This window comes from Microbacterium sp. A93 (genome assembly GCF_051842835.1).
This window is the reverse complement of the sequence record NZ_JBPXMT010000002.1, coordinates 737,924-792,091: the sequence shown is the minus strand read 5'-3', so window position 1 is coordinate 792,091 and position 54,168 is coordinate 737,924. Positions and strand designations below refer to the sequence as shown.

General features: G+C 69.9%; 60 protein-coding genes (2 of these 60 only partly in view). 24 read left to right on the top strand and 36 right to left on the bottom strand.

The annotated features are described in order from the left end of the window. Window positions 1-309, top strand: partial view of a glycosyltransferase family 2 protein gene (locus ACSU1G_RS08000; protein WP_439279378.1) — the final stretch only. The gene continues 570 nt to the left of window position 1, outside the view; the window shows 309 of its 879 coding nt (coding positions 571-879); its start codon lies beyond the left edge, outside the window; the stop codon is at window positions 307-309. Here the strand turns inward: ACSU1G_RS08000 and ACSU1G_RS07995 are convergent. Beyond that, window positions 288-1,382: a glycosyltransferase gene (locus ACSU1G_RS07995; RefSeq protein WP_439279377.1), complete on the bottom strand. Its 1,095-nt coding sequence runs from the start codon at window positions 1,380-1,382 to the stop codon at window positions 288-290. The two genes, ACSU1G_RS08000 and ACSU1G_RS07995, sit on opposite strands and share 22 nt — an antisense overlap. Further along, window positions 1,379-2,575 (bottom strand): glycosyltransferase, encoded by a 1,197-nt coding sequence (locus tag ACSU1G_RS07990; protein ID WP_439279376.1) that lies wholly within the window; start codon window positions 2,573-2,575, stop codon window positions 1,379-1,381. The genes ACSU1G_RS07995 and ACSU1G_RS07990 overlap by 4 nt, the downstream gene beginning before the upstream one ends. 191 nt (window positions 2,576-2,766) lie before the next feature. Here ACSU1G_RS07990 and ACSU1G_RS07985 point away from each other — a divergent pair, with 191 nt between their 5' ends. Continuing rightward, on the top strand, window positions 2,767-3,132 hold the full coding sequence (locus ACSU1G_RS07985; protein WP_439279375.1) for a YciI family protein: 366 nt from the start codon (window positions 2,767-2,769) through the stop codon (window positions 3,130-3,132). Between the two features lie 54 nt (window positions 3,133-3,186). Here the strand turns inward: ACSU1G_RS07985 and ACSU1G_RS07980 are convergent, their stop codons facing one another. Both ACSU1G_RS07980 and ACSU1G_RS07975 read right to left on the bottom strand, forming a co-directional pair. Next, complete coding sequence (locus ACSU1G_RS07980; protein WP_439279374.1) at window positions 3,187-3,915, bottom strand: Pr6Pr family membrane protein; 729 nt, start codon at window positions 3,913-3,915, stop codon at window positions 3,187-3,189. Window positions 3,916-3,920: 5 nt separating this feature from the next. Then, the gene (locus ACSU1G_RS07975; protein ID WP_439279373.1) at window positions 3,921-4,304 is read right to left on the bottom strand and encodes a VOC family protein; all 384 of its coding nucleotides are present in this window, start codon (window positions 4,302-4,304) and stop codon (window positions 3,921-3,923) included. 109 nt (window positions 4,305-4,413) lie between these two features. Here ACSU1G_RS07975 and ACSU1G_RS07970 point away from each other — a divergent pair, with 109 nt between their 5' ends. Then, window positions 4,414-5,010 carry an NADPH-dependent FMN reductase gene (locus ACSU1G_RS07970; RefSeq protein ID WP_439279372.1) on the top strand — a complete coding sequence of 199 codons (597 nt, stop codon included), beginning with the start codon at window positions 4,414-4,416 and terminating at the stop codon, window positions 5,008-5,010. 65 nt (window positions 5,011-5,075) lie between these two features. Here the strand turns inward: ACSU1G_RS07970 and ACSU1G_RS07965 are convergent, their stop codons facing one another. Beyond that, entirely contained in the window at window positions 5,076-6,431 is a 1,356-nt protein-coding gene (locus tag ACSU1G_RS07965) for a DHA2 family efflux MFS transporter permease subunit (RefSeq protein ID WP_439279422.1), read from the bottom strand. Window positions 6,432-6,784: 353 nt separating this feature from the next. Here ACSU1G_RS07965 and ACSU1G_RS07960 point away from each other — a divergent pair, with 353 nt between their 5' ends. Genes ACSU1G_RS07960 through ACSU1G_RS07945 form a run of 4 tightly spaced genes read left to right on the top strand, consistent with a single transcriptional unit; the run spans window position 6,785 to window position 9,466 of the window. Further along, entirely contained in the window at window positions 6,785-7,300 is a 516-nt protein-coding gene (locus tag ACSU1G_RS07960) for a transporter substrate-binding domain-containing protein (protein ID WP_439279371.1), read from the top strand. Next, the gene (locus tag ACSU1G_RS07955; protein WP_439279370.1) at window positions 7,297-8,385 is read left to right on the top strand and encodes a cation diffusion facilitator family transporter; all 1,089 of its coding nucleotides are present in this window, start codon (window positions 7,297-7,299) and stop codon (window positions 8,383-8,385) included. Before ACSU1G_RS07960 ends, ACSU1G_RS07955 begins: the two co-directional genes overlap by 4 nt. Window positions 8,386-8,397: 12 nt before the next feature. Beyond that, entirely contained in the window at window positions 8,398-9,135 is a 738-nt protein-coding gene (locus ACSU1G_RS07950) for an AzlC family ABC transporter permease (RefSeq protein ID WP_439279369.1), read from the top strand. Next, window positions 9,128-9,466: an AzlD domain-containing protein gene (locus ACSU1G_RS07945; RefSeq protein ID WP_439279368.1), complete on the top strand. Its 339-nt coding sequence runs from the start codon at window positions 9,128-9,130 to the stop codon at window positions 9,464-9,466. The genes ACSU1G_RS07950 and ACSU1G_RS07945 overlap by 8 nt, the downstream gene beginning before the upstream one ends. 63 nt (window positions 9,467-9,529) lie before the next feature. Here the strand turns inward: ACSU1G_RS07945 and ACSU1G_RS07940 are convergent, their stop codons facing one another. The 6 genes from ACSU1G_RS07940 to ACSU1G_RS07915 form a co-directional block, all read right to left on the bottom strand. Continuing rightward, on the bottom strand, window positions 9,530-10,105 hold the full coding sequence (locus ACSU1G_RS07940) for a dihydrofolate reductase family protein (protein ID WP_439279367.1): 576 nt from the start codon (window positions 10,103-10,105) through the stop codon (window positions 9,530-9,532). Window positions 10,106-10,139: 34 nt separating this feature from the next. Continuing rightward, window positions 10,140-10,712, bottom strand: coding sequence for a dihydrofolate reductase family protein (locus tag ACSU1G_RS07935; RefSeq protein WP_439279366.1), 573 nt, complete (start codon window positions 10,710-10,712; stop codon window positions 10,140-10,142). After that, on the bottom strand, window positions 10,709-11,416 hold the full coding sequence (locus ACSU1G_RS07930; protein ID WP_439279365.1) for a phosphoribosyltransferase: 708 nt from the start codon (window positions 11,414-11,416) through the stop codon (window positions 10,709-10,711). Before ACSU1G_RS07930 ends, ACSU1G_RS07935 begins: the two co-directional genes overlap by 4 nt. Beyond that, complete coding sequence (locus ACSU1G_RS07925) at window positions 11,417-12,709, bottom strand: RNA polymerase sigma factor (RefSeq protein WP_439279364.1); 1,293 nt, start codon at window positions 12,707-12,709, stop codon at window positions 11,417-11,419. A 39-nt stretch (window positions 12,710-12,748) separates the two neighbouring features. After that, a complete protein-coding gene (locus ACSU1G_RS07920) occupies window positions 12,749-13,231 on the bottom strand; it encodes a YciI family protein (protein ID WP_439279363.1) in 483 nt (160 codons plus the stop codon). 374 nt (window positions 13,232-13,605) lie between these two features. Further along, complete coding sequence (locus tag ACSU1G_RS07915; RefSeq protein ID WP_439279362.1) at window positions 13,606-14,316, bottom strand: DUF899 family protein; 711 nt, start codon at window positions 14,314-14,316, stop codon at window positions 13,606-13,608. 207 nt (window positions 14,317-14,523) lie between these two features. Here ACSU1G_RS07915 and ACSU1G_RS07910 point away from each other — a divergent pair, with 207 nt between their 5' ends. Beyond that, window positions 14,524-15,285, top strand: a complete 762-nt coding sequence (locus ACSU1G_RS07910) for a GTP pyrophosphokinase (RefSeq protein WP_439279361.1) — start codon at window positions 14,524-14,526, stop codon at window positions 15,283-15,285. 79 nt (window positions 15,286-15,364) lie between these two features. Here the strand turns inward: ACSU1G_RS07910 and ACSU1G_RS07905 are convergent, their stop codons facing one another. Beyond that, window positions 15,365-15,718, bottom strand: coding sequence for a VOC family protein (locus ACSU1G_RS07905; protein WP_439279360.1), 354 nt, complete (start codon window positions 15,716-15,718; stop codon window positions 15,365-15,367). Window positions 15,719-15,761: 43 nt separating this feature from the next. Between ACSU1G_RS07905 and ACSU1G_RS07900 the strand changes: the two genes are divergently transcribed. Both ACSU1G_RS07900 and ACSU1G_RS07895 read left to right on the top strand, forming a co-directional pair. Further along, a complete protein-coding gene (locus tag ACSU1G_RS07900) occupies window positions 15,762-16,187 on the top strand; it encodes a hypothetical protein (protein ID WP_439279359.1) in 426 nt (141 codons plus the stop codon). A 59-nt stretch (window positions 16,188-16,246) separates the two neighbouring features. After that, on the top strand, window positions 16,247-16,687 hold the full coding sequence (locus tag ACSU1G_RS07895) for a hypothetical protein (protein WP_439279358.1): 441 nt from the start codon (window positions 16,247-16,249) through the stop codon (window positions 16,685-16,687). 73 nt (window positions 16,688-16,760) lie between these two features. Here ACSU1G_RS07895 and ACSU1G_RS07890 read toward each other — a convergent pair whose 3' ends face one another. Continuing rightward, complete coding sequence (locus ACSU1G_RS07890; protein WP_439279357.1) at window positions 16,761-18,137, bottom strand: NAD-dependent succinate-semialdehyde dehydrogenase; 1,377 nt, start codon at window positions 18,135-18,137, stop codon at window positions 16,761-16,763. Window positions 18,138-18,374: 237 nt separating this feature from the next. Between ACSU1G_RS07890 and ACSU1G_RS07885 the strand changes: the two genes are divergently transcribed. Then, on the top strand, window positions 18,375-18,848 hold the full coding sequence (locus tag ACSU1G_RS07885; RefSeq protein WP_439279356.1) for a DoxX family protein: 474 nt from the start codon (window positions 18,375-18,377) through the stop codon (window positions 18,846-18,848). Between the two features lie 99 nt (window positions 18,849-18,947). On the opposite strand, the gene ACSU1G_RS07880 is transcribed toward ACSU1G_RS07885, so the two are convergent. Further along, on the bottom strand, window positions 18,948-19,478 hold the full coding sequence (locus tag ACSU1G_RS07880) for a DinB family protein (RefSeq protein ID WP_439279355.1): 531 nt from the start codon (window positions 19,476-19,478) through the stop codon (window positions 18,948-18,950). 83 nt (window positions 19,479-19,561) lie between these two features. Between ACSU1G_RS07880 and ACSU1G_RS07875 the strand changes: the two genes are divergently transcribed. The 3 genes from ACSU1G_RS07875 to ACSU1G_RS07865 all read left to right on the top strand — a co-directional run bounded on the left by ACSU1G_RS07875 (window position 19,562) and on the right by ACSU1G_RS07865 (window position 20,740). Further along, window positions 19,562-20,017: an aminoacyl-tRNA deacylase gene (locus ACSU1G_RS07875; protein WP_439279421.1), complete on the top strand. Its 456-nt coding sequence runs from the start codon at window positions 19,562-19,564 to the stop codon at window positions 20,015-20,017. A gap of 100 nt (window positions 20,018-20,117) precedes the next feature. Then, on the top strand, window positions 20,118-20,357 hold the full coding sequence (locus ACSU1G_RS07870; protein ID WP_439279354.1) for a type II toxin-antitoxin system Phd/YefM family antitoxin: 240 nt from the start codon (window positions 20,118-20,120) through the stop codon (window positions 20,355-20,357). Further along, on the top strand, window positions 20,354-20,740 hold the full coding sequence (locus ACSU1G_RS07865; protein ID WP_439279353.1) for a type II toxin-antitoxin system VapC family toxin: 387 nt from the start codon (window positions 20,354-20,356) through the stop codon (window positions 20,738-20,740). Before ACSU1G_RS07870 ends, ACSU1G_RS07865 begins: the two co-directional genes overlap by 4 nt. 44 nt (window positions 20,741-20,784) lie before the next feature. Here ACSU1G_RS07865 and ACSU1G_RS07860 read toward each other — a convergent pair whose 3' ends face one another. Next, entirely contained in the window at window positions 20,785-21,300 is a 516-nt protein-coding gene (locus ACSU1G_RS07860; protein ID WP_439279352.1) for a VOC family protein, read from the bottom strand. A gap of 77 nt (window positions 21,301-21,377) precedes the next feature. Here ACSU1G_RS07860 and ACSU1G_RS07855 point away from each other — a divergent pair, with 77 nt between their 5' ends. After that, on the top strand, window positions 21,378-22,217 hold the full coding sequence (locus ACSU1G_RS07855) for a helix-turn-helix domain-containing protein (protein ID WP_439279351.1): 840 nt from the start codon (window positions 21,378-21,380) through the stop codon (window positions 22,215-22,217). Here ACSU1G_RS07855 and ACSU1G_RS07850 read toward each other — a convergent pair. Next, window positions 22,214-23,116, bottom strand: a complete 903-nt coding sequence (locus ACSU1G_RS07850) for an amidohydrolase family protein (protein WP_439279350.1) — start codon at window positions 23,114-23,116, stop codon at window positions 22,214-22,216. The genes ACSU1G_RS07855 and ACSU1G_RS07850 overlap by 4 nt on opposite strands. A gap of 82 nt (window positions 23,117-23,198) precedes the next feature. Here ACSU1G_RS07850 and ACSU1G_RS07845 point away from each other — a divergent pair, with 82 nt between their 5' ends. Further along, complete coding sequence (locus tag ACSU1G_RS07845; protein ID WP_439279349.1) at window positions 23,199-25,835, top strand: hypothetical protein; 2,637 nt, start codon at window positions 23,199-23,201, stop codon at window positions 25,833-25,835. 106 nt (window positions 25,836-25,941) lie between these two features. Here ACSU1G_RS07845 and ACSU1G_RS07840 read toward each other — a convergent pair whose 3' ends face one another. The 4 genes from ACSU1G_RS07840 to ACSU1G_RS07825 all read right to left on the bottom strand — a co-directional run bounded on the left by ACSU1G_RS07840 (window position 25,942) and on the right by ACSU1G_RS07825 (window position 28,863). Further along, window positions 25,942-26,649 (bottom strand): C40 family peptidase, encoded by a 708-nt coding sequence (locus ACSU1G_RS07840; RefSeq protein ID WP_439279348.1) that lies wholly within the window; start codon window positions 26,647-26,649, stop codon window positions 25,942-25,944. A 253-nt stretch (window positions 26,650-26,902) separates the two neighbouring features. Further along, on the bottom strand, window positions 26,903-27,895 hold the full coding sequence (locus ACSU1G_RS07835; RefSeq protein WP_439279347.1) for a hypothetical protein: 993 nt from the start codon (window positions 27,893-27,895) through the stop codon (window positions 26,903-26,905). After that, window positions 27,895-28,239 (bottom strand): PadR family transcriptional regulator, encoded by a 345-nt coding sequence (locus ACSU1G_RS07830; protein ID WP_439279346.1) that lies wholly within the window; start codon window positions 28,237-28,239, stop codon window positions 27,895-27,897. The genes ACSU1G_RS07835 and ACSU1G_RS07830 overlap by 1 nt, the downstream gene beginning before the upstream one ends. Before the next feature lie 66 nt (window positions 28,240-28,305). Next, window positions 28,306-28,863: a dihydrofolate reductase family protein gene (locus tag ACSU1G_RS07825; protein WP_439279345.1), complete on the bottom strand. Its 558-nt coding sequence runs from the start codon at window positions 28,861-28,863 to the stop codon at window positions 28,306-28,308. A 130-nt stretch (window positions 28,864-28,993) separates the two neighbouring features. Between ACSU1G_RS07825 and ACSU1G_RS07820 the strand changes: the two genes are divergently transcribed. After that, entirely contained in the window at window positions 28,994-30,022 is a 1,029-nt protein-coding gene (locus tag ACSU1G_RS07820; RefSeq protein ID WP_439279344.1) for an MsnO8 family LLM class oxidoreductase, read from the top strand. 37 nt (window positions 30,023-30,059) lie between these two features. Here the strand turns inward: ACSU1G_RS07820 and ACSU1G_RS07815 are convergent, their stop codons facing one another. The 4 genes from ACSU1G_RS07815 to ACSU1G_RS07800 all read right to left on the bottom strand — a co-directional run bounded on the left by ACSU1G_RS07815 (window position 30,060) and on the right by ACSU1G_RS07800 (window position 33,452). Then, the gene (locus ACSU1G_RS07815) at window positions 30,060-30,731 is read right to left on the bottom strand and encodes a YczE/YyaS/YitT family protein (protein ID WP_439279343.1); all 672 of its coding nucleotides are present in this window, start codon (window positions 30,729-30,731) and stop codon (window positions 30,060-30,062) included. Between the two features lie 42 nt (window positions 30,732-30,773). Further along, window positions 30,774-31,913 (bottom strand): serine hydrolase domain-containing protein, encoded by a 1,140-nt coding sequence (locus tag ACSU1G_RS07810; RefSeq protein ID WP_439279342.1) that lies wholly within the window; start codon window positions 31,911-31,913, stop codon window positions 30,774-30,776. 9 nt (window positions 31,914-31,922) lie between these two features. Then, window positions 31,923-32,357, bottom strand: coding sequence for an OsmC family peroxiredoxin (locus ACSU1G_RS07805; protein WP_439279341.1), 435 nt, complete (start codon window positions 32,355-32,357; stop codon window positions 31,923-31,925). Window positions 32,358-32,510: 153 nt separating this feature from the next. Then, a complete protein-coding gene (locus ACSU1G_RS07800) occupies window positions 32,511-33,452 on the bottom strand; it encodes an NADP-dependent oxidoreductase (RefSeq protein ID WP_439279340.1) in 942 nt (313 codons plus the stop codon). Between the two features lie 321 nt (window positions 33,453-33,773). On the opposite strand from ACSU1G_RS07800, the gene ACSU1G_RS07795 reads away from it, so the two are divergent. Both ACSU1G_RS07795 and ACSU1G_RS07790 read left to right on the top strand, forming a co-directional pair. After that, the gene (locus ACSU1G_RS07795) at window positions 33,774-34,967 is read left to right on the top strand and encodes a ScyD/ScyE family protein (protein WP_439279339.1); all 1,194 of its coding nucleotides are present in this window, start codon (window positions 33,774-33,776) and stop codon (window positions 34,965-34,967) included. Window positions 34,968-35,146: 179 nt separating this feature from the next. Further along, window positions 35,147-35,635, top strand: coding sequence for a pyridoxamine 5'-phosphate oxidase family protein (locus tag ACSU1G_RS07790; RefSeq protein ID WP_439279338.1), 489 nt, complete (start codon window positions 35,147-35,149; stop codon window positions 35,633-35,635). A gap of 50 nt (window positions 35,636-35,685) precedes the next feature. Here ACSU1G_RS07790 and ACSU1G_RS07785 read toward each other — a convergent pair whose 3' ends face one another. The 5 genes from ACSU1G_RS07785 to dnaB all read right to left on the bottom strand — a co-directional run bounded on the left by ACSU1G_RS07785 (window position 35,686) and on the right by dnaB (window position 41,155). Continuing rightward, window positions 35,686-36,015: a 4a-hydroxytetrahydrobiopterin dehydratase gene (locus ACSU1G_RS07785; RefSeq protein ID WP_439279337.1), complete on the bottom strand. Its 330-nt coding sequence runs from the start codon at window positions 36,013-36,015 to the stop codon at window positions 35,686-35,688. Between the two features lie 77 nt (window positions 36,016-36,092). Then, a complete protein-coding gene (locus ACSU1G_RS07780; RefSeq protein WP_439279336.1) occupies window positions 36,093-38,237 on the bottom strand; it encodes an FAD-dependent oxidoreductase in 2,145 nt (714 codons plus the stop codon). Between the two features lie 112 nt (window positions 38,238-38,349). Further along, window positions 38,350-38,943 carry a GNAT family N-acetyltransferase gene (locus tag ACSU1G_RS07775; RefSeq protein ID WP_439279335.1) on the bottom strand — a complete coding sequence of 198 codons (594 nt, stop codon included), beginning with the start codon at window positions 38,941-38,943 and terminating at the stop codon, window positions 38,350-38,352. Window positions 38,944-38,999: 56 nt separating this feature from the next. After that, window positions 39,000-39,746 (bottom strand): M50 family metallopeptidase, encoded by a 747-nt coding sequence (locus ACSU1G_RS07770; protein WP_439279334.1) that lies wholly within the window; start codon window positions 39,744-39,746, stop codon window positions 39,000-39,002. A 32-nt stretch (window positions 39,747-39,778) separates the two neighbouring features. Next, complete coding sequence (dnaB, locus tag ACSU1G_RS07765; protein ID WP_439279333.1) at window positions 39,779-41,155, bottom strand: replicative DNA helicase; 1,377 nt, start codon at window positions 41,153-41,155, stop codon at window positions 39,779-39,781. A 626-nt stretch (window positions 41,156-41,781) separates the two neighbouring features. On the opposite strand from dnaB, the gene ACSU1G_RS07760 reads away from it, so the two are divergent. Then, complete coding sequence (locus ACSU1G_RS07760; RefSeq protein WP_439279332.1) at window positions 41,782-42,831, top strand: methyltransferase domain-containing protein; 1,050 nt, start codon at window positions 41,782-41,784, stop codon at window positions 42,829-42,831. Between the two features lie 176 nt (window positions 42,832-43,007). On the opposite strand, the gene rplI is transcribed toward ACSU1G_RS07760, so the two are convergent. The 6 genes from rplI to ACSU1G_RS07730 form a co-directional block, all read right to left on the bottom strand. Continuing rightward, a complete protein-coding gene (gene rplI / locus ACSU1G_RS07755) occupies window positions 43,008-43,472 on the bottom strand; it encodes a 50S ribosomal protein L9 (RefSeq protein ID WP_439279331.1) in 465 nt (154 codons plus the stop codon). A 31-nt stretch (window positions 43,473-43,503) separates the two neighbouring features. Further along, entirely contained in the window at window positions 43,504-43,743 is a 240-nt protein-coding gene (gene rpsR, locus ACSU1G_RS07750) for a 30S ribosomal protein S18 (protein ID WP_010144869.1), read from the bottom strand. A gap of 200 nt (window positions 43,744-43,943) precedes the next feature. Next, window positions 43,944-44,522: a single-stranded DNA-binding protein gene (locus tag ACSU1G_RS07745; RefSeq protein WP_439279330.1), complete on the bottom strand. Its 579-nt coding sequence runs from the start codon at window positions 44,520-44,522 to the stop codon at window positions 43,944-43,946. Window positions 44,523-44,610: 88 nt separating this feature from the next. Continuing rightward, window positions 44,611-44,925, bottom strand: coding sequence for a 30S ribosomal protein S6 (gene rpsF / locus ACSU1G_RS07740; protein WP_439279329.1), 315 nt, complete (start codon window positions 44,923-44,925; stop codon window positions 44,611-44,613). Between the two features lie 278 nt (window positions 44,926-45,203). Further along, complete coding sequence (locus ACSU1G_RS07735) at window positions 45,204-46,604, bottom strand: M18 family aminopeptidase (RefSeq protein ID WP_439279328.1); 1,401 nt, start codon at window positions 46,602-46,604, stop codon at window positions 45,204-45,206. Between the two features lie 5 nt (window positions 46,605-46,609). Then, on the bottom strand, window positions 46,610-48,223 hold the full coding sequence (locus ACSU1G_RS07730; protein WP_439279327.1) for a glycosyltransferase family 87 protein: 1,614 nt from the start codon (window positions 48,221-48,223) through the stop codon (window positions 46,610-46,612). 239 nt (window positions 48,224-48,462) lie between these two features. Between ACSU1G_RS07730 and ACSU1G_RS07725 the strand changes: the two genes are divergently transcribed. The 3 genes from ACSU1G_RS07725 to ACSU1G_RS07715 all read left to right on the top strand — a co-directional run bounded on the left by ACSU1G_RS07725 (window position 48,463) and on the right by ACSU1G_RS07715 (window position 52,239). After that, on the top strand, window positions 48,463-49,548 hold the full coding sequence (locus ACSU1G_RS07725; RefSeq protein WP_439279326.1) for an inositol-3-phosphate synthase: 1,086 nt from the start codon (window positions 48,463-48,465) through the stop codon (window positions 49,546-49,548). Window positions 49,549-49,691: 143 nt separating this feature from the next. Then, on the top strand, window positions 49,692-49,907 hold the full coding sequence (locus ACSU1G_RS07720; RefSeq protein ID WP_439279325.1) for a hypothetical protein: 216 nt from the start codon (window positions 49,692-49,694) through the stop codon (window positions 49,905-49,907). Window positions 49,908-50,475: 568 nt separating this feature from the next. After that, window positions 50,476-52,239: a formate--tetrahydrofolate ligase gene (locus ACSU1G_RS07715; protein ID WP_439279324.1), complete on the top strand. Its 1,764-nt coding sequence runs from the start codon at window positions 50,476-50,478 to the stop codon at window positions 52,237-52,239. Between the two features lie 94 nt (window positions 52,240-52,333). Here the strand turns inward: ACSU1G_RS07715 and ACSU1G_RS07710 are convergent, their stop codons facing one another. After that, window positions 52,334-53,923: an HD domain-containing protein gene (locus ACSU1G_RS07710; RefSeq protein WP_439279323.1), complete on the bottom strand. Its 1,590-nt coding sequence runs from the start codon at window positions 53,921-53,923 to the stop codon at window positions 52,334-52,336. 106 nt (window positions 53,924-54,029) lie between these two features. Between ACSU1G_RS07710 and ACSU1G_RS07705 the strand changes: the two genes are divergently transcribed. Further along, on the top strand, window positions 54,030-54,168 hold the 5' portion of the coding sequence (locus ACSU1G_RS07705; RefSeq protein WP_439279322.1) for an NUDIX hydrolase. The gene runs 461 nt beyond the window's last position; only the first 139 of its 600 coding nucleotides appear in the window; the start codon lies at window positions 54,030-54,032; its stop codon lies beyond the right edge, outside the window.

Sequence of the window (54,168 nt, the reverse complement as noted above, 5' to 3'; positions counted from 1 at the left end):
GGGGCGGAGGACACGGATTTCGCGTTCCGGGCCCGGGACGCCGGCCTGTTCCTTCGCTCGTCCGCTGCCACCGTGTTCCATCAACACCACGGCGTGCACCGCCCCCCGCTGCCGCACCTTGCGGACATCGTGGTCAACGCGCGCCGGTTCCGGCGGGTCCACGGCACCTGGCCCATGGAGGGCTGGCTGGGGCGGTTCCGAGAACTCGGCCTGGTGGACTGGGACCCGGACTCAGACGTGCTCACCATCCGGCGCCAGCCCACCGCCGAGGAGATCGAGGCCGCGCGTCAGCCGGACGCGGCGTACTGAACCGCCGACTCCCAGCGGCGGCGGTACTCCGCAGGGTCCACGAGGACGGCCGCGGCCAGCCGGTCGGCCGAGGCGGGGTCCTGCAGTGCCGTCCGGACCGCCGCGGCCCAGTCCGCCGATTCATCGCTCCACCGGCACCAGGGGACCCCGGCGGCGCGGTGGGCCGCGGCCGCGAAGTGCTCCTGCTCGCCGAAGGGCCGCTCCTCGGGGGCCAGCACGAGGGGCCGGCCGGACGCCGCCGCGTCGGCCACCGCACTGTACCCGGCGGAGACCACCACGAGCTCAGCCTCCCGCAGGCGGGCCGGGACGTCGTCGGTCCAGCCGTGCAGGACGAGGTTCGGTGGCAGGGGGCCGCTGCCCTCGACCCCGAGCACCGGGCCGTAGACGTGCCACCGGGAGCCGGGCGTCTGTCCGGCCGCCCGGGCGAGGTCCGCCAGCCGCACCCCACCGCCGCCGGTGCCGGTCACCACGGCCACCTCCCGCGTCGCGGCGGGCATCAGCGTCGTCGATCGGCCGGAGCGGGAACCGGCGCGCAGTCCGAGCCGCCCGGTGGTGTCCGGGGCGCCGAGGAAGGTCGTCTTGTCCTTGAACCGGTCCCGCCACGCCGGGTCCTCCAGCTCGGCGCCGTAGTGGGCGATGAGGTGGTCGGCCTCGGCGTAGACCAGCTCGTGTGCCGGATCCGTGCGGTCACCGTGCATCCGCCGGTGGATGACCGGGTAGCCCGCCAGGCGCAGGAACAGGGCGGCCTCCACCGAGACATCCACGACCACCGCGTCCGGCCGCGCCCGCTGGGCCGCCTCGAGCAACCGGGCGAACCTGGCCCGGATGACCGGCCCGGTGGGGGTGTAGTGCAGGGCCGAACCCGGACGCCGGCTGTATCCCGGGACTACGTCCGGGGGCAGGACCTCCAGTTCCACCCCCGCCGGAAGCACCCGGCCCGCGGTCGCGGATGCGGTGGCCACCGTCAGGTCGAAGGCCCCGGTGGCGGCGGCCCGGGCGGCATGGCGGACGTGTCCGCTGCCGTGATCGTGCGCGTAGTAGAGCACGCGGGGGCGCGGCTGGGCCCGGTTCACTGGACCGTCTTGATGGTCTTCAGCAGGGGCGAGCCGTCGTCGTCCGGTCCGCGCGGAGGGGCATCGATCCGGTCCCGACCCTGGGCGACGAGCTGGTCTCCGAAGGGCGACCAGCCGGGGCTGGGCGGCGTCAGGGTCCCCGCCCGCTCGGCCGTCTTCCGCAGGACGCTGAGATAGGACGCCACCATGCGATCGGCGCTGAACCTCCGGGACCAGGCCCGGACCCCCACCCGGTCGCGGCGGCGCGCCACCTGGATCGAGGCGGTGAGGGCCGGAACGGAGTGGTGAACGGCCAGGTCACCGGCCCGGGGGCCGACGATCTCCCCCATCGCCCCCGTGAGGAAGGCCGCCACCGGGGTGCCCAGCGCCATCGCCTCGACGGTGGCCAGGCCGAAGGGTTCGGCCCAGAGGGGGCTGGCGAGATAGACCTCACCGGAGGCCAGCAGGTCCGGCAGCTCCAGGTGGCTCAGATGACCGCGGTAGATCGTGTCCGGACCCAGCAAGGGCTCGACCGCTTCGCAGAAGTACTCGGGATCGGAGACCGGGCCGGCGAAATGCAGCTCCATCCCCGCCGCCCGGGCGGCGGGGATAGCCAGGTGCAGGCCTTTCTCCGCGGTGATCCGACCGGTCCAGACTGCTCGTCCCGGCACCGGACGGACCGTGCTGCGCCACACGTCGTGATCGATTCCGTTGGAGATCACCGACACCTGAGGCAGGCGATGGTTCCATGCCAGCGCGTTGGCGGCGGAGACGGAGAACCACCGGTGGTGCGTCGGCGGGGTCCATCCGGGGTCATCGAGCACGGCGAGGACTTCGGTGAGCGTAGCCGGGGTGTGCAGGACGGTCACCATCGGCAGCTCACGCAGTTCCTGCAGCGGGACCGGGGACAGGGAGTTGTTGAGGACCGCGTGGAAGTCCCCCTCGCGGACCTCCCGGCAGGCCTCGGCCATCGCAGCGGTCAGCGTGGTCCGGACCCGGTGGAGGTCCTCGGGCGTCCGGACGGTGGGGTCGAACCCCGCCTCGAGGTGGGGGACCACGGTACCGAGGGTCTGGCTGCCGGCCTTCGCGAAGACCGTGACGTCGTGACCGAGCCGGACCATGCGTTCGATGGTCAGGTTCGTGTGCATCTCCAGGCCGCCGGCGTAGGGCGAACGGATCGGGTGGTGCATGTGCGCCAGGACCGCGATCCTCATGGGCATGCTCTCCGTCCCCGGTGCCAGTGGCGGCCAGGCCACGCCTCCGCGGGAGCCGCCGGAGACTCACCTGACATTAGTCACGCGCCGGGGTGGTGTCGATTCGAACCGGCAGACGGCCCGACCGCCACGGGGTGCCACGGCGGAAAGGGCCCCGTAGAGTGTAACCCCGATCACCCCAGGAGGCCCCGATGCCCCAGTACCTGCTGTCCGTCTGGCACTCCCCCGGTGTACAGCACCGCGAGACCGGACCCTACGAGTCAGAGGAGGCCATGCAGGCCGCCTTCCAGGCCGTCGGGGCGTTCAACGAGGCCCTCCGGGCCGAAGGTGCGTGGGTGTTCGCCGGCGGCTTGGTGGCCCCGGAGGAGTCCGTGGTGGTGGACGGCACCGCCGGCGGCGACCCGGTCATCACGGACGGCCCCTTCACCCGGGCCCAGCAGCACATGGGCGGGTTCTGGGTGGTGAGCGCCGCGGGGCCGGAGCAGGCCGAGGAACTGGCCGCCCGCGCGTCGAAGGCCTGCGGCACCAAGGTGGAGCTCAGGCCGTTCCAGGCCTGACCCACCCCATCACGAGAGCGGTAACTGTCGACTCCTCCCGGCGTTTCCCGACCCCTAGCGCGGCCGTGATCCAGTGATCCGCACCAGCACCCGGTCGACGACCCACATCACCGCGGCCACCACGAAGAAGAACGCCAGGATCGCCACCACGTAGACCGCCACACCGTCGTAGCCCATGCGCGGCACGTCGAGGATGCTGTAGGGGTACCAGTCGAGGAAGGGCCCACGCACCAGCGTGAAGGCCAGCCAGGCCAGCGGGATGACGGCCGCCAGCCCGATCCGACCCCAGGTGATGCGGCCGGGTGGGTCGAACAGCAGCCACACCACCGGCGTCAGGATCGGGGTGATGAGGTGCTGGATGGTGTCATTGACGTACTCCACGGGCGTGCCGGGCGGCGCGTCCCGCAGCAGCACGTTGAACACCACGCCGGTGATCACGATGCACACCACCGCCGCGATCCGCAGCGCGTGGAACAGGTCCGAGGTCCGGTGCGGTCGGATCGCCAATAGCAGGGACGTCAGTCCCACCAGGAAGTTGGCCAGGAACGTGAAGTACGTCGGCTGGTTGAGCATATGCTCCCAACCGGCCGCGAAGCCGCCGGAGAACCCGGCATCGGCCGGCAGGTCCGTGGCCTTCCAGGAGCCGATGTAGAACGAGAGTCCGTTGCCGGTGAAGGACAGCAGCGCCGCCAGGGCGAACACCACGCGCCCGACGCCGGCCCACCAGCCGGGTGCGCGCCTCGCCGTCCCGTTCGGCACGGCCGGGGAGGACCGCCCGGTCACGGCGATCAGTCCTGGTGCAGGCAGATGATGTTGCCCACCGTGTCATCGATCAGGGCATCGGTCCCGCCGTACTGCTGCTCCTGCGGCTCGGAGAGGACCTCGGCGCCGCGGGCCCGGATCTGCTCGAACTCCTCGTCCCCGCCCGTCAGGGTCATGGCGAACGCAGGCATCCCGGCCAGCTTGGTCTCGTCCTGGTAGGCCAGCCCCGCGCCCTCGGCACGGCCGAGCACCAGGGAGGCGCCGCCGTCGGGCCCCGGCGCGCGCAGCGACAACCAGCGGAAGTTCCCGCTGGCGAAGTCGGTCTCCACCTCGAAGCCGAGCACCTCGGTGTAGAAGGCCTTGGCGGCGTCCTGGTCGTTGACGAGCAGATGCGCCTGGGCGATCTTCATGCTGGTTCCTCTCCGGCGGTGTCCTGCGGCGTGTGACAGCCGTCCCGACCAGTATGGCGCGGCCCGCCTACGCTGGGGAGAATACCGGCGCATCGTAGGAGGTCACACCATGAAGATCGGCATCGTCATCGGATCGGTCCGCGAGGGCCGGATCGGTCAGTCCATCGGAACCTGGGTAGCCGAGCGCGCCCGGGTTCAGGAGGGCGCGGCGGACGTGGAGTGGGAGGTGCTGGACGTCAAGGACTTCGCACTGCCGGTCATGACGGATGAGAACTGGGCGCAGGACCCGGACGGACCGGCAGAGGTGCACCGCTGGCGGGACGCGGTGGCCGCGTGTGACGGCTTCGTCTTCGTCACCCCTGAGTACAACCGCAACATCCCCGGGGCCTTCAAGAACGCCTATGACCTGCTCAGCCGGCAGTGGATGGACAAGGCTCTGGCGATCGTGGCCTACGGCGGGCTCGGCGGGGTCCGCGCCAACGAGGCCTGGCGGGTGACGACCGCAGCGTACAACATGCACGTGGTCGGCGCCTCGGTCAACCTCATCCGCCGGGTGGACTTCCCGGGTGGTCAGCTGGCGTTGACCGACCACCACGATGCCTCCCTCGCCAAGGTCCTGGCCCGCCTCGTGACCTTGACGCGCGCGGCCACCTCCGAGCGCGAGCGGGCGGAATCCGCCGACGCCGCCTCGACTGCCTCCAACTGACTCGACTGCCTCCCACTGAGTCGCGCGAATTGCCCCTGGTCGTCCGGGATCGGGGCCAATCCGTGCTACTCAGATGCCGGTGGCCGGGTTGCCGGGCGGCCGTCGGCACGGAACCGGGAGACCGCCAGCAGTCCGACCGCCAGGAGCACCACGGGCACCAGCAGGGCATTGCCCATCGCGGCCCCGAAGCCGACTTCACCCACGCCCATCTGCATGGTGGCACCCAGGGCGGCAGAGCCGACCACGGCACCGACCTGGCGCGAGGTGTTGTACACGCCGGAGCCGGCACCCACCAGCGTCGGGGGCAGGTCCCGGAGGGAGATCGTCGAGTTGGGCGCCCAGCACATAGAGTTCGCGAACCCGAGGGCGATGACCGGCACCAGGATCCATCCGGCGCCGACACCCAGATGCATGAAGACGCCGAACAGTGCCATTGCCGCGATCAGGGCGGCGAAACCGATCCGGGAGATCCGCCCCGGGGACACCCGGTCGGTGAGCCGGCCGATGACCGGGGACATGACCACGGAGACCAGCCCCATCGGCAGGAGCATCAGACCCGCCAGCTCGGCGGAGAGACCCTCGGCCTCCTGCAGGTAGAGCATGATCGGCAGGTTGATCGAGTACACCGTGAAGCCCAGGGTGAAGACTGCACCGACGCCCAGCGCGAAGTTGGGGTAGCGGAACAGTTCCAGCGGGACCAGGGCCTCGGTGCCCCGCCGCGCGGCCGTCCGCTGGAGCCGGAGGAACAGCAGGAACGCGAGCAGACCGACGCCGAGGACCACCCACACCCACGGCACCCAGTCGAGCTCGGGACCCTGCTGGAGGGTGAAGACGATCCCCAGCACCGCGATGAGGGAGACCAGGCCGCTGAGCAGGTCGATGCGGCTGGTGCCGGTGGGCAGTCGCGGCACGTTGCGCGCCACCATCACCAGGGAGACCAGGCCCAGGGGGACGTAGACGAAGAACACCCAGCGCCATCCGAGGGTGCCGACCAGGACGCCACCGAGGACCGGTCCGAACAGTCCGGCCGAGCTGGCCACCGCGCTCCACACCCCGGTGGCCGCACCCCTGCGGCTGTGGGCGAAGATGCGGTGGATGATGCTCAGCGGCTGCGGGTTGATCAGGGAGCCGCCCAAGCCCTGGATCACCCGCAGGGCGATCAGCCACTCGATGGTCGGTGCCAGCGAACACGCCAGCGCGCCGAGCGTGAAGACGGCCATGCCCACGAGGTACACGTTCCGCTGGCCGAAGCGGTCGCCCAATCGGCCGGTGATCAGCAGCGGCACGGCGAAGGCCAGCAGGTATGCGGCGGAGACCCACACCGCCTGGTTGATGCTGGCGTCAAGCTCTTCGCGGATGCGAGGCAGGGACACCGCCACCAGTGACTGGTCCAGCAGGGTGATGAACAGGCCGATGGACAGTGCTGACAGAGCACGCCAGGCCTGCCGCTCAGGGATCGGAGGGGTGTCGCGGGAGATGGCTGGTCGATTCTAGGTCGGGGCGGGGGACGCCCAGAATCCTATCCATTCCTCTGCCGGCGCCCCCGACCTCCATCCAGGTGACAGGAATTGGCCCCGTTCCGGCCGGACCAGGGCCAATTCCTGTGACCCAGTTGGCCGGGGCGCCGAGGGCCGGCGCGCCCGGAACGCGACGCACCTGGCGCGGCTGTCGGGCGGGCAACCGTACCCGGCGGGTTCCTGAGGGTGTACCGGCGGGTGGCTGGCCCGGCCCGCAGCATATGCCTACAGTGACTTCAGACGAGAGGAGATTCTCCATGGGAGATCCAGACCCCGGGTTCAAGCGGAGGGCGACGGTTCCGGCGGCCGGGCTGGCACTGACCGCAGCCGTGGCACTGACCGGTTGCACGTCGTCTGGCTATCCGGCAGACCCTGAAGGAACGTTCGACGAGGTGTCCGGCGGCACCCTGAGCGTGGGCGTGGTGCATCACCCGCCCTATGTGGACGCCTCCGGCCCGGAACCGTCCGGGTCTAGGGTGGACTTGGTCGAGGGCTTCGCGAAGAGCATCGGCGCGGACATCGAATGGACCGTCTCCGGGGAAGAGGCACTCATGATCGCGCTGAAGGCCGGGGACCTGGACCTGGTGGCCGGTGGACTGACCAGCCAATCGCCCTGGAGCACACACGGCGCCCTCACCCGCGACTACGCCGAGGCCACCGGGCCGGACGGCAAGCCCGTCAAGCTGGTGCTGACGCTGCCGCTGGGCGAGAACCAGATGCTCACCGAGGTGGAGAAGTACTTGGACGCCGAACACCCGGGGGCCCGGCCATGAGCGCGAAGCAGGGTACTGACACGGAGAACACAGGCCGGGACGGGGGCCCGAACAAGGGCCGGGACACCAGCCAGCGCCGCTTCGGCCGCACCGAGCTGCCGCCGGAGCTGCAGAACGCGGTCCGCCGGGCGATCCGGTTGGAGTGGATCACCATTGCCGTGCTGGGGGTGACCGTGCTGGCCGTGGCCATCGTGATGGGCAACTCGCAGGCCATGAAGGCCGCCTGGATCGAGGACCTGCTGTCCTTCATCCCGCCGATCGCCTTCCTCATCGCCATCCGGATCATCAACAAGCCGCCCTCCCGGAAGCGGCCCTATGGCACCCACCGGGCCATCGGCGTCGGGCACCTGGTGTCCTCCGTCGCGCTGCTGGTGATGGGCGTGTTCCTAGTGGTCGACTCGGCCCTCGGCCTGATCACGGCCGAGCACCCGCCGATCGGTAGCTTCGACCTGTTCGGGCAGACCATCTGGCAGGGCTGGTTCATGATCGTGGTCATGCTGCTGTCCGTTCCCGGGCCGGTGATCCTGGGCCGGATGAAGCTCAAGCTCGCCGAGCAACTGCACAACAAGGTGCTGTACGCGGACGCGGACATGAACAAGGCCGACTGGCAGACGGGTGTGGCCACGGCGGTGGGGGTGGCTGGCGTGGGCCTGGGCCTGTGGTGGTTCGATGCCGCCGCCGCCATCTTCGTGGGGGCGTCCATCCTCTATGACGGGGTACGCAACATGGTCATCGCCATCACGGACTTGACCGATACCCGGGCCCGGACCATCAAGGGCGACCAGGAGCACCCGTTGATCTACCAGGCCGAGGACCACGCCAACTCGAAGGACTGGGTCCGCCGGGCGGGCGCCCGGGTGCGGGACCAGGGGCATGTCTTCCACATGGAGATGTTCGTGGTGCCCGAGCCCGGGGCGACCGTCAACCTGGAACGTCTCCAGGACCTGCGCGACTCCCTGGCGGACCTGGACTGGAAGCTCGAGGACATCGTCGTTGTCCCCGTGTCCCGACTGCCCGCAGAGGTCCACGGCGGAACGCCCGAGGACCTGCAGTCCGAGGGCGGACAAGAGTTCCAGGAAGTCTGATTCGATGCTGGCATGATGGAGCCTGGGGGCGCGATGGAGGAACCGCGTGGCCGCCGGGCCGAGATCGCCTTCGGCCTCCGGCTGTCCCTGCCCGCAGGGCTGGGCATGTTCCCGCTGGGCGTGGCCTTCGGCATCCTGGTGATCCAGTACGGGCTGCCGTGGTGGATGGCCCCGGCCCTGTCCATCGCCGTCTACGCCGGCTCGGTCGAGTTGCTGCTGGTGGGTCTGATCTCCGCGGCCACGCCGTTGGCCACGATCGCCCTGACGACTCTGCTGGTGAACTTCCGGCACGTCTTCTACGCCTTCACCTTCCCGCTGCACGTGGTGCGCAACCCACTCGCCAGAGGATATTCCGTCTACGCCCTGACGGATGAGTCCTACGCCATCACGGCCGTGAACCCGCGGGGTTGGACGGCCCCGCGTCTGCTCGCAACCCAACTCGCCTTCCAGTGCTACTGGGTCTTCGGCGGTCTGGCCGGGGTGCTGTTCGCCTCCGCCCTGCCCGGACCGATCGAAGGCCTCGAGTTCGCCCTGGTGGCCCTGTTCATCACCCTGACCCTGGACGCCTGCCGGACGCGGAAACAGGTCCCCTCCCTCATCCTGGCGCTGGCCTGCTTCGCGGCCGCCCACCTCCTCCTCCCGGAACAGTCACTGTTCGTGGCGATGATGCTGTTCGTGGTGGCCTTGGCCGTGCGGTACGCGCTCACCCGGCCGCGCGGACAGCACGGGCAGGGGGTCTCCGGTGCCTGACCTCGGATACGTGGTGGCCGCCCTCGTGATCTCCGGCGCCATCACCGTGGCGCTGCGGGCCGTGCCCTTCGCCGTCCTCAAGCCCCTGCGCGAGTCAAAGCTGGTACTGGCCCTCGGCCTGTGGATGCCGGTGGGGATCCTCGGCATCCTGGCGGCCTCCACCTGGGTCGGCACCTTCAGCGGTGCCGCCGGAATCGACTGGACGACGGCGGCGCACGCGGCCTTCGCGGCCGCGGTCACCGTGGCGGTGCACCTGTGGTGCGGACGGCGGACCCTGCTGAGCATCGGGCTGGGCACGCTGACCTTCGTGCTGCTCGTCAACCTCCTCTGACCCCCACAGCTGAGTCGCAGGAATTGCCCCAGTCTCCAGCGAATCAGGCGCAATTCCTGCTACTCAGTTGGAAGGGGTGGGGCCCACCACCCGGTGGCGCAGCGCCACCGCCCCGCACGCGAAGCGGCGCTCGGCCTCCAGTTCGAGACCCAGCCAGACGCCGTCGGGAAAGACGGGCAGCCCACCGCCGATGACGATGGGCAGCAGGACCTGGTCCACCACGTCCACCAGTCCGGCCCGCAGGGCGTGGGCGGCCAGGGTGGGTCCGCCGATCATGATCCCGCCGCCGGTGGAATCCTTGAGGGCGCGGACCGCCTCCGGATCGAAGGTGCGTTCCACCCGCGTGCGCCGGGTGACCACCTCTTGGAGCGTGGACGAGTAGACCACCTTGTCCGCGTCCATCCACCGCTGGGCGAACTCGGCGTAGACGCCGGAGGCGGCCGCGAAGTCCGGGTCCGTCTCCCACACGGTCATCAGGTCATAGGTCCTCCGGCCGTAGAGGTGCAGGTCCACGCCGAGCAGCATGTCGTTGGCGTACTGGTGGACCTCCTCGTCGGGTTCGGCCCAGGAGAAGTCGCCGTCCCGGTCGGCGATGTAGCCGTCCAGGGATCCGATGGCGGAGTAGGTCAGCTGTCCCATGTCAGGTCCTTCACTCGTTCAGTCGCTCAGTCGTTCAGTCGTCCTGCTCGGAACCGAGGCCGGCGAGCGGCACGTAGGCCGCATAGCCCACCCCACCGGAGAAAGCCCGGGCCTCAACCCGGCGCAGGCCGGTCCCGGGGTACCCGTCCGGGAAGAAGGACCGGCCCCGGCCCTGCCAGTAGGGGTAGGTGAACATCCTGTACAGGTCCACCAGCCCGGCCCCGATCAGGGCGTGGCACAGCTGGATGCTGCCGGTGACGATCACGTCCCGCCCCGGTTCCTCCCTCAGCGCGCGCACTGCCTGAAGAGGATCCCCGGAGATGATGGTGGTGTGGGCCCACCCGGGCTCGGTCAGGGTGGAGGAGACCACCCGCTTGTCCGCCGCGTCCAGACTCGCGGCGACCCCGGTGGTGTCCTCGGTCTGCAGCGGCCAGTAGCCGCGGAAGTCCTCGAAGGTCTGGCGGCCGAGCAGCAGCACGTCCTCCTGCTCGGTCTGGCGCATCAGTTCGGCGGCCAGCTCCTCGTCCTGGTGGGCCGGGTCGAACCAGTCGTCCAGCATCTCGACCCTGCCGTCCAGGGTGGTGTTCTGGGTGATGACTATCCTCATGTGTTCCTCCTCAGGATCTCCACGACGTCCTCGTCCTCCACGGCCGTGAAGTCCGCATAGTGCTCCCCGACCGCCCTGAAGTACCGCGGCGTGGACACCACGATCACCTCATCCGCGTCCCCGTCCGCCTGGATCTGCTCCACCGTGTCCCGCGCGGCCACCGGCAGCGCCAGCACCACCCGGGCCGCCCCGAGCCTCCGGGCGGCCTGGCAGGCGACCCGGGCCGTGGCCCCGGTGGCCATGCCGTCGTCCACCAGCACGGCGGTGGCGCCCTTCAGGTCCAGCGGCGGCCTTCCCTCCCGGAACAGGGCTGCCCGCCGGGCCAGGGTCTCCTCCTCCCGCCGTTGCACCTCGGCCAGTTCTACCTCCGTGACCGCGAAGTGCCGCAGGATGGACTCGTCCAGCACCTGCACCCCGCCCTCCCCGATCGCCCCCATGGCCAGCTCCGGGTGCACCGGTACCCCGAGCTTGCGGACCATGATCACGTCCAACGGCGCCCCGAGCTCCCGCGCCACCACCTCGGCCACCGGCACCCCGCCGCGCGGCAGGCCCAGCACCACCAACCTCACCCCCTGGTGCCCGACGCCGGCCGGCACCTCCTGCGCCGATGTTCCCCCGGCGCTCTGGTCCGGTGACCAGCCGCGGGAGGCTAGGAGCGCGGCCAGCTGCCGGCCGGCGTCGTACCGATCCGTGAACGTTGCCATCTACGCCCCCTGCGCCTGGATCTCGAGGTCCTCCGCGCGGACCCGGAGCGCCTCGCGCTCCCGCTCGTTGCGGGCCAGGGCGGCCGCCGCGAGGAACTCCTCCCGGGCCTCCTGCGGCCGCCCGCACCTCTCCAACAGCTCCGCCCGGACGGCGGGCAGCAGGTGGGAGCCGCGCAGGGCCTTCTCCCCCCGCAGCCGGTCCACCTCCCGCAGGGCCGTCTCGGGGCCGGTGGCCTGGGAGACGGCCACCGCCCGGTTGAGCTCGACGACGGGGCTGGGTGCAAGTCGGCCGAGGGCCTCGTAGAGCACCACGATCCGCTCCCAGTCCGTGGTCTCGACGCTGTCCGCCTGAGCATGGACGGCCGCGATGGCCGCCTGCAGGGCATAGGGCCCGCGGCCACGACCGCGGCGGGCGGCCTGGCGGTCCGCCTGCTCGAGGGCACCCAGTCCGCGGCGGATGCGGGCCCGGTCCCAACGCGTGCGGTCCTGGTCCGCCAGCAGGATGGGGGTGCCGTCCCGGCCGGTCCGCGCGGCGAAGTGGGAGGCCTGCAGCTCCATCAGGGCGGTGAGCGCGAGGGCCTCCGGCTCCCGGGGGACGAGCCCGGTCAGGATACGGCCGAGGCGCAGGGCCTCCTCGGCCAGCTCGCGGCGGATCCACCGCTGCCCCGTGGTGGCGGCGTAGCCCTCCGTGAAGAGCAGGTAGACGACGCCGAGCACCGTGCCCAGCCGCGGGCCCCACTCGCTGCGCTCCGGGATCTCGAAGGGCACCCGGGCCTCCGCCAGGGTGCGCTTGGCCCGCACGATCCGCTGCTGGATGGTGGCCACGGGCACCAGGAACAACCGTGCGATCTCCTGCTTGCTGAGGCCGGCGACCACGCGCAGCGTCAGGGCGATCCGCGCCTCGCGGGAGAGCACGGGGTGGCAGGCCACGAAGACCAGCCGCAGCACGTCGTCCTCCACGGGATCCCATCGCGATGCGGCGTCCGGCGCGCCACGGGGGTCTGCGGGGTCCTCGGACTCCCGGGCCAGCAAGCGGTACTTCTGCTGCAGCCGCTCATCCCTCCGCCAGCGGTCCACGGCGCGGCGGCGGGCCACCGCCATCAGCCAGGCCCCGGGGCTGCGGGGGATGCCCTCGGCGGGCCACTGCCGCAGGGCCGCGGACACGGCCTCCTGCGCGGCGTCCTCGGCCAGGCCGAGGTCTCCGGTCACGCGCGTCAAGGCGGCCACGATCTGGGCCGACTCGATGCGCCACACCGCCTCGAGCCGGCTCCGGACCGCGTCCCCACTGGCCATCGCTCACTCCTGTTCTCTTCGCCCGGCTGCTCCGGCCGCTCAGGCGGCGCCGCCGGTGCCGGTCGTGCCGGCGCCTCCGGCGGCCCCGGCGTCGCGCCGGGCCTCGACTTCCTCGCGCCAGCCGGCCTCCTTCTGGATGTACTCGTTGTCGGTGAAGTCGGCGAAGTCCTCCTCGCCGGACACGCGGCGGACCTCCAGCTTGGACCCCGGGCCGAGCGGGCAGCGGCTGGCCCACTCGATCGCGTCCTGCTTGGTGGGGACCTCGAGCAGCCAGAAGCCGTTGAACAGCTCGTGGGTCTCCCCGTAGGGCCCGTCGGTGATGAGCGGCGGGTCCTGGTCGAAGTCGACGATGAAGTTGGCGTCCTCCTTCGCGTCCGCCAGGCCCTCTCCGCCGATCATGACGCCGGCCTTCATCATCGCCTCGTTGTAGGCGCCCATCTGGTTGATGATGTCCTCGAAGTCGACCTCCTTCGAGGCCTGCAACGCCGCCTCGGTGGACCGCATGATGAGCATGTACTTCATGGTGTTCTCCTCGGTTCAACAGGACGCCCGGTGCGCCCTGGTACCCCTTCGTCGAACGGGGCGGCAGGGGATCGACACCGGTCCGGATTCTCCCGTCCACCGTCGGGACCCCGGGCTGTCTCCGACGCTACGGCCCGCGGCCCGTCAGGACGAGACCTCGGCCACCCCTTGTCCGGTCCGCGCCGGTCTGGGTAGACCGGGGTGATGCGCCTGGAGAACCTGAACGTCGATGCCCTCGACCCGTCCGGCAACGAGTTCTGCATCCTGGCCCCCTCGCCAGACGCCTGACCCCTCCGGGCACACAGTGACCGCACCCCCACCGTTGTGACGTGGATCCGTCACTCTGTGCCCCCTCGGCGAGACCGGCGCGGGTCTCAGCCTTCGCCGTACCAGCTAGCCACCGTCTCGGGCTCCGGCCAGCCGCCGAAAGTCTCGCCCTGCGGCCACCCGACGGGCGAATCCTCCCGGGTCTCCTGGCGCCCGTAGGGCAGCACGTCCATCAGCGGGAAGACGTGGGAGACCTGTTCCACACCGCGCCCGTCAGTATGCCAGGTCCGGTAGACGTCCTCACCGTCACGCAGGAACACGTTGAGGGCGAAACCGGCGTCCGGTGGGGCACCGACGTCCGCCCCGAAGGTGCTGTCCGCAGTGGAGTACCAGCTCATCCGGTTGCCCACGCGACGCCGGTAGGCGAGCACCTCGTCGATAGAACCCTGGGTCACGATCACGAACCGGGCGTCGAAGGCTCCGAGGAAGTCGAGCCGGGTGAACTGCGAGGTGAAGAAGGTGCAGCCGCCGCACTGGAACTCGCCGCCGGGGTGCCACATATGGCTGTAGACGATGAGCTGGTGCTTCCCGTCGAAGACGTCCACGAGGCGGATGGGCCCGAAGGCCCCCTCAAGTGTGTAGTCCGGCATCTTCACCATGGGCAGCCGACGGCGCTGGGCCGCGATGGCGTCGAGTTCCCGGGTGGCGGCCTTCTCGCGCCGGCGCAGCTCCTCCAATTCGGCCTGCCACGTCGCCTGGTCGGCGACGGGTGGGGTGGCTGGGGCCGGATCGTAGTGGGACAGGTCGGTGGCGGTCATGGCAATCCTCTTCAGCGGGGTGGGACCGGTGCGCGCACGGCCCTGCGTGCGTGCCCCCACGGTAGGTCCGGGCCGTCGGCGCCGTCCCCTCCGAAACTGCGGTGATCTCCGGCGATCTCCGGCCACCTCCGGTGATCCGAGACCGGTCCAGCCGACACCCAGCCTCGGTTCGGCGCGTTGACAGGCGGCTCCGGGAGAATGGGGGACATGGATGACTCCCCCGGACCCTCGGCGCCCTCCACCGACCTCGAACGGCTGGGCGCCGAGACCGGGATGGACCTGAGCACCATGCCGCCAGATCTCGCCCAGCGGCTGGCCGCCATCGGCGCCGACTTCCGTCAGCTCACCCTCGAGTACGAGTTCGCCCTGCGGGAGGTGGAGACGAAGATGCACATCCTGCAGGACGAGTTCCTGCACCTGCACGACTACAACCCCATCGAGCATGTCTCCACCCGCCTGAAGACCCTGGACTCCCTCGTGGCCAAGGCCAACCGGCGCGAACTGCCCATGGACCTGGGCGTGTGGCGGCGGGAGATCCTGGACATCGCCGGAACCCGGGTGACCTGCAGCTTCCGGCGGGACGCCTACCGGGTCTTCGAGCTCTTCACCGGGCGGCAGGACGTGGAGGTGATCTCGGTGAAGGACTACATCGCCCACCCCAAGCCGAACGGCTACTCCTCCCTGCACGCCACCGTCCGCGTGCCCGTCTACCTCTCCACGGGCGTCATCCTGATCCCGGTGGAACTCCAGTTCCGCACCATCGCCATGGACTTCTGGGCCTCACTGGACCACAAGATCAAGTACAAGTACGACGGCGAGGTGCCGGCCGACGTCGTGGATGAACTGACGGAGGCGGCGCAAGCCGCGGACGACCTGGACCGGCGGATGGAGCGCCTCCACGACCGCGTCCATGGCAGCGGCCCCTCCCGCGGTCCACGGGAATCCCTCGGGCCCACCCTGCTCGCCTGACGTCCTAGGCGCACAGTGACCGCACCCCTACCGTTGTGACGCGGCCGGGTCACTCCGTGCCCGAGACTGTGAGACCGGATCAGGTGTGGTGTTGCACCATGTTGACCACGTTGCCGTCCGGCGCCCGGACGAAGAACCGGGTGACGCCCCACTCCTCCTCGGTCAGGGGATGCACGATCTCATACCCCCGCGCCTGCGCCTCGGCCAGGGCCTCATGGATGTCCTCCACCGTGACCGACACCACCGGGTCCTCCGGGGCGGTCGCGTCCTGCGTCATGACCTGCAGGTGGGCTCCGGTGTCTGCCGAGGTGTGCCGGGCCACCCACCCCAGGTTGAACTCCTCCACCTCCAGACCGAGGTATCCCGCGTAGAAGTCACGGGCAGACGGTAGGTCACGGACATGGAGGTCGGCGATGATGTCATGGACGCGCATGGCTCTATTCATGCACAGGACCGAGACAGTCGAAAGGGAGAGGATGCGCAACAGCCGTCAGCGGTTGGCCCTCGTCGTGGACGCCGCCAATGTGGTCGGCTCGGTACCCGACGGCTGGTGGAAGGACCGGTTCGGCGCCACCTCCCGGCTCCGGGATCACCTGGCCCTGCTGGCCAGGGACGGCATGGAGGGGCCCGACGTCGGCCTTCAGACCCCGCGGGTCCGTCCAGAGATCGTCTTGGTCACCGAGGGGAAGGCCCGCGGCCTGGGGTCCGTCGACGGCGTCAAGGTGGTCGACGCCCCCGGCGAGGGTGATGACGAGATCGTGGCCGTCGTCGGGCGCCTGCTCGCCGCGGACCCCGAACGCGAGCTGGTGGTGGCCACCGCCGACCGGGAACTGCAGGACCGGGTCCGGGCCGTCGGGGCGAGCGTGATGTCCGCGCGCGCCGTGCGCCACCGCACCACCTAGCCCGGCCGCGGCGCGGCTATCCTCGGAGGGCAGAGACGAACGAAAGGGGAGGCCCCGTCATGGCCTATCCACCGCATGCCCCGCAGCCCGAGGATCAGCGGCCCTCCTGGTACACGCCCGCGCCCGAACCCACCGGGCCGCCACAGCCACCGGCACCTGCGCCTGAGCCGGGCCACGCGCGCCGCCCCGGTGACCCCTACGCGGGCTCCTTCGAGGGCTACGCGCCAGCACCGGCGGCCGCACCCGCATCAGAGCCGAAGCCCTTCAGCCCGGCGATGGCCACCGTCGGCTGGGTGCTCACCGTCCTGTTCGGGCTGCTGTTCATCCTGTTCTTCTTCGCCGGCGTGGATGCCTTCAACTCCAACGTCACGGAAGGCGAGAATGCCTACAACGTCGGGGTGTTCCTCGGGTTCTTCCTCATCCTGCTCATCCCGGCCGTCCCGATCCTGCTGGGCATCCGCCTGATCCGGCAGCCGCGGCGCCAGCGGCGGATCCGCTAGACACCGATCCGCCGCTGGGCCGCTGAGGCCTCCGAGTCCGCCGAGTCCGTGTGACGCTCGGCCTCGATCAGGTTCAGGACTTCGCGGTCCGGCGCAGCCGGGTGTTGACGAACTCGCCCATCCCCCAGCGGCCCAGCTCACGGCCGAAACCGGAGCGCTTGACCCCGCCGAACGGCAGGCCCGGCAGCGTGGTGCCGTGCTCATTCACGTAGGCCATCCCCACCTCCAGCTGATCTGCGACCTCCTGGGCGCGGGCGATGTCGGAACCCCACACGGAACCGCTCAGGCCGAAGCCCACGTCATTGGCCAGCCGGACGGCGTCGTCTGCGGAGTCGGCACCGTAGACCATGGCCACGGGTCCGAAGATCTCCTCGGAGTAGGCGTCCATCTGAGGGGTGATGCCGGTGAGGACCGCGGGACGCATGAAGGCCCCCTCCCCGTCCACGGCCTCCCCGCCGGTGTGCAGCGTGGCACCTTGCTCCACGGCTCTCTTGACCTGGCCCACCACGGTGTCCCGGGCCCCGACCGAGGAGAGCGGGCCCACCCGCACCTCCGGATCGAGGGGATCACCGACCGCCGCCTTCTCGAAGGTGGCCGTCAGGGAGGCCACGAAGGCGGGCAGCTTCTCGGTCGGGACGATCATCCGCTTGGGGGAGTTGCAGGCCTGGCCGGCGTTGGCGAGCCGGGCCCTGGCGGCGGTCCGGGCCAGCCGGTCGATGTCGGCGTCATCCAGCACGATCATGGCATCCGAGCCACCCAGCTCCAGCACGGCCTTCTTGAGGTTCTTCCCGGCGGTCTCGGCCACGGCGGCGCCCGCTCGCTCACTGCCCGTCAGGGACACCCCGCGGACCCGGGGATCGGCGATCATGGTGGCGATCTGCTCATGCTCGGCGAACACGTTGATGTACACGTCCTCCGGCACGCCGGCAGTGTGGAAGATCTCCGCCATGACCTCCGCAGAGCCGGCGCAGATCTCGGCGTGCTTGAGGATGACCGTATTTCCGGCCATGAGGTTGGGGGCGGCGAAGCGGGCCACCTGGTAGTACGGATAGTTCCACGGCATCACGCCCACGAGCGGGCCGACCGGCTCGGTGGTGACGAGGGATTCCTCGGCCCCTTGGGGATCGAGCGTCTCCTGCTGCAGCAGCTCGGGTCCGTGCTCGGCGTACCAGCGGTAGATCTCCCCCGCCAGTTCGGCCTCCCCGATGGCCTGAGCCAGCGGCTTGCCCATCTCGGTGGCGATGAGCCGTCCGAGCTCCTCAGCCCGGGACTGGTAGGCATCAGCCACCGCGGTGAGGAGGGCGGCACGTTCCGAGGCCGGAGTCTGCCGCCAGCCCGGGAAGGCGGCATCGGAGCGGTGCAGTACGTCCTCCACCCCGGACGCATCCAGGCTCGGGAACTCGCGCTCGGTGACGCCGGTGGTCGGGTTGGTCGTCGTGTAAGTAGCCATGTCTCCACCCTCCCGGTATCCGCCCGTCTTGCCAAGCCGTCGGGTCCGCTCCGGCGCCGCACTTCGCGCGCGGCGAAAGCGACAACCGGGTATTCCCGCAAGGACTCGACTATGGGGCTTCTCACCATCGAGTCACCATCGAGACGTATAACTTGACGCGTCAACTAATTGTCGGGAACAGTGGTGGCCGGTGCCGCCGCCCGGTGTGCACCGATCCTCTCCGAAAGGCCACGCCCCATGAGCACCGCCACCGTCACCGCCGACCCTCGCCTGATGCCCCTGCCGACCCCTGTGCGCGAGTGGGGTCTGCTCGTGGCCCGCGTGATCCTCGGTGTGGTTCTGGTGGCCCACGGCTGGCAGAAGTTCACCGAGTGGGGCATCGCCGGCACCACGGCGAGCTTCCAGGAGATGGGCGTTCCGGCCCCGCCGGTCTCGGCCCTGATCGCCTCGATCGTGGAGCTCGGCGGGGGGATCCTGCTGATCCTCGGCCTGTTCACCACGGTGGCCGGACTCCTGGTGGCCCTGAACATGCTGGGCGCCGTGCTGTTCGTCCACGCCCCCCACGGCGTGTTCGTGGCCGGTAACGGCTGGGAGCTGGTCGCCGTGATCGGCGTGGCGGCCCTGGTCTTCGCCCTCATGGGCGCCGGTCGTATCAGCCTCGATGCGGTGATCGCCGGACGCCGCTCCAACCACCGCTCGGTCCAAGCCTGAACCCACCCACCTCAGGCACCACGTGACCTCGCCACGTCTCTCCGGCGGGGGTGAGGTCACCTTGCGCCGGGGGGCAGGCGAGGGGAGGCGGGCAGGTGCTCAGGCGCCGACGTCGTGCAGGTGGTGCTGCATCTCGTGCGCGATGTACTGGCTCATCGTGGCCACGGTGAAGGACATCCCGTCCGAGCGCAGGCCGGCCCGCTCCCAGTCCGCCCCCACCACGCTGTGCAGCAGCGTACCCACGCGGACGGCGGCTCGCTGCAGCTCCATCAGGGCCTGCCGCGGGTCAGCGTCCCAGTACTCCAACTCCACGGCCTTGGCGTCGCCGTCCCAGTCGGCCAGCACCGGGGTGTCCAGGCCGAGCATCGTCTCGATCCGCTCGTCGAGCACCGCCAGCATGTCCTGCACGTGCCGTCCGTACTCCAGCGGGGACCACACCTCGGGCGCGGGACGTTCGGCCACGTCGGACCGGGTGAGCGCGTCCCGCCAGCGGTTCGACTGCTCCACGAACCAGTCGGCCAGCGAGGCCAGCGGAACCGGCTCGAATGCGCACTCACTGCAGCCCTCGGTCACCACGAAGGTCCAGTCGCGGTCATCTCCGGGGACGGGGGGCGGGGGCTGGGTGGCCATGGCTCCATCCTGCCCCACACCGATACCCTGACGCAGTGACCCATCACCCCGAACCCGAACACACCGATCACGACCCATCCGGTCTGCCCGGCCTGCCCGCCCTCATCAACTCAGGCCTGGACTACACCCTGACCCAGCACGGCCCCGTGAACTCGCTGGCCGAGGCCGCCGCCGCCCGTGGCGTGGACCCGGGCCGGTTGATCAAATCCCTCGTGGTCCGCCGCGGGGAGGGCGATTTCCTGTTCGTCCTGGTGCCCGGCGGGCGCAGCATCTCCTGGCCCAAGCTGCGCACACTGCTCGGTGTGAACCGCCTGTCCATGCCTTCGGCCGCCGAGGCGCTCGAGGTGACCGGGTACCCGCGGGGTTCGATCACCCCCTTCGGCGCGACGACGGCCTGGCCCGTCATCGCGGACCTCGCCCTGGCCGGGGGTCAGGTCTCGATCGGCGCGGGGGCGCCGGGTGCCGCGGTCACCGTGGATGCCGATCGACTCGTCGAGGTGCTGGGCGCACAGCTCGCGGACGTCACCGACCCCGAGTAGACGAGTAGTGACAACTCCCATCGACAAGCCCTCCAGCAGGACGTAGCTCGTACGGACTTAGTCCGGTAGACTTAGTCTACTTCGACGAAGGGAACAAGGCATGCGGACCGTCAATATGCATGAGGCAAAGACCAATTTCTCGCGCCTCGTCGAAGCAGCAGTGGCTGGTGAGCGGATCACCATCGCCAAAGCCGGCCGACCGATGGTCAAACTGGTACGAGTGGACGACGAGGAAAACCCGTCCCGTACCGGGTTTCTCCGTGGACTGGGACGCGTGCCCCAGGACTTCGACTCGATGCACGTAGAGGAGATCACGGACCTCTTTCAGGGGCGGTCATGATCCTTCTGCTGGACACCCATGTTCTGCTGTGGGCAGCCTACGACCCCGATCAGCTGACCCAGGAGACCGAAGGGCTCCTGGAGGACCGTGGCAATACGCTGATCTTCAGTGCCGCCAGCATCTGGGAGGTCTCGATCAAGGCCGGATTCGGCAGGGAGGACTTCAGCGCCGACCCGCGCGTGCTTCGTCGATCACTCCTCGAGGTCGGTTATCAGGAGCTCTCGATCACTGGCGCCCACACCGCCGCTATCTCCGATCTGCCCCCGCTCCACAAGGACCCGTTCGACCGGCTCCTCGTGGCGCAGGCCCGCAGTGAAGGTGTCGCGCTACTGACCGCGGACACCCGGCTCTCGGCCTACGGCCCACCAGTACGGCTCGTGTAGACCACCCGCAGTGACCCGCCGACAGGTCCGGCGCCCCGACCGATTCACCCCTGGGCCGCGGCCCACTCGGCCACCCGCCGGTCACTCTCCTCCTGCGTCAGGTCCAGGACCCGGGACATCAGGGACCAGCGGACCCCGAAGGGATCGCGGATCGAGGCGAAGCGGTCCCCGGAGACGAAGGTGCTCAGCGGCTCGCGGATCACCGCCCCCGCCTGCTCAGCCCGGGCCACCAGTGCGTCCACGTCCGCGCAGTACAGCCCCATCGAATAGCAGTCGTCCTCCCCCGCGGGGGCCGGCACCAGACCGTAGGCCGGGTTCGGTTCACCGAGCTGCAGCCGGCCCTGGCCGAAGTCCAGCTCGGCGTGCACCACCATGCCGCCCATCTCGGTGACGCCCAGTACCCGGGCTCCGAAGACGTCCCGGTAGAACTCCACCGCCTCCCGCGCGCCGGCCACCGCCAGGAACGGGGTCAGGCTGGTGAACCCGTGGGGGACGCCATGGGTCGTATGCTCTCCATCAACCCCGAGCCGGGGCGTGTCCTGTTCGCTCTGTTCGCTCATGGAGCCACCGTAGGCCGGGCGCGGGTCCCACGGCTTGGAGATTCGCGACAGCATCCGCCCCCCGGGAGGAGCCCGGCATGACCGGTTCCGAGGACCCCCGCACCGGGGATCCCCGCGGCATCCTGTACCCCGCCCGCCTGCCCACCTTCCACCGACTCCCGGCCCCACCCGAGCTCGAAGGCCTCATCCGCTGGTTCTGGATCCCACGCTGGCAGGTGGCGCCGGGCCGGACCTCCCGGCAGGAGCTGCTCCCCTTCCCGGCCTCCAACCTGGTGGTCCAGCTTGAGGCTGTGACGCTCTCCGGGCCGTCGTCCCGCGCCTCGTTCCGGGACCTGAGGGGCACCGGCTGGGCGGTGGGCGCGCTGCTCCGCCCGGCCGCCGCGGTGCAATTGCACCCGGACCTCGGCGCGCTCCGGGACGCCGAGGTCCCGTTCAACGCTCCGGACCTGCACAGCGCGGTGGTCCAGGCCATGATGCCCGACGGCGGTGCCTCCTCCCGCGCCCACGCCGCCTCGGTCTTCTCCCGCTGGGTAGCGGGCCGTCTGGCGTCGCCGGACGAGGCTGGCCGGCTCGCCAATGCGATGGAGGAGGCGATCGCCGCGGACCGGCAGATCACCCGGGTGGAGCAGGTGGCCGCGCAGCTGAGCACCTCTGCGCGGGGCATCCAACGGCTGGCCCGGAGCCATGTGGGCCTGCCGCCGCTGGCGATCATCCGCCGGTACCGGCTGCAGGAGGCGGCGCAGCGGCTGCGCGCGGACCCGGCCGTGCGCATCGCGGACGTGGCCGCAGAACTCGGTTACGCGGACCAGGCCCACCTGAGCCGGGACTTCCGCACGGTGTTGGGCCTGACACCGCGGGACTACCGACAGGACGGCGGTCGGGACGGCAGTCAGGATGGAGATCGGGACGGTCCCTAGGACTGCACGTCCAGCCCGACCAGCCGACGGGGGTTCTCCCAGAGGACCTTGCGCATCCAGTCGTCCCCGAGGCCCCAGCCGGCCAGGACCTCGATCTGGTGGGCGTAGGGGTAGGGGATGTTGGGGAAGTCGGTGCCCAGGACCACCCGGTCCGCCAGGTCTGTCATGGCCTGTGGGTAGTCCGCCGGCAGCGGGAAGGAGTACTCCATATAGGAGGTCCCCACCATGGTGGTGTCCAGGTGCACCCCGGGATACTGGCGGGCCAGCGCCACGAACTCCGCATACTCGGGCAGTCCCGCGTGGGCGATCACCAGCACGAGCCGCGGATGGCGGGCCAGCAGCTCGCGGATGGGCCCGGGTCCGGTGTGCTCGCCGCGGGTCGGCCCGTTGCCGCAGTGGATGACCACCGGCGTGCCGGCCTGCTCGATCAGCTGCCAGGCCGGCTCCAGCAGGGGATCCAGCGGGGTGAAACCTCCCACCTGGACGTGGACCTTGAAGACCCGCACACCGGCCTCCAGGCATCCGGCCACCTGTTCCGCCACCCCGGGCTCGGGGTAGAACGTGCCGGAGTGGATGGCGTCCGGGTGGGTGGCGGCGAACCGGGCGGAGTAGTCGTTGAGCCAGCCCGCCATGCCGGGACGGTGCGCGTAGTTCAAGGTGGTGAAGGCACTGACGCCCATCTGCCGCAAGGCATCCACCCGCTCCGCCTCGGGCGTGCGGTAGGTGATCGTCCACGGCGGGACGGTGCCCTTCTCGCCGACCCCGTCGAAGAACGCCCAGACCTTGTCCAGCATGTTCTGCGGCATGAAGTGCACGTGCAGGTCCACCACGCCGGGAAGCCCGAGGGACTCCAGGTACGGGCGGACCTCGGCATCGGTCCGGGGTGCTGGCTGCGCCACGCGACTCCTCCTCGGGTGTTGGCCAAGAAACTGAACAGGCAACTGGGCAGGGACAAGGCCCACCCTCCCATACACTCGTGCCGTGCCCCGCCCCTCCCGATCACAGCGTCGCGGCCCGCTGCGCCGCCGGCCCCCGTCCCGATTCCCTGTCCTGGCCGTGGCCCTGGCCGGGCTCTCCGTGATGCTCGGCGCCATCGGCTTCAGCCAGGTCACCGCCGAACCCACCGAACCCATCACCTTCGTGGTGGACGAGGGATTGCCGTACGGCATCACGCAGGAGTCCGTGGAGGCCGCCGCCGAGGGCATCGGGCTGGCCCACGAGCCCTTCACCCTGCACGTGGTGGGCCGGGACCTGGAGTGGGACGAGTACTCCAACGGCGAGACGGGCGCGGCGGACGTCATGCTCTCCATCACCGATGACCCCGAAGACCTGGACCTGGCCCTGCCGGATGCCCACCGCGTGGCCTTCTCGGGGGAGGACTACGGCGACCACTACCGGGACGCGGCCACCATCCGCGAGACCTTCGTCAACAACCGCACCCTCGGGCACGGCCCCCACGCCGTGCTCGGGGCCGCGCTCACGGCGGCGGACCTGCGGTTCGACGGTGGGGTGCGCACCCCACTGCTCTGGACCCCGCTGGCCGCCCTGCCCATGTTCATCGCCGTCCTGGCCATGTACCGCTGGATCCGCCGGCGGCGCGGCGAGTATGCCCGGTACCGGGCCTTCGGGGAGGCCCAGCTCCGGCTGGCCCGGGCCGTGCTGGAGCTGGAGACCCTGAACCTGCGGGTGGAGGTGGCGGAGGCGGACCAGTCAGTGCGAGCCCAGCTGCGCCGTGATGGGAAGCGGGTCCGGGACCTCACCGTCGAGCTGGCCCGCACCGAGCAGGAACTGGTGGCGGAGCTCGACCGCACCGTCTCGCCCCTGAAGGCCCGCACCGAGGAGCAGCTGAGCACCGACCTCGAGCGGTTCTCGGCGGACACCCTGGACCTGCAACGGCACACCGACGTCCTCGCCCAGGCCGCCGAGGTCCGTTCCGGGCATGCCGGGTCCCGCTCGGTGCTGGACCGTCTCGCCCTGCCCCTGCTCCAGTCGATCGACGAGGTGCTCGCCCACCACGAGAGGTACCCGGCCGAGGCGCGGGCCTTGGAGGCGCGGCGGGCGGAACTGCTGTCCATCACGCACGAGGTGGCGGCCGGCGTCGCCCCCTCCGTGGTGTTGCTGGACCGCTGGAACGCCGCGGAGCAGGCCATCCGCGCCACCGCCGGGAAGATGAGCCGGCGGCTCGCCTCGCCGAAGACCCTTCCGAAGGCTGATGGCCGGTCTCTGGACGAGGCGATCCAGGAGCGTTCGCGCAGCCGGGTCTCGGCCGCCACGGCCGGGGCCACCGACTCGTTCGCCGCCTTGCGGGCCTCACTGGGTCTGGGGCACGGCCGGGACCTGGGGCCGCTCCAGGCCACCGAGCGGGTGCTGGCGCTGATCGACCGCCGCGAGTCCACTGACCGTCAGCCGGCACCGCCACCCGGCGCGGACCAGAAGTCCACCGCGGTCCCCTACGGCCTGGTGGCGGGGCTCCTGCCGCTGCTGCTGGCCCTGACCGCCGGCTGGGTGGTCTCCGCGCAGGTTCAGGACAGTCATATCCAGTACGGGCGGGAGCTCACGGGCGATCAGCCGCTGGCCGGACTGCAGGTCTACGGTGATCCCGATTCGCTGCGCGAGCCCGTGGACCCCTCGGAGCCCGATCCGCAGACTCACGCGGAGAGCCTCTCGCTGGACCTCATCCGGGAGCAGATGGCCAAGTCCCTGGAGTACAGCGAGGACGCCGCGCTGCTGCCAGCGGAGGTCTTCCTGACGGTGGCGGTGCTGCCCGCGGATCAGTACCTCAGTTACTCCCCGGATCCGGAGTATGAGCACCGCATCGCGATCGACTACTGGGAACTGATGGAGGCCCAGCAGCAGCTCAAGCAGGACGTGGCGGCCCGGTTCCCGGAGGTGGTGGATCCACGCACGGGGGACGTGGCCCTGGGTCAGGCCATCCTGCCCGTGTGGCGGTTGGCGGACGGCACCTTCGCCTTCGACAACTTCCTGACCGGTGAGTTCAGCGTGGGTGTCAGCAGCCGGATGGGCGCCTACTACTTCACGGGCACCGAGCCCACGGTCCACGGCACCGGCGACATGGCGGATGTCCCCCTCGGCTGGTGGGTGGGATACCGGCTGGGAGACCTGGGCCGGGCCATGGAGTACAACCACCTGACCATGGACAACGTGAGTCCCACGGCCGTGTTCTGGGCGGTCTCGGTCAGCTCGTGGACCGGCCTGATGACCCTCATCATGCTCGGCATGGCCGCCGTGGAGGCTGCCCGACGGCGGGCGGGCAACTTTGCAGTACGGCGCCAATTGGCAGGGCTCCAGCAGGAACTCAACCAGCTGGCCCTCGGGCTGGACCTCTCCCGGCTGGACATGGTCGCGGTGCTGGGCCTGGACTCGCCGACCGGGGGCCGGGCCGAGGAGTCCGAGCAGCGGCTCTACGAGATGGGGCTGGTGACCGCCTGGCGTGAGGTGGACGCCCTGGGGCGGCTGCCCCGCAGGGAACAGCGCGGGGCGGCCTGGGAGGCGCGAGTGCTCCGGGTCCAGACGCTGGTGCAGACCCTCACCTCGCGGGAGACCAGCGGGTCCCGCCGTGCCGAGGAGCTGCTCCACACCCAGCGCTTCGGCGCCTGAGCAGCGCCCGTCACAACAGCACTTTGGGGGCAGAGATGACTAGTCATCTCTGCCCCCAAAGTGGAGTGGACGCCGCGCGAGCTGGCGTCGTGGGCGCCGGCCCGGATCAGTACCGCGCGGCGGTGCCCATCATGTTCCAGGGGCTGTAGTCCACGTCGGTGACGGAGACACCCTCGGCGGGGTTGCGGGCGTGGGCGATCTTGCCGTCGCCCACGTACACGGCCACGTGGTAGATGCCGGAGGACGAGCCGTTGTTGGACCAGAACACGAGGTCACCGACCTGCAGCTCGTCCAGCCCCACATACTGGCTGGCGCCGGCGTACTGGGCCCCGGAGGTCCGGGGGAGCTCCACGCCGGCCTGGGCGAACGCGCTCTGGGTGAAACCGGAGCAGTCATACGCGGACGGCCCGTTCCCACCGTAGGAGTAGCCGACCGAGGAGTCATTGGCCGTGGACACGGCCCAGTCCGCGGCCGCCCCGTAGGAGCCGGACGTCGAGGAGTACGAGGCCAGCCGATAGGTGGCACCCTCGCTCGATGAGCTGCTCGAGGCAGTGGAGTAGTCCGAGGCGTAGTCGGACGGAGAGCTGGAGGACCCGGAGGAGCTCGAGCCCGTCGACTCACCCTCGTAGCTCCAGTCCTGGTAGCTGGACGCTGGCTGCGAGCCGTCGTTGGCGGAGGCCGGGGCCACGCCGGCGAGGACCGCGCCGAACGCGGTGGTCACCCCGAGGGTGCCCACGGCCAGGCGTCGGCGGGCATGGGAGCTGCGGGCCTGCCGCTCAGCGGCGAGGCGATCACGGCGGGTGGAGAAAGTCATGGAGGAAAACCTTGAATAGACGATGATGTGCACACGGCGGTCCCCGATGCCTACGGGACAGACCGCGCCGTCCCCACAGGGGATCAGCGGCTGCCCCTCCCGGCATCGCGGGGTTATCGGACCGTTATTTAAAGGTACAGGTTTGTTATGAAACCGCAACCTTACGGCCCGCTGAACACCACCTGAGTGTCACATCAGCCTCATCGGCCTCACGAGCTGATGCATCAGGCCGCCGAGTCGAGGCGCCACGTTATCACGTCGTGATCAACGGATCCTGGGAACGCAGCGTCCGCCAGTACCCGACGCAGACATACAGGTCCCAGAGCGCCACCATCCAGATCACCGCCACGTAGAGCACATCCACCCAGTCCATCCCGCCGGCGGTCTGCAGGATCCCCGCGTCGATGGCGGGGTCCAGGACTTCCTGGGTCAGCACCAGCACGGTGAAGAACACCGCGGCCACCACGTCCAGCGCTGCACGTGCGAGCAGCTGCCACCGGGTCATGCGGCCCCTGACGATGGTCCACACGGCCTGAGCTGCTGCCAGGGCCAGCACCACGTAGTAGGCGGGCAACCAGAAGTCCCACAGCGCGGGGTTGACGAACGGCCCACCGCCGTTGAGGTGTCCCACGTACAAAAACGTGGTGGGCACCAGGGGCAGCAAGGCCACGATCCCGAGGAAGACCAGGCTGGAGATGGCCTCCGCGCGGGCGTCCCGGGCGTTGACCACCTCCAGGTCCAGGTCGTCAACGCTCCACCGGCGCCCTGCACTGTGGCCGGCGCGGCCTCGGTCCCGCGGGGGGACCACACGCTCGAACACGGCGAAGAACCCGGTGACGGCGCCGAAGGCGACGAAGAGCGCGACGACGGCCTCGCCGATGGCCTGTCCGAGCATCCCGCCCAGGTGCCCATCGGGCACCGTGGCGGAGTAGACCACGACGTTGGCCAACAGCGAGACCAGCGCGACCAGGACCAGGACCCAGCGCAGCAACCGGGTGTAGAGGGGGAAGACGTCCGGGCCGATCAGGTAGTTCGGCGCCTCGCGGTACCGGGCGGCCAGGCGGGCCGGGTCCCCGAGTTCCTCGAGCACCTCCCGCTCGGCGGCCGACTCCTCGGCCCCGCCGGCCAGCCGCTCATCCAGCATGTCCGAGGTGAGGGCGAGGAGTTCTTGGGAGATGTCCTGGCGCTGGCCGTCGGGCACGTGGGCGACGACCTGGTCGATGTAGCGACGGGTCAGGGTGGCCATCAGGGGGTTTCCTTCCAGAGTGCGGCCATGCTGGCCGTCAGTCGTGTCCATTCGTCCCGAAGCTCGTCCGCCATCCGGGCGCCGTCCTCGGTGAGGCTGTAGTACTTGCGCGGACGGGGCTCGTCCGTGTTCCACTCGGCCCGCAGCAATCCCTGGCCCTCGAGCCGGCGCAGCAGCGGGTAGAGCGTATTGGCCTCCGCCGCCAGGCCCACGGTCCCGAGGTATTCCAGCAGCGCGTAGCCGTAGCGCGGGGTCCGGCAGGCCAGCAGGCAGGCGACCACGAGGGTGCCGCGCCGCAGTTCCTGCCGGTGGGTCGCGAGGGTGGAGGCCAGTTCTTCGTTCACGCCTCACACAATAGTGTGTAAGACACACTATTACAAGCGTCAGGGGTAATGCGTGAGGCAGGAAGCTCAGGCCGTCAGTGGCGTCACGTCATAGACGAGCCGGGCCCATTCGCCGATCTTCTCCGCGGAGCGCAACCTCAGGCGGTCCCACGTCACATCGCCGGCGAACAGGGGCTTTCCCGCGGCCAGGGTGACCGGAGCCACCGTGAGCGCGATCCGGTCGAGGGCCCCGGCGGCCAGGAACTGGGCCGCGAGACCGCCACCGCCCATCATCCAGATATCCCCCTCCCCGGCAGCCGCACGGATCTCGGGAAGGTGCCGGCCGACGTCGCCGGTCAGGATCCGCACCTGGGCGCCCTCCGGGACCGGAAGCGCACGGCTCGAGAACACGAAGACGGGCTGGCTGCCCACACTGTCCTGCCACTTCTCCGGGTGCGCCCGCAGGTCCTCGCTGTCCAGCAGCCATTCATAGGTGGTGGAGCCCATGACCAGGGCGGTCGCAGACTCCATGAAGGGCTTGAGGTCTGGCTGCTCGCCGGGGATCTCGAACAGCCAGTCCAGGGAGTTGTCCTGGGTGGCGAGGAAGCCGTTCAGGGTGGCGGCGGTTTCGTAGATGACGGCCATGCGCGCAGGGTAGCAGGGAGGGCGCGGCGACCGGCAGGTCCCCAGGACCACAGGCACCCCCACAGGCACCCCTTGAGGCGCCCGCGGAGGCGTCGGCAATATTCCGGCGCCGTCCGCCGTTATGCCGGTCATGACCCCACACTCCCTCTCCGGCCTGCCCGTGTCCCTCCTCGACCGCGCCAACTCCCTGACCGGGGTCACGGAGTCCGAGGTCCTGGGCGGGGTCATCGCCCGGGCCCGGCGTGCCGAGACCTTGGGGTATCGGCGCTTCTGGGTGGCGGAGCACCACGGCGTGCCGGGTATCGCGGGCTCCGCGCCGACGCTGCTCATGACCGCCATCGCCGCGGCCACCGAGCACCTGCGGGTGGGTTCCGGCGGTGTCATGCTGCCCAACCACCAGCCGCTGGTCGTCGCCGAGCAGGCGGCCACGCTCCAGGCGCTGTTCCGCGGCCGGATCGACCTCGGCCTGGGTCGCTCGGTGGGGTTCACCCCCGCGGTGCGCCGAGCCCTGCGCCGGGACAAGGACGCGGCGCAGCAGTTCCCGGACGACCTGGCCGAGCTCCTCACGTACCTCGGGGGCACCGCCGACATCGCCGCCCGGCCGCAGGACCATGCCGCCACCCCGGTGTTCGTGCTGGCGACCGGGCAGGGACTGAGGTGGGCCGCGGAGGCCGGGCTGGCCGTTGTGGTGGGCGGGCCGTCCCTGTTCCAGCGCGGTACCCCGGCCGCACCGTTGGCCGGGCACGAGGGCCTGGCGCGTTACCGCCGGGACTTCCGCCCCTCGCGGTGGTTCGCCGAGCCCTACGTGATCGTCTCGGCCACGCTCGCGGCGGCGGACACCCCGCAGGCCGCCCGGGACCTGGTGCTGCCGGAGGCCTGGGCGCTGGCCCAGTCCAGGGTCGCGGGCGAGTTCCGCCCTCTGGTTCCGGTGGCGGAGATCAAGGCGTTGCACGACGCCGGCTCCGCCACCGAGCGTGATCGGCGTCGGGTCGCGGAGAGCCTCGCCACCGGCATCCACGGCACCCCGGAGCAGGTGCGCCGTGGCGTGGAGGCGCTGGTGGCCTTCACGGGCGCCGACGAAGTCCTGGTGACCGGCGGTATGAGCGATGCGGCAGGTCAACGCCGCTCGGATGATCTGGTGGCGGGTCTGTTCGCCTGAGTTCAGGCCCGGCTCGGGATCACGCTCAGTCTCACGCTCAGGCGCTGCGCCGCCGGATCAGCCACCGTGAGTGCAGCCGCTCGATGACCTTGACCACGGCGCCCACACCGATCGCGGAGAGGGCCGTGCCCTCGCGGACGCCGAACAGCTCACCGAGCAGGAGCAGGGACAGCGCGACCGCCAGGACCACCAGGGACCAGTCGAAGAGCTGCTTCACGGTGCCGAAGCGCATCCCGATCACCTGGTGCAGGGTGAAGACGATCCCGTCTCCGGGCAGGTAGGCGACCTTCGCCACCACCTCGACGTAGACGCCCACCGCGATCACGAGGACACTCGCCACCGTCCACAACACCTGCTCGGCATAGTGTTCCGGGGTGATCCAGCGGGTCGCCCAGAGCGCGGCGTCGCACATCAGACCGAAGACCACGGCAATGGGGACCTGGATGAACTGGAAGGGCGGGAACCGGCGCCGGAGCAACAGGACCTGGAGCACCACGAAGAACACGTTCATGCCCATCAGGAACGTGCCGACCGTCATGGGGGTGACTTCGGCCTGCACGGTGGGGATGGTGGAGATCGGGGTGGCACCCAGCCCGGCGCGGATGCTCAGGGCCACCCCCAGCGCAATCAGGCACACCCCCACGAGGAACCGCACCCACCGCCAGACCAGCGACCGCTCCGGTGATGTCTGCTCTGCCTCAGTTCCCACCGCAGTCACTCTAGGCGACGCGGAACCGGCCCAACGGCAGACTCAGGCGGACCGGAGCCGCACCGCCCGCCAGAAGCGCTGTAGGTACTGGGGCGGCTCGGGGGAGCCCATGCCCTCGGTGGTCAGCAGCACCCCGGCCACTCCGGTGGCGGGGTCCACCCAGAGGCTCGATCCCGTCCCGCCGTCCCAGCCGAACCGGCCGCTGCGGTCGATGCCGACCCCGAGGCCCCAGCCGTGCCCTTCGGGCAGGAAGCCGCGTCCCATCTGCCGACCCGCCTCGGTGGTGGTGTCCGTGGTCATCGCGCGCACGGAGTCCGCGGTGAGTACCCGTCCGTGCGGGCCCCTCCCGCCATCCAGCAGCATCGTGGCGAAGCGCATCAGGTCGGCCGCCGTGGAGACCAGGCCCGTGGCGGCCGAGGGGAACGGGGGTGGCTCCAGCAGACTCCTGTCACCGGTCGGAAGGACCTCCGCCGGCCCGCCGCCGGCGTCCGGGAACCCGTGCCGGGGCACCCGGTCTAGTTGCCCCTCGGACACGGTGTATCCGGTCTCGTCCATCGCCAGCGGCTTCAGGATCCGTTCGCGCAGGATCGCGTCGAAGCCCTGACCGGTGGCGGCCTGCAGCACCACGGTGAGTGCGTCGAAGGAGGACTGGTAGAGCCACCCCTGCCCGGGCTGATGGGCCATCGGCAGGCCCGCCGCCCGCTCGGCCCACGCGGCCGGGTACAGGCCGGGGACCCGCCAGCCCGAGTAGAGTCCGGCCGCCGCGGTGGCGGCGGAGAGGGCATCCCCCTCCGGGGCGACCAGGTCATAACCGAGCCCGAAGCCCATCGCCAGCAGGTCTCGCACCGTGGTCGGGCGGGACGCCGGCACGTTCTCGGACAGAGGCCCATTCCGGGTGGCCAGCACGCGGCGCCCGGCCCAAGTCGGCACGAACCGCTCCACCGGATCGTCCAGGGAGAGCACCCCGTCCTCGGCGAGGGCGAGGGTCACCGCCGCGGCGATCGGCTTCGTGACCGAGGCGATCCGGATCAGCGCGTCTCCCGGCACCTCCCCGGGGGCCTGAAGCGCCACCTGCCGGCCGGCGTCGTGCCCGGTGGTCAGGGACCAGACCAGCCCGGGGAACTGCATATCCTGCACGGCGGCGCGCATCTCGGCGCCGACCCGATCGAACAGGTCCGTCATCGGCGGGACTCAGGCCAGGGTGGCGTCCACGCTGACGTCCTTCACGCCGGCGAGCGCCTGGGACACGGGGCACTGATCCTTGGCCTCACTGGCGATCTTCACGAAGTCCTCCGTGGAGATCCCCTCGACCTGGCCCTTGACGACCAGGAGGATCTTCGAGATGCCCACCCCGGGCTCGAACGTGACGTCCGCGGTGGTGTCCAGGTGGGTGGGGGCGGTGCCGTTCTCCTTGAGCATGTTCGAGAACTGCATGGTGTAGCAGGTGGCGTGGGCCGCGGCGAGCAGCTCCTCGGGGTTCGTGGTGGAACCGGCCTCCTCCGCGCGGGCCTTCCAGTTCACGTCGAAGGTGCCGGAACCGGAGGTCTTCAGGGTCGTAGAACCGGACCCGGTGAACAGGTCTCCGTCCCATGAGGTGCTGGCCTGGCTGACGATAGGACGGGGCATGGTGTTCCTCCTGAAAGGCGTCGGGGGGCAGCTGATTCCGCTACCCTTTCCACCGTATCCAGAATCCCGGAGGGATGTCAGGGTTCGGGCGTGACGGAGGGGATGCTGCGCAGAGGAGGACTCTCGGTCTGCATTTCCTGGGCGTCCCGGAGCTCAGACCGTCACCACCACGTTGCCCACCGGGCTGTGATGCTCGACGGCGGCCACGGCCTGATGCGCCTCGGCCAGCGGCCAGGCGGCGGAGACCACGGGGGTGAAGCGCCCCTCGGCCACCAGCCCCGCCACCCGTGCGTAGACGGCTGTGGTCCGGCGTCGGGTCACGGGGGAGCCGCCCACCTCACGGGCCAGGTCATAGTCGGCGGCGCTGCGCAGCGGCAGGAGGGCTTGTCCGCGTGACGGCGGCGCGTCCGGCCGCAGCAGTCCGGCGGCCTGCCGCAGGACCTCGCCCCCCACGGAGTCGATCACCCCGTCCACACCCGCCGGGGCCAGCTCGCGTACCCGGTCCACCCAGCCGACGCCCTTGGGCACGTGCACGGCGCCGAGACCCTCCACGGCCGGCCGTTTGGACTCCGAGGCCACGCCCAGCACGCGCAGACCGCGCAGCCGGGCCAGCCCGCAGGCCGCCGTGCCCACGGCTCCGCCGGCCCCGAGGACCAGCAGCGTGGAGCCCTCGGCCAACTCCAGCTCGTCCAGGGCGTCGAAGGCGGTGGCCACTGAGACGGGGATCGAGGCGGCCTGTTCCACGCTCACACCGGCGGGTCGCTGCGCGGTGGCTGCCGCCTCCAGCAGGACCAGCTCGGATATCGATCCGGTGCCGCTGGCCGTGGAGCCGAACACCTGATCGCCGGGCGCGAACTCTTCGACCCCGGGACCCACCCGGAGCACCTCGCCGGCCGCCTCACGGCCCATGGCCATGGGGAACCGCACCGGGATCCGTCCCTGCCGCAGCCCCGAGCGGACCTTGACGTCTGCAGGATTGACCCCGGAGGCGTGAAGCCGGATGAGGACCTGGCCGGCCGCGAGAACGGGGTCCTCCAGCTGGATCAACCGGGTGACCTCGGGCCCGCCGTACTCCGTGAATCCGAATGCGCGCATGGACCCAGTCAAGCAGAGCGCCGGTCGGTGAGGTCCCCTGAAGACGGCGGACGGTGAAGGGTTCTAGAGCATTCCATCCCTTGACACCCTGTGACCGGGACCGTTGCGAAATCCTCAGGAGACCCTGGCGTCGGCACGCAATCGAGCGGTGGTCGGCCGTGGACGCCGGGGCCGCGGTGGACTTACTCTTCTCCCGTTCCCACTCCGGCCGCCTGCTCTCCCCCGAGGCCGCGGCCCGCGCCCTGCCTCCGGTGCTGTTGCCGGTACCGTGCCTGACCCATCCGCCGTGTCATGACGTTCCCTCTCCATCGGAGATCCACCATGCCCAAGAGCCCCCTGCGCGCCTCCGCCATCGCGGCCGCCAGTTGCCTCGCCCTATCCGCCACGCTGATCGCCGCGCCCGCCCAGGCGCATCGCTCCCCCGAACCACCGGTCCCCTCGACGGTCGCCGAAGGCCTCGCCGGGCCGTTGGCCCTGGGCCTCGGGGACCGCCACGAGCTGTTCGTCACCCAAGCCTTCCTGGGCAACCTCTCCAAGATCGACCGTCGGGGCCGGGTCTCCACGGTGGCCCAGATGCCGCCGGGAGAGCCCACTCCCGAGGGGTCCTCCAACGAGATCTCCGGGGTGGACGTCTCCGGCGGCTCCACGTTCCACATCGAGACCGACTACCTGGCCGGGTTCAGCCACATCGTCAAGACCTCGGCCCGGGGCAAGCGCTCCGTGGTCAGCCGGGATTTCCTCGCCCACGAGGCCAAGACCAACGCAGACGGGCGGGTCAAGTACGGATTCGTGGGACTCAAGGGCCAGTGCGCGAGCGATCTGGCGGCACTGGAAAACCAGATCGGTCAACACCTGGTCAGCGAGTCCCGCGGCGAGAACTTCTCCCACGCCTACCAGCTGGACGTCACCCGGCATGCCACCTATGTGGCCGACGCCGGCGCCAACGCCCTGCTGAAGGTCTCCCCGAAGTCCGGGAAGATCTCCACCATCGCCGTCCTGCCGCCCGTTAAGGTCACCGCCGGACCCGAGCTGATGGGTGCGCTCAACACGGTTCTGGCCGGGATGCCGCAGCTGCCGGAGGGCACCACCGCGCCGGACTGTCTGCTCGGCAAGACCTTCGTGGGTGAGCCCGTGCCCACGGACGTGGAGATGGGCCGGGACGGCCAGCTCTACGTGACCACCCTGGCCGGGATCCTCGGGGAGTCCCTGCCTCTGAGCCACGTGTACAAGGTCGACCCCCGGCATGGCAAGATCCGCACGGTCGCCACCGGACTGCACGGCACCACCGGGGTGGCTGTGGCCTCGAACGGCACCGTGTTCGCCGCGGAGATGTTCGGCGGCAAGGTCTCCGTCATCAAGAAGGGGTCCCAGAAGGCCACCACTCTATTCACCGCCGACTCCCCCGGGGACGTCGAGGTGAAGGGCAACACCGTCTACGCGACCACCGGCGTCTTCGATCCCGAAGGCAACGGCAAGGTGGTGACGGTGGAGTACCAGCAGCGCGGCCGTCGGTGATGACCCGCTGACCCTCCAGGTCCCGCTGCACCGAATGCCACACTGATCCAGCCGACCGCCCCTTGCCCGGCGGTCCCCGCCCCGCCAGAGTTGGTGGTATCCGGTGACCGCCGGGCAAGGCCGCGTCCGAGACACCCCCGGACCCGGATGAACACACCGACCTGACCGAGGAGGACCACGTGACGCAGAGACGGACGGAGGGCGCCGAGGGCGCCAGCCCAGAGGTCGAGAAGCTCACCGAGCAACACTGCTGGGAGTTGCTGCGCCACGCTGAGATCGGTCGCCTGGCGGTGTGGGTGGAGAACCACCCCGAGATCTTCCCCGTGAACTTCGCGGTGGACCAGGGCGCCCTGATATTCCGTACCGCCGAGGGGACCAAGGCCTCCGCGGCCCTGGGCGACTCAGCCGTGGCCTTGGAGACCGACGGCCCGGACGCCGAGTCCGGGACCGCGTGGAGCGTGGTGGTCAAGGGCCGGGCGGAGCAGATCACGGAAACCGCCGATCTCATGGACACCGTGCGCCTGCCGCTGTTCCCCTGGCAGGGTGGGGAGAAGGGGAAGTTCATCCGCATCGTCCCGACCGAGGTCACCGGCCGCCGCTTCCCCATCGTCTCCCCCGAGTGGTGGCGCACCCCGTTGCAGGACGTGCCGCACGCGGCGGAGGAGTAGGACACCTCCGCCCCGGAGGCACGGTGTTGCTCACGTCATCACCTTGCCGTTCAGGCGAACGAGAGCCCCAGCCCCTTCGCGTGCTCACTGGTCGCCCTCGCCAGACGCACGTCCCGGCTGGTGACGCCTCCGACGTCGTGGCTGGACCAGGTGACCTGCACGGAGGGGTAGGTCAGGACCAGGTCCGGGTGGTGATTGTTCTCCTCCGCGGAGGCGCCGATGAGGTTGACGAGCTCCAGTCCGGTGGCGAAGGACTTCGTGGCGAACGTGGCTGTCAGGGTCCCCTCGTCCTCGGTCCAGCCGTCCAGTCCGGCCTCGGCGATCTCGGCGATCTCGGCGGAGGTAAGGGTCTTCTTCGGGTCAGGCTTCGATTCGCTCATGGAACCATCCTCCCGCCGGACACCGGCACCTGGCCACCCCCGGCTCCTCCGCGTCACCACAGGGGTCATCCCAGAGGTCACCCCACCGGGATGCTTCCCTTCAAACTCGCCGGATCGGTCACCGGCTCGTCCGCAGTCCGCGCGATCAGCTCGCGCGCCAGCTTCACCGAGTCCCAGACATTCCACAGCAGCACCCCGCGCACCGAACCCACGGGGTTGAGGTAGTAGACCACGCCGGTGGAGTGGTCCGGTTCCCCGTCCGCCCCCACGGCCCAGTCCTCCAGCGTGGTGTGGCGGGTGTCCAGCTCGCCCACGGCCTCGTAGCCGTAGTCGAACAGATCGGACCAGAAGAACGGGGTGGTCCGGTAGGGCTTGTCCGCCCCGGCCATGTTGCGCCCGGCCACCTTGCCCATGGTCTCCGCGGCGGAGGCGTGCTCCACGCGGCGGACCCCCAGGAGCCGGTCCGGATACCGGGCCACGTCGCCGGCCGCGTAGATGCTGTGCGCGCCGGTGCGCAGATGCTCGTCCACCAGGACTCCGTTGTCCACGGCCAGCCCGGCAGCCCGGGCCAGTTCCGTGCGGGGTTCCACCCCCACCCCGATCACGGCGGCATCCGCGGCGATCTCGGTACCGTCCTCGAGGCGGACGGTGACCCCGTCCTCCCGCTCCGTTCCGCCGGACAGTCGACCGACGACGATCTCGACGCCGCGATCCCGGAACTCCTGCGTGACCGTGCGGGCCAGAGACGCGGGGAACATCTGGGCCAATAACGGTTCGCCGGTGGCCACCAGGGTCACCCGGACGCGGTTCTGGGTCAGCACCGCCGCGACCTCGGTGCCGATGTACCCGCCGCCGACCACCACCACGTGCGCCCCGGGCACCGCGAGCTCCCGCAACCGGCGGTAGTCGGCTACGGTCCGGTAGTAGATGACCCGGTCCCCGGGCTCCAGGCCGGCGGTGCGCGGCTCGGCACCCGTGGTCAGCAGGAGTTTCCCGTATCTCACGGACCGGCCGCCGGCCAGGGTGATCGAGTGCTCGTCCGGGGTCAGGGACGCCACCCTGGTGCCGAGGTGGACCTGTGTGCCGGCGTCCGGAGCTGAGTCCGAACCGGCGGCGCCGGAGATCATGAGCGATCCCTCCAGGGAGGCCTCCGGGTCCACCCACAAGGTCTTGGACAGGTCCGGGCGGTAGACCGGTGCGGCGGTGTCCGCGCCGAACACCCCGATGCTGCCGCTCGCGTCCTCCGTCCGGATGCCCTCGATCGCCTTCGCCGCGGCCATGCCGGCCCCCACGATCACGTAGTCGTAGGCCTCCCGCACCTCGTCCGTGTGCACGCCCTCGGCGCTCGGGTCCAGGGCCGGCAACGGACCCTCGGCCGACCGGTGCTGATCCTGATGGTCCTGCCCGCCGTGAGGCTCAGCCCTCTTCTGCTGCCGCTGCATCCACTCGCCCAGGGTCACGCCGTCCACGATCGCCGCCTCCGGGATCAGCCCGCCGCTGGCCATGGCCCGGCCGAACAGGGGCACCTCGAGGATCCTCCGCGGGGCCTTGCCCCCGGCCGAGCCCAGTACCTGGACCATCCTCCGGGCCACCTCGGCCGCCGTCGCGGTCTCGGGCCCGCGGATGGTGACGGTGCGCACCGGGGGTTCCCGGCCGGCGTCGGACCCTGCTTTCTGGTCCCCGGCCGGCCGCACGGCTTCCTCGGCCACCAGGCGCGCCACCGACTCGGCCGCGACCGGAGCCATCCTCATAGTCGGCATGAGGGCCACCGGCCCCAGGGTGGTCATCTGCAGCATCATCGGCACCAACTCGAACCACTGGGTTGAGTGGATGAGGGTCACCGGCAGGCCGGAGGACCGGTAGGCGTGCTCCTGGGCGGCCTTGCCCCGGTAGTACCCGTAGGCCTTGTTGACCTCGCCGTCCGTTGCCCCGGCGATGGACACGCACACCAGACGCCCGACGCCGGCCCGGCGGGCCTCCGCACAGATGTTCCCCGCCGTGGTGGTGAAGAACGCGATGGCCTTCGCGGCGCTGAAGCTGACCTGGCTGAGCGAGTCGACCACGGCGTCTGCGCCGGCGAACGCCTCCCGCAGGCCGCGCCCCGTGAAGGCGTCCACGCCCGTGGAGCGGCTGGCCGCGACCACCTCGTGTCCGTCTGCGCGCAGCAGGTCCACGAGGAGTGTTCCGAGGGTTCCAGAGGCACCGAGCACCACGATTCTCATGGACCGCATGCTAGGTGCCCCGGGGGCTCCGGCGGCAGGGGCCATCGACGGAGACCCACCGATGGTCCGGCTCTCCGTGACGCACGACTGAGCGGCCTGGGGGTATAGCAGGCTAGACGTCCACCACCCGCAGGTGGTCCGCCCCGGTGGCCCCGCCCACGGCAAAGGACCGTTCCCCCACCACCGCGAATCCCAGCTTCTCGTAGAAGGCGTTGGCGCGGGTATTGGCCTGGTTCACGCCCAGCCACACCTGGCGGTGGCCGCGCTGCCGGGCCGCGTCCAAGGTGGCGCGCATCAGGGTCCCGGCGGCCCCGGTGCCCCGGGCGGCGTCCAGCACGTACATCTTGCTGAGGTAGGCGGGCCCGGCGTCCGGATCCGGCTCGCCGTGGTTGCCGAGGACCACTCCGGCGTCCATCCCGGGCGGGGGCTCCTCCATGGGGGCCAGGTCCAGGAGTGTGTAGCCCACCGGCATGTTGCCCAGGGGGCTGCCATCGGTCGGTTCCACCACCAGGACGCGGTACCGCGGATCTGTCAGGTACCCGGCGAAGGCCCCGGGCGAGAGGTGCTGCGCGATAAAGGCCCGGACGTCCGCTGCGGGCATCTGCGGCGGGCAGGCATCCGGGAAGGTGCGGGCAGCCAGATCGCTCAGGAGCACGGCCTCGTCCGGGCGGGCGGAGCGGACCGTCACGGCCGGTGTTGCTGGCATGACTGGTGTGGTTGGTGTGGAGGGGGGTTCCATGCGTCCGTGGCTAGCGGGGATTCTCAGGGCCACAGGATCCATCCGCCCGCGCCCAGGCAGGCCAGGCAGGCCAGCCAGAACACCCCGGTCCACACCCCGGCCGGCAGACCCGTCAGTCCCGCCAGCTGGTCGGCGTCGCTCGCCGGGGCACCGCCCGGCCGGCCGTGACCATGCGGGCGCCGGGGCCGGCGTCGTTGGCGTTGCATCTCCATCACCGAGCGCGGGGCGGCCAGCAGCAGTGAGAGGACCACCAGGTAGGCGGCGGCCTGGACCGCCACTGGCGGGGCTGCCCAGGACAGCGCCCCCACCGCCGCGCCGGTGACCAGCACCACCCACAGCCCGTAGAGGTTGCGCACCAGCAACAGCATGAGTGCGCAGGTCAGGACCAGCAGCCACAACCCGCCCGCGGAATAACCGGCACCCACGAGCCAGGCGCCCGCCAGCCCCGCGAGGGCCGGTGCGGGGTAGCCGGCAGCCAGCGTCAGGACCATCCCCGGACCTCGCGGTCGGCCGCGGGAGAGGGTCACCCCGGAGGTGTCCGAGTGCAGGCGGATACCGCTGAGCCGGCGTCCGGCGAGGACGGCCACGAGTGCGTGCCCGGCCTCGTGGACCAGCGTCACCAGGTGGCGGATCACCCGGTAGCCCCAGGGGCTCCAGGCCAGGAGCAGGGCTGCACCGGCCAGAGCCAGGACCAGGGGCAGGTCCAGGGGCGCATGGGTGGCGGTGGCCCGCGCCCAGAGATCCGTCACCACCTCCCCCACCCCGTTCACCGGAGCCACCCTAGGTGCCGGGAGGTCGATCGTCAGAACCCGCCGGCGTCAGGCGCCATGTTGGAGAACCGGGAGTAGTGGCCCTGGAAGCCGAGCACGATCGTCTTGGTGGGGCCGTTACGGTGTTTGGCCACGATCAGATCGGCCTCGCCGGCACGCGGGGACTCCTTGTCGTAGATGTCCTCGCGGTGCAACAGGATGACCATGTCAGCGTCCTGCTCGATCGAGCCGGACTCACGCAGGTCGGAGATCTGCGGCTTCTTGTCCGTGCGCTGCTCCGAGCCACGGTTCAACTGGGACAGCGCGATGACGGGGACGTCGAGCTCCTTGGCGAGCAGCTTCAGCGCGCGGGAGAACTCAGCGACCTCCTGCTGGCGGGACTCGACCTTCTTGCCGGAGCTCATCAGCTGCAGGTAGTCCAGGATGACGAGCTTGAGGTCGTGCTTCTGCTTGAGCCGGCGGCACTTGGCGCGGATCTCCATCATGGACATGTTGGGGGAATCGTCGATGAAGAACGGGGAGTCGTTGAGGCGACCCACGGTCGCGGCGATCTTGGACCACTGCTCGTCCCGGATGGTGCCCTTGCGCAGGTCCTGCAGGGCGATCGTGGCCTCCGCCGAGAGCAGCCGCATGGCGATCTCGTTCTTGCCCATCTCGAGGGAGAAGAACACGGAGGTCATGTTGCTCTTGATGGCAGCGGAACGGGCGAAGTCCAAGGCCAGGGTGGACTTGCCCACGGCAGGACGGGCCGCGATGACGATCATCTGCCCGCCGTGCAGCCCCTGGGTCAGCTCATCGAACTCGTAGAAGCCCGTGGGCACCCCGGTCATCCCTTCGCCCTGGGATCCGGCCGCCTCGATCTCGTCCACCGTGTGCTCGAGGATCCCGGACAGGGGCACGTAGTCCTCGGACTGGCGGGTCTCGGCGACCTTGTAGATCTCGGCCTGGGCCTCGTTGACGATCTCCTCGACCTCGCCGTCCTGGCCGTAGCCCATCTGGACGATCTTGGTGCCGGCCGTCACCAGGCGGCGCAACACGCCCTTCTCGCGGACGATCTCGGCGTAGAAGCCTGCGTTGGCGGCCGTCGGAACAGATTGGACCAGCTCGTGCAGGACGGCCGGGCCACCGATGCGCGAGAGTTCCTGCCGCTTGTTCAGCAGATCAGCCACGGTGACGGCGTCAGCGGGTTCGCCGCGGCCGTAGAGGTCGATGATCGCCTCGTAGACCATCTCGTGGGCGGGCTTGTAGAAGTCATTGCCGCGGAGCAGCTCCACCACGTCCGCGATGGCGTCCTTGGAGAGCATCATGCCGCCGAGCACGGACTGCTCAGCTACGAGGTCCTGTGGTGGAAGAAGGCCGGCCCGCGAGCCACCGGCGCCGTCGGTGGAATCAAAATCCTGTGATGCCAAGTACTTGATTCCCTCTCCCGTAACCGGACGGCCCGGCAACTCCTCGCGGTGCGATGTCCCCCATGGAATCCGCCGCACCAGACCCAACTGGGACAGCGGATTCCGCAGGCGTCGAACGCCGGATGTGCGCCGTGGATCCACGGCCAATACCCGGCTTCGCCTGAAGGGGATACCACGTGACACTACTCGTCGGCAGGACGCGCCTCAACCGCGTGTTCCACACCCCCTGTGGATAACATGTGGATTCCACGGCGTGTTGTGTGCACAGCGTGGGGACAACTCCGGGGATTACTCGGTGGATATCCACGTATCTGTGAGCTGACATGGACGTTTGATGGATCAGGGCTGTGGATAGAAAAGAATTTCCTTGGGGATTACTCCGAGGTACGTACCATCGACAACCGGTTTGGCGCAAAGTGCCCGCCTCCGGTTTCAGAGTTATCCACAGTTTGTCCACATGGTTTGTACCGGCGGTTGTATGCCGCTCCCGCGCTCATTCCGGCCACCGCCCCACCAGCCGGGCCCACCGCCTGTCACATCCGTCACGTCCGTGCGGGGTTCACCCGCCGTTCATCCCCTGACGGTTTCACATTCCCTCCGGAGAGAGGGACTGGAATGATAGGGCCATGAGTGGCCATGAAAACAAGACGAAGCCCACCGGGACTCCGGTGGACGAGTTCATCGCCCACGTGGAGCACGCCGTCCGCCGAGCCGACGCGGAGGTGTTGGATGAGATGTTCCGGCGCGTGACGGGTGCGGAGCCACAGATGTGGGGACCGACCATGGTGGGGTACGGCGCCTACCACTACGAGTACGCCTCCGGTCACAGCGGCGACGCCCTTGCGGTCGGTTTCTCGCCCCGCAAGGCCAGCCTCTCGCTGTACGGACTGACCATGCAGCCCGAGGCCGCCGCGCTCCTGGAACGTCTCGGCAAACACCGGATGGGCAAGGGATGCCTCTACGTCAACACGCTGAAGGATGTGGACGTGGAGGTCCTCGAGGAGCTGATGCGGACCGGGTACCGCTACGTGACCCAGCAGCTCGACCAGTCCCGGCCCCCTGTGCACCAGCACTTCGACGCCGCAGCCGCCACCTGGGACCAGGAACCCCGTAAAGCCGAGGAGGCCCGACTCCTGGCGCAGTCCATCACCACCGCACTGCCGCTGACGGGCGCTGAGCGGCTCCTGGAGTACGGAGCGGGTACCGGACTGGTCTCCCAGGCACTGGCCTCGCACGTGGCCAGCGTGACGCTGGCAGACAGCTCTGAGGGGATGCGCCGGGCGGCCCAGGAGAAGGTGTCCTCGGGGGCCCTGCCGGCAGGGACCCGAGTCTGGGACCTGGACCTGGAGTCCGGGGCCGTCCCGGCGGATCGCTTCGACCTCCTGGTGGCCAGCCTGGTGCTCCACCACGTTCAGGACATCCCTCGGGTCCTGGCCGGATTCCACACCCTGATAGACGCCGGCGGCCACCTGGCGATCGCGGACCTGGATACCGAGGACGGCAGTTTCCACGCACACGTTCCGGGCTTCAACGGTCACTCGGGCATCAGCCGTGACCAGCTCACCGAGTGGTTGGACACCGCGGGATTCGAGGACACCACCATCCGCGACAGCTTCGAGATCGACAAGGAGGGCACCGCCTTCCCCGTCTTCCTCGCCACCGCCCGCCGGCGTTGACGGCCCCGGCGCTCCAGCCGGCCAGGCGCTCCGAGGGGTCTGGCGCTCTGGCAGCACTGGGTGCGCACACGCCAGAGGCCGGCCGGTTCCCCTTCAGGGGAGCCGGCCGGCCTCTGGTCCGGGGCAAGAGGCCGCCCGGGGGCGGCCTCCGGACTCATCCCGGTGGTGCCGCGTGTCTACTTCTTGGCGGCCTTGGCAGCGACGACGTCCAGGTCGATCACGGCCAGGACATCCTCCTGCAGACGGGCGTGAGCCTGGAACCGGCCGGTCACCTTGATGGCGGTCGGCAGGGTCACCACGCGCTTGTCGATGCTGCCGAGACCGGCAGCCTGCACGGCGTCGGCCACGTCGGCGGCCTTGACGGCGCCGAACAGGCGGCCGCCTTCACCGGCGGTGACCACGAGCTTGACCGGGGACGCCTGGAGCTTCGCTGCCAGGGCCTGGGCCTCCTCGAGGGACTTCACGGCGCGGATCTCGCGAGCAGCCTTGATCGATTCGATCTGCTTCTCCCCGCCCTTGGTCCACGTGGTGGCGAAACCGCGCGGCAGCAGGTAGTTGCGGGCGTAGCCGTTCTTGACGTCGACGACGTCACCGGCGGAGCCCAGGCCAGTTACTTCCTGGGTCAGAATAAGCTTTGCCATCTGGTATCTGTTCCTTCCTCGACTCGGGCGATCAGCCGCGGCCAGCGCCGGAGTAAGGCAGCAAGGCCACCTCACGGGCGTTCTTGATGGCCTGGGCGATCTTGCGCTGCTCCTGCACGGTCACGCCGGTCACGCGACGCGCGCGGATCTTGCCGCGGTCGGAGATGAACTTGCGCAGCAGTGCAACATCCTTGTAGTCGATGACGGTGATGTCAGCGGCCTTCAGGGGGTTGGACTTTGGTTTGGGCTTACGGATTTCAGCCTTCGCCATCGTGGTGCTCCTTCGTTATTCGGGAGCCCGCAGAACGGTTCTGCGGGATGGGATCGCGGGTGGCGAGCCACCTGCGAGCCGTGCGGGAAACGGTTCCTACACGGCGTTCGGCCGGTTGGCGCCCGAGGGCGCCGCGGGCCGGGGTGGAACTGGTGGGATACCAGCTCCGGATGATTCAGTGATCGATCAGAGGCACGGGATCAGAACGGCGGTTCGTTGTTGCCCGGGGTGTCCCAGGAGCCGGCGGAGGTGGAGGACCCACCCCACGGATCGGCCTGCTGACCGCCGCCTCCGGCGCCCCAGCCGGCGTTTCCGCCGCCCTGGCCGCCGCCACCCTGATTGAAGCCGCCCCCCTGAGCGCCGCCGCCGAAGCCGCCGCCACCCGAGTTGCCACCGAAGCCGCCCCCGCCGGAGCGGTTGGACTTGGTGACCTTCGCGGTGGCGTAGCGCAGCGAAGGTCCGATCTCATCGCAGTCCAGCTCGTAGCTCGTGCGCTTCTCGCCCTCTCGGGTCTCGTAGCTCCGGGCCTTGAGCCGACCCTGGGCCACCACGCGGGTGCCCTTGGTCAGCGATTCGGCCACGTTCTCGGCCGCCTCACGCCAGATCGACGCGCGGAGGAACAGGGTTTCCCCGTCCTTCCACTCGTTGGCCTGGCGATCGAACGTCCGCGGCGTGGAGGCGATGGTGAAGTTGGCCACGGCTGCACCCGAGGGGGTGAACCGCAGTTCCGGGTCGGACGTCAGGTTTCCAACAACGGTGATGACGGTTTCTCCGGCCATGGTGCCTCCTGTAGAGCCTTGAGTCAGTGCTGTTCGGCGGTGATATCGGCGTGGGGGTGCGGCTGCCTCGAAGGTGCCAACACAGTCGTTACTCTGCGGGCTCCGCGGAGATCTTCTGCTCTTCCGGGCGGATGATCTTGGTGCGGAGGATGGTCTCGTTCAGACCCAGCAGTCGGTCCAGTTCCTTGGAGGTCTCCGGGGAGCTGGTGAAGTTGATGACCGCGTAGATGGCCTCAGCCTTCTTCTGGATCTCGTAGGACAGGCGGCGCCGGCCCCAGAGATCGAACTTGTCCACGGAGCCGCCGTCCTTGGTGACGACCTCCAGGTACTTCTGCAGGGTCGGTTCAACGGTGCGTTCATCCACATCGGGATCAACCAGCACCATCAGTTCATATGCACGCATGCGAACCCACCTCCTTTGGGCTGACGGTCACGGTACTTCCGTAACAGGAGGTTCTGTGCGATGTCCTCTGCGCGGAGTCCGTCATGGGACGGCACGCAGAAAACCTTGGCTATCTTACCCTGTCCCCGCCGTGGCCGCGAACCGAAAAGTCCGGGCCACACCCAGTCTGGACCGCCCCCGAGCGAGGGGCCGGCGGCGTCCCGGTCATCGGTGGACAACCCGCCGGCTACGGGCCGCTGTGCAGTACGGCAGTGCAGTACGGCAGTGGATGACGGCTCTCAGACTCCGGCGTAGAACGCCCCCACAGCCCCGGCCAATCGCTCCGGATCCTGGGCCCCGCACATCTCGCGGGCCGAATGCATGGAGAGCAGCCCGATGCCCACGTCCACCGTGCGGATCCCCAGCCGCGTGGCGGAGATCGGGCCGATCGTGGACCCGCAGGGCACCGCGTTGTTGGAGACGAACTCCTGGAACGGCACCCCGGCCACCCCGCACCAGCGGGCGAAGGCGGCAGCTCCGGCGGCATCCGTGGAGTACCGCTGGTTGGCATTGATCTTCAGCAGCGGCCCACCGTTGGGCCGCGGGTGGTTCACCGGATCATGGCGTTCGGCGTAGTTCGGGTGGACCAGGTGCCCGGCATCGGCGGAGAGCAACCAGGATCCCGCGAAGGACCGGGCCGCGCCCTGACCCTCCACACCCAGGGCCACCAGGACCCGGCGCAGCACGTCCTCCAGCACGGGCCCGGCGGCACCGGAGCGGGAGGCGGAGCCGAGCTCCTCGTGGTCGAATGCCGCCAACACGGGGATCACCGAGGCCCCGGCGGATTCCCCGGCCACCCCATCCGCCACCAGGCCTGCCCCCTCCCCGGAGTCAGCCAGCTGCTCCATCACCACCAGGCCCGCGTGCACGGAGGACAGGTTGTCCAACCGGCCGGAGGCGAAGAACTCCCCGTCGGCCCCGAACAGCCCGGGGGCCTGGGTATCGGCCATCACGACGTCGAAGCCCGCCACCGCGTCCGCGTCCAGTCCCGCGGTACGCGCCAGCACGGCCAGGATGTCGGTGGTCAGGTTCGCATCCCGGCCGGCGGAGCCCCGGGAGTCGTGGTCATCAACGCGGCCCGTTCCCACCACCGGTTCGGCACCCCAGATCGGGTTCAGGTGGCGTTGCCGGTCCAGGGTCAGTCCGTTGTTGGCCTCACGGTCGAGGTGGATGGCCAACTGCGGGAAGCGGGCGATGGGCCCGGTCCGGACGAGATGCTCCCGGCCGTCCACGGACACCATGCGCCCGGCGAAGCAGAGTTCCCGGTCCAGCCATGAGTTCAGCAGCGGGCCGCCGTAGACCTCCACGCCGGCCTGCAACCAGCCCTCCCGCGAGGTCGAGGGACGCGGCTTGAGCTTGAAGGTCGGCGAATCGGTGTGGGCGCCGAGGATGCGGAGCACCGGGACCGGACCGGGCCGCCCGGCCTGCCGGCCGACGTCGGGAATCCGCCAGGCCATCACGGCGCCGTCCCGCACCAGGACGTACCCGCCGGGTTCCGCGGGGAAGTCCTGCTGTTCGTCCAGACGGACGTAGCCCACGGCCTCGAGCCGGCGGGCGACCTCGTGGGCGGCGTGGTAACTCGAGGGGCTGGCCAACACGAAGTCGGAGAGGTCCTGCAGGTGGGGGGACAGATCGGTCATGGTCCCTACCGTACTGGGGGCTGCCTGGAATGGCGCCCCGGGGTGTGGCGGATCTCGGCGTGCGCGCGCACCAGCCAGGGGGCGCGGTCGGGGGCATCGTCGTAGGCCCCGCCCAGGGGGTCGTCCACGGGCAGCCGCCGCGCCTCGGCCGGGTCGAAGCCCAAGGCCTGCAGCCGGGCCGCCGCCTTCGCCGTCCCCTGACCGCCTGGCCCGGTCTGGCCGCCCAGCCAGATCCGGCCACCCGGCAGGGACGCCCGCACCTGGTCCTGCTCCGGATCCAGCATCTGCTCCACCACGCGGGCCATGAGGTACACCGTGGCCGCCACGTGACCCAGGATCGCCAGCACGTAGAAGGTGTCGTCCATGGAGTGCTGGACCTCGGAGCCGGAGGCCCCCTTGGCCAGGTACATCCAGATGGCCCAGAAGTGCAGGACCTCGAGGAACTGCCAGATCAAAAAGTCCCGCCAACGCGGCACGGCGAGCGCCGCCAGCGGCACGAGCCAGATGACGAACTGGGGCGAGTACACCTTGTTGCACAGCACGAAGGCCGCCACGATCAGGAACGCCAGATGCGCCATCCGGGGCCGGTAGCGGCACGCGACCCCGAGTGCGAAGATGGCGCAGCAGCACAGGAAGAAGGCGCCGTAGGCCAGCAGGGACAGTTGCTCGGCGGCGATGACCGGCCCACCGATCTTCTCCAGGGTCACGTTCCAGGCGTGCCAGACGGAGGACAGGCCGGGGCCGCGTTCCCCCGAGAAGGTGAAGAACACGCTCCACGCTGCAGGGTTGGCGATCATCATCGGCAGGTTGACCGCCAGCCAGGCCGCCACCGTGCCGAGGGTGGCCCAGAGGAATGGGGACCACCGCAGCGAGCGCACGGCCAGGATGAGCAGGGCCCCCAGGATCAGCAGCGGATAGAGCTTCATGGCGGCCCCCAGGCCGAAGAAGATGCCCGCCCACAGGGGTTTGCGCCCGCCGAAGAGCCACATCCCGACGGCGAGCAGCCCCACGGCCCAGAGGTCCCAGTTCACGGATCCGGCCAGGATGATGCCCGGGGCCACCGCCACCATGAGTGCGTCCCAGGGCCGGCGCCCCGCTGACTTGGCGGTGACCACCACCGTGATGATCCAGAGCACCGCGGTGAAGACGAAGTTCACGTCCCAATAGGCCAGCGAGGGATTCAGGTCCGAGAACGGCAGCGTCTGGGAGATCACCGCCGCGATCGAGGCGACCACGGACATCAGCACGGGGTATTCGAAGCTCGCCCCCGCGGCGAACGGTGCGAAGGCGTCCTCCGCGAACCCGCGTCCGCCGTACAGCGCCGACCAGTCCGAATAACACCCCGCGTAGTAGACGGCGGGCTGCCCCCAGCCGTTCAACCGGCAGGGAGACTTCAGCAGCACCGCGATCACGGCCGAGAGGGTCGTCACCGCGATCAGCACGCGCATCGGCGTCCAGAACGTCCCTGCCATCCGACCGGGAACCGTGTGCCGGCCCACGGAGCCGCCGAGCATCTCCCGCATCCGGCGCACGAGCCCGTCCGTGCGGGACGGGACAGACGCTGGAAGGGGGGTGCCGGCGTCGGGCCTGGTGGTGTTCCCCGGGGTGCGCAGGCTCATGGTGTCCATCCTAGGAGGGGCGCCGGGCGGGGCCCGCCACCCCTGGGGAATACCGGGCGTGGGGCGGTGGTTGGACACGGATGCGTCTGCCCGCGTCATCCGGCGTAAAGTGGACGGGGTTGTGCCGTGCCCGTTCGGGTCTGCGGCACCCATCAGAATTCTCGTCCCAAGTGATTGGGACCACGGTCCGCCGCGCCCGGTGTGCGGCCCCAGGACCATCAGGACAACAAGGAGTACCGGTGTCGAAGAACCCGATTCGTGTGGCCATTGCGGGCGTGGGCAACTGCGCCACCTCCCTCATCCAGGGGGTGGAGTACTACCGCAAGGCCTCTGCGGACGAGAAGGTCCCCGGCCTGATGCACGTCCAGTTCGGTGACTACCACGTCTCGGACCTCGAGTTCGTGGCCGCCTTCGACGTGGACGCCAAGAAGGTCGGCCTGGATCTCTCCGAGGCCCTGAACGCCTCGGAGAACAACACCATCAAGATCGCCGATGTCCCCGCCACCGGCGTGAGCGTGCTGCGCGGACCCACCCTGGACGGGCTCGGCAAGTACTATCGCGAGACCATCGAGGAGTCGGACGCGGAGCCGGTGGACGTGCTCCAGGTCCTGAAGGACACCCGGGCGGATGTCCTCGTCTGCTACCTGCCCGTGGGCTCCGAGGAGGCGGCGAAGTTCTACGCGCAGGCCGCCATCGATGCCAAGGTCGGCTTCGTCAACGCCCTGCCCGTCTTCATCGCCGGGACCCCGGCCTGGGCAGAGAAGTTCACCGCCGCAGGGGTGCCGATCGTGGGCGATGACATCAAGTCGCAGATCGGTGCCACCATCACCCACCGCGTCATGGCCAAGCTCTTCGAGGATCGCGGCGTCACCCTGGACCGTACGTACCAGCTGAACGTGGGCGGCAACATGGACTTCAAGAACATGCTTGAGCGCGAGCGCCTTGAGTCCAAGAAGATCTCCAAGACCCAGGCCGTCACCTCCAACACCTCCGCGAAGCTCGGCGAGGACGACGTGCACATCGGCCCCTCGGACTACGTGTCCTGGCTGGACGACCGCAAGTGGGCCTTCGTCCGCCTCGAGGGTCGCAACTTCGGCGACGCCCCCGTGTCCTTGGAATACAAGCTCGAGGTCTGGGACTCCCCGAACTCCGCCGGCGTGATCATCGACGCCGTCCGGGCCGCCAAGATCGCCCTGGACCGCGGGATCGGCGGACCGATCCTCTCGGCCTCCAGCTACTTCATGAAGTCCCCACCGGTGCAGCACCACGACGACGTGGCGCACGAGCTCGTGGAGGCCTTCATCCGCGGCGAGATCGAGCGCTGACCCCTCCCTTCCACCACTGGCGGTCGCTGGATGACCTGATGCCCGACAATTCCCCGGGGGTTTCGGCCATCCAGCGACCACAGTTTTTTAACTACCCGTGGGTAGGGGTGGCAGAGATCACACCATCTTGCTAACCTCGTCGGGTGCCCGAGATCCGTTGGGTCTCTGCGCGCTCCTTGTCGGCTTTTCCGCCCTTCATCGGCGGACTGACTCATCTGAAGGAGGTGGGGAAATTGATGACTATTCAGCATGACTTCGTGAACGGCGGCACTGCCGCGTCCGGCGTCCTCCTGGCCTATCCAGGGATCGCTGCCATCAATCCATCCGACCCCGCCTCCGCGCTGAACGCACGCAGCTGAGCATCCGCCGCCCGGACGTCCCTCCGGGCGCATCATCGAGTCAGGCCGTCAACCAGACCACCACGGTGGTCCGGTGGACCTCCCTCTCCAGCCGCTGATCCATCGCTGAGGCATCCCACCCGAGGGACCACCCAGCCATGTCCGTCATTCGTGACACCCCTGAACCCGCTACCCTGACTGCCGGCCTCCCGGTGGTGCTGTCTTTATTCCTGTCCGGACCTTCTCGATCCTGGAGAGGGGGTGACAGCACGTGAGTGAGCCCCACCATGACCCAGGCACTCCGCGCCGGCGATCCGCCAAGCGGCGCTTCGGGACCGTCTTCCGCCCGGCACCTTTCATCCCTGACCAGGAAAGGTCTCCGAGCCGGGATGACATCCCCCTGCCGCCGGATTTCATCATCCATCTCCGCTAGTCACCCGCGCGACCACCGGGGGGTCGAGGGGTGACCTGGATTCCCAGATCATCCGGGCTTCGGGTCACCCTCCGGCCTCCAGTCCCATGAGGGACGGAAAAGGTCGCGTGCAGCCCACCATTCCCCGGCCCGGTGCCCCTATGCGAGGATCTGCCCATGAACGACGCCGAGATCTCCGCAGCAGCGACGCTCGAACCGGTGGCCGATATCGCCCACCGGGCCGGAATCCCCGCCGAGGCCCTCATCCCCTACGGCCATTACATGGCCAAGGTGGACACCAGCCGACTGAGCCCCCGCACCCCTGCTGACGGCGCCCCTCCCGGCGGGCCGGGCCAGGCCGGCCGCGTAGTGCTCGTCACCGGGACCAACCCGACGCCGGCGGGCGAGGGGAAGTCGACCGTCACGGTCGGCCTGGTGGACGGTCTCAACCTCCTCGCCCGCGCCGACGACGCCCCGGAGGTCTGGGCCGGCAAGACCGCCATGGCGGCCCTGCGGGAGCCCTCGCTCGGCCCGGTCTTCGGCATGAAGGGCGGGGCCACGGGCGGCGGCTACGCGCAGGTGGTGCCGATGGAGAACATCAACCTCCACTTCACCGGTGACTTCCACGCCATCACCGCGGCACACAACCTGCTCTGCGCGCTGGTGGACAACCATCTGCACCGGGGCAACGAGCTCCGGATCGACCCACGCACCATCGCCATCAAGCGCGCCCTGGACACCAATGACCGGTCCCTGCGCCAGACGGTCATCGGCCTCGGCGGACGCACCGAGGGGGTCCCGCGCGAGTCCGGCTTCGAGATCACGGTGGCCTCCGAGACCATGGCCGTGTTCTGCCTCGCCACGGACCTGGAGGACCTCAAGGAGAGGCTCTCGCGGATCATCATCGGCCGGACCTACGATCGCCAGCCCGTCACCGTGGGAGACCTGGGCCTCCACGGCGCCCAGGGGGCCATGACGGTGCTGCTCAAGGACGCCCTGAAACCCAACCTCGTCCAGACCCTGGGTGGTTCGGCCGCCTTCGTCCACGGAGGTCCCTTCGCCAACATCGCCCACGGCGCCAACTCGATCACGGCCACCAACACCGCCCGGCAACTCTCGGATGTGGTGGTCACCGAGGCCGGTTTCGGCGCGGACCTCGGCGGGCAGAAGTTCATGGACATCACCGCCGTGGCGGGTGGCTTCCCCCCGGCGGCCAGCGTCATGGTGGCCACCGTGCGGGCGCTCAAGCTCAACGGCGGCATGGCCCTGGAGGACCTCGACCACCGCACCGAGGCCGGTGAACAGCCGCACCTTGAGGCCTTGGAGGCCGGGGTCGCGAACCTGGCCCGGCATATCAGGAACATGGCCGGCTACGGGGTGCCCGTGGTGGTCGCGGTCAACCGCTTCCCGCAGGACACCGAGGCCGAACTCGACTGGCTCATCGGCTGGTGCGAGCGCCGGGGCGTCCCGGCCGCCGTGGCGGATGTCTGGGCTCGTGGCGGCGAGGGCGCGCTGGAGGTGGCCCGGCGGCTCGTGGAGGTGCTGCCCGCGGAGGGGGAGGAGTCCGGCTGGCACTCGCTGTGGACCGAGGACATGACGGTGGCTCAGCGGATCGAGGCCGTGGTCACGCAGATCTACGGCGGGGCCGGCGTGGAGTACACGGCCGCGGCTCGGACCCAGTTGGACCAGCTGGTGGCGGAGGGCTGGGACCATCTCCCGGTCTGCATGGCCAAGACCCAGTACTCGTTCACGGACGACCCTCAGGCCCTCGGGGCGCCGGAGGACTTCACCGTCACGGTGCGCGAGCTGACGCTGCGCCCCGGCGCGGGGTTCGTGGTGGCCCTGACCGGATCCGTCATGACCATGCCCGGCTTGCCCCGGACGCCCTCCGCCGACTCCATGGACGTGGACGCCGCCGGCAACGTCACCGGCCTGTTCTAACCCCGCATCACGAGCGCAGTCGATGTCGAGACACGCCGAGGCGGTCGACGGTGATCGATGCCGTGATCCGTCTGTTGTGTTCAGACTGCCGTGATCAGGTGGCCGACTCCGGCTGCTCGCCCCACCAGCGCCACAACTCGGCCGTGGCCTCCGGCTCGTCGTGCGGACCCTCATCGAGCCGCCACTCCAGCAGGTGCTTGTAGGCTCGGCCGACCACCGGCCCGGGTCTGATCCCGAGGATCGCCATGACCTGGGTGCCGTCCAGGTCGGGTCGGACGGCCTCGAGTTCCTCCCTCTCGGCGATCTCCGTCATCCGGCGCTCCAGATCGTCATACGCAAAGGCCAGCCGGTCCGCCTTGCGGCGGTTGCGCGTGGTGACGTCCGAACGGGTCAGGGCGTGCAGTCTCGGCAGCACCGGACCGGCGTCCGTGACGTACCGGCGCACGGCCGAATCGGACCAGCCGGCCTCCCCGTAGCCGTAGAACCGCATATGCAACTCCACCAGCCGGGCCACGGCCTTGATCGTGTCGTTGTCGAACTTCAGCGCCCGCATCCGCTGCTTGACCAACTTGGCGCCGACCACGTCATGGTGCCGGAAACTGACCGCCCCGTTCGGTTCGAAGCGCCGGGTCGCCGGCTTGCCGACGTCGTGCATCAGAGCGGCGAAGCGCAGGACGAAGTCCGGCGCGGGGACATAGGTGCCCGACGGCGGCGCGAACCGTTCCGCTGCCACCTCACCCTCCGCCTCGGCCGGCTGGGTCGAAGCCGTCTCAGCGTGTTCGGCGTTCCAGCGTTCCTCGAGCTCGGCCGGGTACTCGTGGCCTATCGCCTGTTCCATCACGGTCAGGGAGTGCTCGTAGACGTCCTTGTGCCGGTGGTGTTCGTCCGTCTCCAGCTTCAGGGCCGGCAGTTCGGGCAGCATGTGGTCCGCCAGACCGGTATCCACCAGGAGGTTGAGGCCGGCGCGGGGGTGCGCGCCGTTGACGAGCTTGACCAGCTCCTCGCGGATGCGCTCGGCGGAGATGATGGTGATCCGATCCGCCATCGAGGTCATGGCCGCGGTCACGGTCTGGTCCACGCCGATCCCGAGCTGGGAGGCGAAACGCGCGGCCCGCATCATCCGCAACGGGTCATCGGAGAAGGACCCCTCGGGGGTGCCCGGGGTCCGCAGCCGGCCGGCGGCCAGGTCCTTGACGCCGCCGTGCAGGTCCACGAGTTCCAGGCTCGGCAGGCGGATGGCCATGGCGTTCACGGTGAAGTCGCGGCGCACCAGGTCGCCCTCGAGCGTGTCCCCGAACGCCACCTGTGGCTTGCGGGAGTCCGGATCGTACTGTTCGGCGCGGTAGGTGGTGACCTCCAGCTGCCAGCCGCCCTTGGTGAAGCCGATGGTGCCGAACTTCCTCCCGATGTCCCAGTGAGCGTCCGCCCACCTCCGAGCGATCCTCAGGGTGGTGTCCGGATCGGCGTCCGTGGTGAAGTCCAGATCCGGGGACATCCGGCCGAGGAACAGATCCCGCACCGGCCCGCCCACCAGGGCCAGCTCATGGCCGGCTGCCTGGAACAGCTGGCCCAGCTCGAGCACCACGGGGGGTAACCCGGCACCGGTCGGGAACCCGACGGGCAGGGCGACCAGCTCGGAGGCGGGCGTGCCGGACGGGGGCAGGGAGGCGGCGGAGGGATTCATGGTGTGTTTAAGGGTGCCAGATCCCGGGGTCACCTGAGGACAACTGGTCACCGGCCTGCGGTGCCGCCTCAATGCGGTTCTGTGGCGGCCCGCTACAGTGGAATGCATGGCTCATCCTGTTCCGAGCGCTCCCAAGCGCACCCCGCTCACCGCATCGGTGGGTCGGCGTGTGCCGCGGCGCCCTGGCCAGGCCGGGGTCCCGGGCTCCGGGGACACCCCGCAGGGCTCGCTGCCCACGGTGGAGG

Bases quoted from the DNA above. Each gene is read 5' to 3' on its own strand.
- ACSU1G_RS07730 (WP_439279327.1), bottom strand. From the start codon at position 48,223: ATGAGCCTGCGCACCCCGGGGAACACCACCAGGCCCGACGCCGGCACC.
- ACSU1G_RS07715 (WP_439279324.1), top strand. From the start codon at position 50,476: ATGAACGACGCCGAGATCTCCGCAGCAGCGACGCTCGAACCGGTGGCC.
- ACSU1G_RS07805 (WP_439279341.1), bottom strand. From the start codon at position 32,357: ATGCCCCGTCCTATCGTCAGCCAGGCCAGCACCTCATGGGACGGAGAC.
- ACSU1G_RS07895 (WP_439279358.1), top strand. From the start codon at position 16,247: ATGGCCTATCCACCGCATGCCCCGCAGCCCGAGGATCAGCGGCCCTCC.
- ACSU1G_RS07915 (WP_439279362.1), bottom strand. From the start codon at position 14,316: ATGACCGCCACCGACCTGTCCCACTACGATCCGGCCCCAGCCACCCCA.
- ACSU1G_RS07760 (WP_439279332.1), top strand. From the start codon at position 41,782: ATGAGTGGCCATGAAAACAAGACGAAGCCCACCGGGACTCCGGTGGAC.
- ACSU1G_RS07950 (WP_439279369.1), top strand. From the start codon at position 8,398: ATGATGGAGCCTGGGGGCGCGATGGAGGAACCGCGTGGCCGCCGGGCC.
- ACSU1G_RS07840 (WP_439279348.1), bottom strand. From the start codon at position 26,649: ATGACTTTCTCCACCCGCCGTGATCGCCTCGCCGCTGAGCGGCAGGCC.
- ACSU1G_RS07900 (WP_439279359.1), top strand. From the start codon at position 15,762: ATGCGCAACAGCCGTCAGCGGTTGGCCCTCGTCGTGGACGCCGCCAAT.
- ACSU1G_RS07890 (WP_439279357.1), bottom strand. From the start codon at position 18,137: ATGGCTACTTACACGACGACCAACCCGACCACCGGCGTCACCGAGCGC.
- ACSU1G_RS07990 (WP_439279376.1), bottom strand. From the start codon at position 2,575: ATGAGGATCGCGGTCCTGGCGCACATGCACCACCCGATCCGTTCGCCC.
- ACSU1G_RS07775 (WP_439279335.1), bottom strand. From the start codon at position 38,943: ATGCCAGCAACACCGGCCGTGACGGTCCGCTCCGCCCGCCCGGACGAG.
- rpsR (WP_010144869.1), bottom strand. From the start codon at position 43,743: ATGGCGAAGGCTGAAATCCGTAAGCCCAAACCAAAGTCCAACCCCCTG.
- ACSU1G_RS07955 (WP_439279370.1), top strand. From the start codon at position 7,297: ATGAGCGCGAAGCAGGGTACTGACACGGAGAACACAGGCCGGGACGGG.
- ACSU1G_RS07810 (WP_439279342.1), bottom strand. From the start codon at position 31,913: ATGACGGACCTGTTCGATCGGGTCGGCGCCGAGATGCGCGCCGCCGTG.
- rplI (WP_439279331.1), bottom strand. From the start codon at position 43,472: ATGGCAAAGCTTATTCTGACCCAGGAAGTAACTGGCCTGGGCTCCGCC.
- ACSU1G_RS07835 (WP_439279347.1), bottom strand. From the start codon at position 27,895: ATGGCCACCCTGACCCGTCGCTACATCGACCAGGTCGTCGCCCACGTG.
- ACSU1G_RS07935 (WP_439279366.1), bottom strand. From the start codon at position 10,712: ATGAGGATAGTCATCACCCAGAACACCACCCTGGACGGCAGGGTCGAG.
- ACSU1G_RS07825 (WP_439279345.1), bottom strand. From the start codon at position 28,863: ATGGCCGTCATCTACGAAACCGCCGCCACCCTGAACGGCTTCCTCGCC.
- ACSU1G_RS07930 (WP_439279365.1), bottom strand. From the start codon at position 11,416: ATGGCAACGTTCACGGATCGGTACGACGCCGGCCGGCAGCTGGCCGCG.
- ACSU1G_RS07855 (WP_439279351.1), top strand. From the start codon at position 21,378: ATGACCGGTTCCGAGGACCCCCGCACCGGGGATCCCCGCGGCATCCTG.
- rpsF (WP_439279329.1), bottom strand. From the start codon at position 44,925: ATGCGTGCATATGAACTGATGGTGCTGGTTGATCCCGATGTGGATGAA.
- ACSU1G_RS07885 (WP_439279356.1), top strand. From the start codon at position 18,375: ATGAGCACCGCCACCGTCACCGCCGACCCTCGCCTGATGCCCCTGCCG.
- ACSU1G_RS07710 (WP_439279323.1), bottom strand. From the start codon at position 53,923: ATGAATCCCTCCGCCGCCTCCCTGCCCCCGTCCGGCACGCCCGCCTCC.
- ACSU1G_RS07985 (WP_439279375.1), top strand. From the start codon at position 2,767: ATGCCCCAGTACCTGCTGTCCGTCTGGCACTCCCCCGGTGTACAGCAC.
- ACSU1G_RS07970 (WP_439279372.1), top strand. From the start codon at position 4,414: ATGAAGATCGGCATCGTCATCGGATCGGTCCGCGAGGGCCGGATCGGT.
- ACSU1G_RS07910 (WP_439279361.1), top strand. From the start codon at position 14,524: ATGGATGACTCCCCCGGACCCTCGGCGCCCTCCACCGACCTCGAACGG.
- ACSU1G_RS07940 (WP_439279367.1), bottom strand. From the start codon at position 10,105: ATGGGACAGCTGACCTACTCCGCCATCGGATCCCTGGACGGCTACATC.
- ACSU1G_RS07880 (WP_439279355.1), bottom strand. From the start codon at position 19,478: ATGGCCACCCAGCCCCCGCCCCCCGTCCCCGGAGATGACCGCGACTGG.
- ACSU1G_RS07820 (WP_439279344.1), top strand. From the start codon at position 28,994: ATGACCCCACACTCCCTCTCCGGCCTGCCCGTGTCCCTCCTCGACCGC.
- ACSU1G_RS07960 (WP_439279371.1), top strand. From the start codon at position 6,785: ATGGGAGATCCAGACCCCGGGTTCAAGCGGAGGGCGACGGTTCCGGCG.
- ACSU1G_RS07735 (WP_439279328.1), bottom strand. From the start codon at position 46,604: ATGACCGATCTGTCCCCCCACCTGCAGGACCTCTCCGACTTCGTGTTG.
- ACSU1G_RS07925 (WP_439279364.1), bottom strand. From the start codon at position 12,709: ATGGCCAGTGGGGACGCGGTCCGGAGCCGGCTCGAGGCGGTGTGGCGC.
- ACSU1G_RS07785 (WP_439279337.1), bottom strand. From the start codon at position 36,015: ATGAGCGAATCGAAGCCTGACCCGAAGAAGACCCTTACCTCCGCCGAG.
- ACSU1G_RS07795 (WP_439279339.1), top strand. From the start codon at position 33,774: ATGCCCAAGAGCCCCCTGCGCGCCTCCGCCATCGCGGCCGCCAGTTGC.
- ACSU1G_RS07975 (WP_439279373.1), bottom strand. From the start codon at position 4,304: ATGAAGATCGCCCAGGCGCATCTGCTCGTCAACGACCAGGACGCCGCC.
- ACSU1G_RS07870 (WP_439279354.1), top strand. From the start codon at position 20,118: ATGCGGACCGTCAATATGCATGAGGCAAAGACCAATTTCTCGCGCCTC.
- ACSU1G_RS07865 (WP_439279353.1), top strand. From the start codon at position 20,354: ATGATCCTTCTGCTGGACACCCATGTTCTGCTGTGGGCAGCCTACGAC.
- ACSU1G_RS07905 (WP_439279360.1), bottom strand. From the start codon at position 15,718: ATGCGCGTCCATGACATCATCGCCGACCTCCATGTCCGTGACCTACCG.
- ACSU1G_RS07745 (WP_439279330.1), bottom strand. From the start codon at position 44,522: ATGGCCGGAGAAACCGTCATCACCGTTGTTGGAAACCTGACGTCCGAC.
- ACSU1G_RS07920 (WP_439279363.1), bottom strand. From the start codon at position 13,231: ATGAAGTACATGCTCATCATGCGGTCCACCGAGGCGGCGTTGCAGGCC.
- ACSU1G_RS07800 (WP_439279340.1), bottom strand. From the start codon at position 33,452: ATGCGCGCATTCGGATTCACGGAGTACGGCGGGCCCGAGGTCACCCGG.
- ACSU1G_RS07780 (WP_439279336.1), bottom strand. From the start codon at position 38,237: ATGAGAATCGTGGTGCTCGGTGCCTCTGGAACCCTCGGAACACTCCTC.
- ACSU1G_RS07860 (WP_439279352.1), bottom strand. From the start codon at position 21,300: ATGAGCGAACAGAGCGAACAGGACACGCCCCGGCTCGGGGTTGATGGA.